Annotated in this window: 47 protein-coding genes; 18 read left to right on the forward strand and 29 right to left on the reverse strand. The window is 59.2% G+C overall.

The window, feature by feature from the left end; all coding sequences use genetic code 11:
* The coding region (locus AC2FNN_RS12470; protein WP_496758897.1) for a TetR/AcrR family transcriptional regulator at window positions 1-454 on the reverse strand (454 nt) is incomplete at its 3' end.
* 102 nt (window positions 455-556) lie between these two features.
* On the opposite strand from AC2FNN_RS12470, the gene AC2FNN_RS12475 reads away from it, so the two are divergent.
* Entirely contained in the window at window positions 557-1,150 is a 594-nt protein-coding gene (locus AC2FNN_RS12475) for an NAD(P)H-dependent oxidoreductase (RefSeq protein WP_224854633.1), read from the forward strand.
* Window positions 1,151-1,170: 20 nt separating this feature from the next.
* Here AC2FNN_RS12475 and AC2FNN_RS12480 read toward each other — a convergent pair whose 3' ends face one another.
* The 4 genes from AC2FNN_RS12480 to AC2FNN_RS12495 are packed head-to-tail and all read right to left on the reverse strand — an operon-like array spanning window position 1,171 to window position 4,076.
* On the reverse strand, window positions 1,171-1,776 hold the full coding sequence (locus tag AC2FNN_RS12480; protein WP_496758898.1) for a pyridoxamine 5'-phosphate oxidase family protein: 606 nt from the start codon (window positions 1,774-1,776) through the stop codon (window positions 1,171-1,173).
* Complete coding sequence (locus tag AC2FNN_RS12485) at window positions 1,760-2,503, reverse strand: lysophospholipid acyltransferase family protein (protein WP_496758899.1); 744 nt, start codon at window positions 2,501-2,503, stop codon at window positions 1,760-1,762. Before AC2FNN_RS12485 ends, AC2FNN_RS12480 begins: the two co-directional genes overlap by 17 nt.
* A complete protein-coding gene (locus AC2FNN_RS12490; protein WP_496758900.1) occupies window positions 2,503-3,402 on the reverse strand; it encodes a cell division protein FtsX in 900 nt (299 codons plus the stop codon). The genes AC2FNN_RS12485 and AC2FNN_RS12490 overlap by 1 nt, the downstream gene beginning before the upstream one ends.
* On the reverse strand, window positions 3,399-4,076 hold the full coding sequence (locus tag AC2FNN_RS12495; protein ID WP_496758901.1) for a cell division ATP-binding protein FtsE: 678 nt from the start codon (window positions 4,074-4,076) through the stop codon (window positions 3,399-3,401). Before AC2FNN_RS12495 ends, AC2FNN_RS12490 begins: the two co-directional genes overlap by 4 nt.
* Before the next feature lie 182 nt (window positions 4,077-4,258).
* Here AC2FNN_RS12495 and AC2FNN_RS12500 point away from each other — a divergent pair, with 182 nt between their 5' ends.
* A complete protein-coding gene (locus AC2FNN_RS12500) occupies window positions 4,259-4,999 on the forward strand; it encodes a zinc-ribbon domain-containing protein (RefSeq protein WP_496758902.1) in 741 nt (246 codons plus the stop codon).
* Between the two features lie 3 nt (window positions 5,000-5,002).
* Here the strand turns inward: AC2FNN_RS12500 and AC2FNN_RS12505 are convergent, their stop codons facing one another.
* The 5 genes from AC2FNN_RS12505 to argH form a co-directional block, all read right to left on the reverse strand.
* The gene (locus AC2FNN_RS12505; RefSeq protein WP_496758903.1) at window positions 5,003-7,546 is read right to left on the reverse strand and encodes a TIGR02302 family protein; all 2,544 of its coding nucleotides are present in this window, start codon (window positions 7,544-7,546) and stop codon (window positions 5,003-5,005) included.
* A gap of 37 nt (window positions 7,547-7,583) precedes the next feature.
* Window positions 7,584-8,849: a diaminopimelate decarboxylase gene (gene lysA / locus AC2FNN_RS12510; RefSeq protein ID WP_496758904.1), complete on the reverse strand. Its 1,266-nt coding sequence runs from the start codon at window positions 8,847-8,849 to the stop codon at window positions 7,584-7,586.
* A gap of 62 nt (window positions 8,850-8,911) precedes the next feature.
* Window positions 8,912-9,067: a hypothetical protein gene (locus tag AC2FNN_RS12515; protein ID WP_496758905.1), complete on the reverse strand. Its 156-nt coding sequence runs from the start codon at window positions 9,065-9,067 to the stop codon at window positions 8,912-8,914.
* A gap of 87 nt (window positions 9,068-9,154) precedes the next feature.
* A complete protein-coding gene (locus tag AC2FNN_RS12520; RefSeq protein WP_496758906.1) occupies window positions 9,155-9,352 on the reverse strand; it encodes a hypothetical protein in 198 nt (65 codons plus the stop codon).
* Complete coding sequence (gene argH, locus AC2FNN_RS12525; protein ID WP_496758907.1) at window positions 9,352-10,740, reverse strand: argininosuccinate lyase; 1,389 nt, start codon at window positions 10,738-10,740, stop codon at window positions 9,352-9,354. Before argH ends, AC2FNN_RS12520 begins: the two co-directional genes overlap by 1 nt.
* A 21-nt stretch (window positions 10,741-10,761) precedes the next feature.
* On the opposite strand from argH, the gene AC2FNN_RS12530 reads away from it, so the two are divergent.
* The 10 genes from AC2FNN_RS12530 to yddG all read left to right on the forward strand — a co-directional run bounded on the left by AC2FNN_RS12530 (window position 10,762) and on the right by yddG (window position 18,766).
* The gene (locus AC2FNN_RS12530) at window positions 10,762-11,328 is read left to right on the forward strand and encodes a TlpA disulfide reductase family protein (protein ID WP_496758908.1); all 567 of its coding nucleotides are present in this window, start codon (window positions 10,762-10,764) and stop codon (window positions 11,326-11,328) included.
* Between the two features lie 91 nt (window positions 11,329-11,419).
* Window positions 11,420-11,749, forward strand: a complete 330-nt coding sequence (locus AC2FNN_RS12535; RefSeq protein WP_152456810.1) for a hypothetical protein — start codon at window positions 11,420-11,422, stop codon at window positions 11,747-11,749.
* 59 nt (window positions 11,750-11,808) lie between these two features.
* Window positions 11,809-12,195 carry a hypothetical protein gene (locus AC2FNN_RS12540; RefSeq protein WP_496758909.1) on the forward strand — a complete coding sequence of 129 codons (387 nt, stop codon included), beginning with the start codon at window positions 11,809-11,811 and terminating at the stop codon, window positions 12,193-12,195.
* Entirely contained in the window at window positions 12,192-13,163 is a 972-nt protein-coding gene (locus tag AC2FNN_RS12545) for a sterol desaturase family protein (protein ID WP_496758910.1), read from the forward strand. The genes AC2FNN_RS12540 and AC2FNN_RS12545 overlap by 4 nt, the downstream gene beginning before the upstream one ends.
* Window positions 13,164-13,256: 93 nt before the next feature.
* Window positions 13,257-13,445 (forward strand): hypothetical protein, encoded by a 189-nt coding sequence (locus AC2FNN_RS12550; protein ID WP_496758911.1) that lies wholly within the window; start codon window positions 13,257-13,259, stop codon window positions 13,443-13,445.
* Window positions 13,446-13,548: 103 nt separating this feature from the next.
* On the forward strand, window positions 13,549-14,382 hold the full coding sequence (locus AC2FNN_RS12555) for an EAL domain-containing protein (RefSeq protein WP_496758912.1): 834 nt from the start codon (window positions 13,549-13,551) through the stop codon (window positions 14,380-14,382).
* Between the two features lie 190 nt (window positions 14,383-14,572).
* Window positions 14,573-15,748: an acetyl-CoA C-acetyltransferase gene (locus AC2FNN_RS12560; protein ID WP_170346332.1), complete on the forward strand. Its 1,176-nt coding sequence runs from the start codon at window positions 14,573-14,575 to the stop codon at window positions 15,746-15,748.
* Between the two features lie 185 nt (window positions 15,749-15,933).
* Window positions 15,934-16,656, forward strand: coding sequence for an acetoacetyl-CoA reductase (gene phbB / locus AC2FNN_RS12565; protein WP_496758913.1), 723 nt, complete (start codon window positions 15,934-15,936; stop codon window positions 16,654-16,656).
* Between the two features lie 299 nt (window positions 16,657-16,955).
* Entirely contained in the window at window positions 16,956-17,903 is a 948-nt protein-coding gene (locus tag AC2FNN_RS12570) for a transcriptional regulator GcvA (protein ID WP_496758914.1), read from the forward strand.
* Window positions 17,900-18,766: an aromatic amino acid exporter YddG gene (yddG, locus tag AC2FNN_RS12575; RefSeq protein WP_496758915.1), complete on the forward strand. Its 867-nt coding sequence runs from the start codon at window positions 17,900-17,902 to the stop codon at window positions 18,764-18,766. Before AC2FNN_RS12570 ends, yddG begins: the two co-directional genes overlap by 4 nt.
* Here yddG and AC2FNN_RS12580 read toward each other — a convergent pair.
* The 3 genes from AC2FNN_RS12580 to AC2FNN_RS12590 all read right to left on the reverse strand — a co-directional run bounded on the left by AC2FNN_RS12580 (window position 18,763) and on the right by AC2FNN_RS12590 (window position 20,034).
* The gene (locus AC2FNN_RS12580; RefSeq protein WP_083445267.1) at window positions 18,763-18,927 is read right to left on the reverse strand and encodes a YdcH family protein; all 165 of its coding nucleotides are present in this window, start codon (window positions 18,925-18,927) and stop codon (window positions 18,763-18,765) included. The genes yddG and AC2FNN_RS12580 overlap by 4 nt on opposite strands.
* A 115-nt stretch (window positions 18,928-19,042) precedes the next feature.
* Window positions 19,043-19,822, reverse strand: coding sequence for a tRNA1(Val) (adenine(37)-N6)-methyltransferase (locus tag AC2FNN_RS12585; protein WP_496758916.1), 780 nt, complete (start codon window positions 19,820-19,822; stop codon window positions 19,043-19,045).
* Window positions 19,819-20,034, reverse strand: coding sequence for a putative signal transducing protein (locus AC2FNN_RS12590; RefSeq protein ID WP_152456800.1), 216 nt, complete (start codon window positions 20,032-20,034; stop codon window positions 19,819-19,821). The genes AC2FNN_RS12585 and AC2FNN_RS12590 overlap by 4 nt, the downstream gene beginning before the upstream one ends.
* A gap of 56 nt (window positions 20,035-20,090) precedes the next feature.
* On the opposite strand from AC2FNN_RS12590, the gene AC2FNN_RS12595 reads away from it, so the two are divergent.
* Window positions 20,091-21,089 (forward strand): polyprenyl synthetase family protein, encoded by a 999-nt coding sequence (locus tag AC2FNN_RS12595; RefSeq protein ID WP_496758917.1) that lies wholly within the window; start codon window positions 20,091-20,093, stop codon window positions 21,087-21,089.
* Here the strand turns inward: AC2FNN_RS12595 and AC2FNN_RS12600 are convergent.
* The 4 genes from AC2FNN_RS12600 to soxR all read right to left on the reverse strand — a co-directional run bounded on the left by AC2FNN_RS12600 (window position 21,082) and on the right by soxR (window position 25,947).
* Window positions 21,082-21,903, reverse strand: a complete 822-nt coding sequence (locus AC2FNN_RS12600) for a 4-(cytidine 5'-diphospho)-2-C-methyl-D-erythritol kinase (RefSeq protein WP_496758918.1) — start codon at window positions 21,901-21,903, stop codon at window positions 21,082-21,084. The two genes, AC2FNN_RS12595 and AC2FNN_RS12600, sit on opposite strands and share 8 nt — an antisense overlap.
* Complete coding sequence (locus AC2FNN_RS12605; protein ID WP_496758933.1) at window positions 21,893-23,563, reverse strand: tetratricopeptide repeat protein; 1,671 nt, start codon at window positions 23,561-23,563, stop codon at window positions 21,893-21,895. The genes AC2FNN_RS12600 and AC2FNN_RS12605 overlap by 11 nt, the downstream gene beginning before the upstream one ends.
* Window positions 23,564-23,708: 145 nt before the next feature.
* The gene (locus tag AC2FNN_RS12610) at window positions 23,709-25,355 is read right to left on the reverse strand and encodes an electron transfer flavoprotein-ubiquinone oxidoreductase (RefSeq protein ID WP_496758919.1); all 1,647 of its coding nucleotides are present in this window, start codon (window positions 25,353-25,355) and stop codon (window positions 23,709-23,711) included.
* 136 nt (window positions 25,356-25,491) lie between these two features.
* A complete protein-coding gene (gene soxR, locus AC2FNN_RS12615; protein WP_496758920.1) occupies window positions 25,492-25,947 on the reverse strand; it encodes a redox-sensitive transcriptional activator SoxR in 456 nt (151 codons plus the stop codon).
* Between the two features lie 86 nt (window positions 25,948-26,033).
* On the opposite strand from soxR, the gene AC2FNN_RS12620 reads away from it, so the two are divergent.
* The 3 genes from AC2FNN_RS12620 (at window position 26,034) to AC2FNN_RS12630 (ending at window position 28,126) form a co-directional block, all read left to right on the forward strand.
* A complete protein-coding gene (locus AC2FNN_RS12620; RefSeq protein ID WP_496758921.1) occupies window positions 26,034-26,414 on the forward strand; it encodes a VOC family protein in 381 nt (126 codons plus the stop codon).
* Window positions 26,415-26,645: 231 nt separating this feature from the next.
* Window positions 26,646-27,116, forward strand: a complete 471-nt coding sequence (gene greA / locus AC2FNN_RS12625) for a transcription elongation factor GreA (protein WP_496758922.1) — start codon at window positions 26,646-26,648, stop codon at window positions 27,114-27,116.
* A gap of 14 nt (window positions 27,117-27,130) precedes the next feature.
* Window positions 27,131-28,126, forward strand: coding sequence for a hypothetical protein (locus AC2FNN_RS12630; RefSeq protein WP_496758923.1), 996 nt, complete (start codon window positions 27,131-27,133; stop codon window positions 28,124-28,126).
* On the opposite strand, the gene AC2FNN_RS12635 is transcribed toward AC2FNN_RS12630, so the two are convergent.
* The 5 genes from AC2FNN_RS12635 to fdhD form a co-directional block, all read right to left on the reverse strand.
* On the reverse strand, window positions 28,123-28,716 hold the full coding sequence (locus AC2FNN_RS12635; RefSeq protein ID WP_496758924.1) for a GNAT family N-acetyltransferase: 594 nt from the start codon (window positions 28,714-28,716) through the stop codon (window positions 28,123-28,125). The two genes, AC2FNN_RS12630 and AC2FNN_RS12635, sit on opposite strands and share 4 nt — an antisense overlap.
* Entirely contained in the window at window positions 28,713-30,758 is a 2,046-nt protein-coding gene (locus tag AC2FNN_RS12640; RefSeq protein WP_496758934.1) for a molybdopterin-binding protein, read from the reverse strand. The genes AC2FNN_RS12635 and AC2FNN_RS12640 overlap by 4 nt, the downstream gene beginning before the upstream one ends.
* A 20-nt stretch (window positions 30,759-30,778) precedes the next feature.
* A complete protein-coding gene (gene mobB / locus AC2FNN_RS12645) occupies window positions 30,779-31,270 on the reverse strand; it encodes a molybdopterin-guanine dinucleotide biosynthesis protein B (protein WP_496758925.1) in 492 nt (163 codons plus the stop codon).
* Complete coding sequence (gene mobA / locus AC2FNN_RS12650; RefSeq protein ID WP_496758926.1) at window positions 31,267-31,911, reverse strand: molybdenum cofactor guanylyltransferase MobA; 645 nt, start codon at window positions 31,909-31,911, stop codon at window positions 31,267-31,269. Before mobA ends, mobB begins: the two co-directional genes overlap by 4 nt.
* A gap of 529 nt (window positions 31,912-32,440) precedes the next feature.
* Window positions 32,441-33,328, reverse strand: a complete 888-nt coding sequence (gene fdhD / locus AC2FNN_RS12655; protein ID WP_496758935.1) for a formate dehydrogenase accessory sulfurtransferase FdhD — start codon at window positions 33,326-33,328, stop codon at window positions 32,441-32,443.
* A 49-nt stretch (window positions 33,329-33,377) separates the two neighbouring features.
* Between fdhD and AC2FNN_RS12660 the strand changes: the two genes are divergently transcribed.
* On the forward strand, window positions 33,378-34,094 hold the full coding sequence (locus tag AC2FNN_RS12660; RefSeq protein ID WP_496758927.1) for an AzlC family ABC transporter permease: 717 nt from the start codon (window positions 33,378-33,380) through the stop codon (window positions 34,092-34,094).
* Window positions 34,091-34,423: an AzlD domain-containing protein gene (locus AC2FNN_RS12665; protein WP_224854717.1), complete on the forward strand. Its 333-nt coding sequence runs from the start codon at window positions 34,091-34,093 to the stop codon at window positions 34,421-34,423. Before AC2FNN_RS12660 ends, AC2FNN_RS12665 begins: the two co-directional genes overlap by 4 nt.
* Here the strand turns inward: AC2FNN_RS12665 and AC2FNN_RS12670 are convergent.
* The 7 genes from AC2FNN_RS12670 to AC2FNN_RS12700 form a co-directional block, all read right to left on the reverse strand.
* Window positions 34,412-35,044: a hypothetical protein gene (locus AC2FNN_RS12670; RefSeq protein ID WP_496758928.1), complete on the reverse strand. Its 633-nt coding sequence runs from the start codon at window positions 35,042-35,044 to the stop codon at window positions 34,412-34,414. The two genes, AC2FNN_RS12665 and AC2FNN_RS12670, sit on opposite strands and share 12 nt — an antisense overlap.
* 17 nt (window positions 35,045-35,061) lie before the next feature.
* Entirely contained in the window at window positions 35,062-35,196 is a 135-nt protein-coding gene (locus tag AC2FNN_RS12675) for an aa3-type cytochrome c oxidase subunit IV (RefSeq protein ID WP_050604020.1), read from the reverse strand.
* An 89-nt stretch (window positions 35,197-35,285) separates the two neighbouring features.
* Window positions 35,286-35,825 carry a hypothetical protein gene (locus AC2FNN_RS12680; RefSeq protein ID WP_496758929.1) on the reverse strand — a complete coding sequence of 180 codons (540 nt, stop codon included), beginning with the start codon at window positions 35,823-35,825 and terminating at the stop codon, window positions 35,286-35,288.
* On the reverse strand, window positions 35,812-37,653 hold the full coding sequence (locus AC2FNN_RS12685; protein WP_496758930.1) for a glycerophosphodiester phosphodiesterase: 1,842 nt from the start codon (window positions 37,651-37,653) through the stop codon (window positions 35,812-35,814). Before AC2FNN_RS12685 ends, AC2FNN_RS12680 begins: the two co-directional genes overlap by 14 nt.
* A 57-nt stretch (window positions 37,654-37,710) precedes the next feature.
* Window positions 37,711-38,163, reverse strand: coding sequence for a DUF6173 family protein (locus AC2FNN_RS12690; protein WP_170346311.1), 453 nt, complete (start codon window positions 38,161-38,163; stop codon window positions 37,711-37,713).
* 4 nt (window positions 38,164-38,167) lie between these two features.
* Window positions 38,168-39,214 (reverse strand): MBL fold metallo-hydrolase, encoded by a 1,047-nt coding sequence (locus AC2FNN_RS12695; protein ID WP_496758931.1) that lies wholly within the window; start codon window positions 39,212-39,214, stop codon window positions 38,168-38,170.
* On the reverse strand, window positions 39,214-40,372 hold a 1,159-nt coding region (locus tag AC2FNN_RS12700; protein ID WP_496758932.1), incomplete at its 5' end, for an acyl-CoA dehydrogenase family protein. The genes AC2FNN_RS12695 and AC2FNN_RS12700, both read right to left, overlap by 1 nt.

The following is a 40,372-nucleotide window of genomic DNA, read 5'->3' on the forward strand; positions in this document are numbered from 1 at the left end:
CCAATAGCTCGGGTGGCACGTCCTTGCGCACCTCTGCATCTTCGAGCCACAGCATCACGATGCGGAAATACCGCTCAAAACAATAGGCCACCGGTCCTATTTCGGCGACAGCCGTCGCACCGGAATACCTGATCAACAGATCGAATACATATCGCTCGGACGTCATGAAACTGTGAACAGGTTCCAGCGCCGCGATGATTTCTGCAACAGTTTTGGGCGGTGTTCCGGCCTCGGCCTGATCCAGACAGGCGTTCAGCTTGTCTGCGGTCAGAATTTCCATCAGCGCATCCTTGTCGTGAAAATGCGCAAAAAACGTGCCCTTCGCGACCCCCGCGGCCTTTACGACCTCTTCCACCCGTAACGCTTCATATCCGCCTTTGCGGATGACCTCTTCAGCAGCCGAGAGAAGCTTGGCGCGGGTCTTGATCGTACGTTTCTGAATTGTCTTTTGCATATCGCTCAATCGCATAGTTTCTGACCGTGGTCAAATTTATATTGACCGTGGTCATTTTTTGATTCTATAAACTGACCACGGTCATTTTTCAGGAGATACCCGATGCAACACAAAAAGATTCTCATCCTTGACGGACACCCCGCGGAAAGCAGCCTGTCACGCACATTTGCCGAAACGTACAGAGACGCGGCCCGCAAAAACGGGCACGATGTGCGTTTGGTTCATCTGAGCGATCTGCAATTCGATTTTGATTTCGGTCAGGGCAATTATCACGACTTCAAACCGCTTGAGCCGGTTCTGGAACAAGTGCTGCAAGACTTTGAGTGGAGCGACCATCTGGTCCTGACCACCCCTATGTGGTGGGGCGGCCTTCCAGCCAAACTCAAAGGACTGATCGACCGAATGTTCATTCCGGGACGAACGTTTGACACACGGAACACCACCAAGATCGGGTTCCCGGCCCCGATGCTGACAGGGCGCACCGCGCGCGTCATCCTGACGTCAGATACGCCGGGATGGTTCATGCGCCTGATATACCGGCAGGCGCTTATCCGTCAGGTACGGGACCAGATCCTTGGGTTCGTCGGCTTCAAACCAACCCGTTTCACCTATTTTTCCGGTGCAAGTTATCCCAAGCCCGGCAGCGTAGATCGCTGGGTGGAAAAAGTATCCAGGATCGGGGCCGCTGCGGTTTGAACCACAGCTGGCACCCAGATCTACCACATCGTTTTTGCGGCGCGTGCAGACCATTCCTCGTCATATTGCGCGCCGCCTTCCGCACCACCCGATGCCTCGGACAGAAGCTGACCTATCGTGGGAAGATGGCCGCTTTCATCACCGCTGGACCAGATACGCGCCCGGATCAGAGCACGGGCACATTGGCTGTATATCTCGGCGATTTCAACGACGATAACGGTTGCCGGGCGTTTGCCGACCTTCTCGAATTGATGCCGCAGGCTCTTATCCGCTGTTACCCGCGCCAACCCGTTCACCCGAACGACGTTGTTGGACCCCGGAACAAGGAACATCAGCGAAACACGTGGGTCGCGCACGATATTGCGCAGACTGTCCAGACGTTTGTTGCCGCGCCAGTCCGGCAGAGCCAGCGTATTCGCATCCAGCTCTTTCACCACCGGGCCATCATCGCCCCGAGGGCTGCCATCCACACCTTCAGGGCCAACTGTGCTGAGAACACAGAGGCGCGATGCGAGGATCCACTTGCGATAGAGAGGCGTCAGTTGATGAACGACCTTTCGCAAGGACGGAGCACCGGGCCGACCATACAACGCTTCAAGCGTTTCAATGTCACGAATGTGCTCCATCCGGATCAAACCCCACTTCCCGCATCAACTCGTTGGAACGTGTTTCTATCACATCTTCCAGCCGGGCAAGGAATTTGTCCCGGCCAACACCCGGCTCGATTGGGTCGAGGAAATCGACGATCGCAAGGCCCGGTTTGCGCATGACACCCGTTCGGGGCCAGAAGACGCCGGCATTCGTCGCGACCGGAACGCAGGGGAAGCCGAGCCCTTCGTAAAGAACGGCTGTTCCAACCTTGTAGGGTTTCTTCGCACCGGGCGCCACACGTGTCCCTTGCGGGTAGATCACAAGCTGCCCGGGTTCCGAAAACTCTTTCGATACATCCTTGACCATCTTGGTCACGGCAGCACCGCGCTTGCCGCGATTGACCGGAATACAGCCAAGTCGCCGCGCATACATTCCGATGACGGGCGTAAACAAAAGCTCACGCTTCATAATGAACTTGCCGTGCGGAATGGCATCAAAAATGATGATGATATCAAGAAAAGACTGGTGTTTTGCGGCTATGACCACTTCATTCGTTGGAACCGTACCCCGCACTTCACACCGAATGCCAACCATCCAACGAGCTAGCCACATGGTGCTGCGCGCGTAGGTCTTGCACGCCTTCAGGGCGCCAGCCTTGGAAAACAGCGCATAGGGCAGAAAGACAATGCCAAGGATCAGCATCCAGGCGTAGATCACGATCATGAAGATCACTGACCGAACCCATTGAACAGCCATCAACATCAGGAAAGCTCCTTCAATTTGCGTCGGGCCGCAGCCCAGGTGGCAAAAAACGCGACCATTGCACCAAGGATCGGGATAAGAACCGGCAACACCCAGTCTTTGCCCTGAAAGCCGACACCGGCCAGAAAACCACCCGCTTCCGAGGCTTCGGGCAGCATCAGAACACCGGTCATTCCCAGCAATGTGCCGACCGAAGCCCCGAAGAATGCGCGATATGTAAACCGCCTTACAAATGCGCCTGCTATGAAACCGTCGCGTGCACCGACCAGGCGCAGCACTTCGATGATCTGGGCATTTGCGGCAAGCGACGCATTGGCGGCAAGGGTAATCATGGCAGCGGTCGCACCGCCGATCAGCAGGATCGAAATCCACCCCAGACGACGCAGAGACATTGCCGCATCAACCAAAGGCTCCCGCCACCGCGTATGATCATCCAGTACGGCGCCCGGCACCTCGGCCCCCAGTCGCAAACGCAACCCGGCCACATCAATTCCCGGTTCGGTTTCAATGATCTCGATAAGCTGCGGCACGGGCAGCGTATCCAGCGGCAGATCCGGCCCGAACCAAGGGGCAAGCAACGCCGCTTGCTCTTCCTGCGTCAAAGCACGGGCCGAGGCCACGCCAGGCGTCTGGCCCAGAACGGTAAGCGCCGCCTCGGTCTGGGCTGCACGCTGTTCCGCTGGCGCGTTGATGCGCAGGGTTGCGGCGCCGGCCAGTTCCGAGGCCCAGCGATCCGCAATGCGCCCCGACGCCAGAGACAGGGCCAGGGCGAACACTGCCAGAAACGCCATCGCACCCGCGACAAACAGGGTCAGGTGCGCCGTGTACCCCGTTGGGGGAACAACCCGGTCTGCCCGTTTGTCGCCCCGCAACAGATTTCTGAGGTCAGGACTGATCATAGATCCGCCCCCGCCAGTTGCAGCTTGCGCTGCGAAATACGCAAGACACGGGCCTGTACCTGGCTTTTGGCCGCGCGGATCAGGCTCAGATCATGGGTGGCGATCAGGACGGTTTTGCCCATCCGGTTCAGTTCGATCAAAAGACGCAGCAGGCGTTGCGACATTTCCCAGTCAACATTGCCTGTCGGCTCATCCGCCAAAACCATGTCAGGCGACAATATGACGGCACGGGCCAGAGCAGCCCTTTGCCGCTCGCCACCGGACAGTTCGGGCGGGAGCGCTTCGAGCCTGGCGCCAAGACCCACCCAGCTGAGCAGCTCGGTCAGGTTTTCCTGCTCGGATGTTTCCGAACGCCCGGACACCATCAGCGGCAACGCGACGTTTTCGGCAAGCGTCATGTGGTCAAGGAACTGACAATCCTGATGCACGACACCAACGCGGCGACGCAATACGGCCAGCTGGTCGCGATCAAGGGTTGAAATATCCTGGTCAAACACGCTCAACCGCCCTGAGCTCGGCAGCAGGGCACCATAGCACAGCTTGAGCAGCGTGGTCTTGCCCGCCCCGGAAGGCCCGGTCAGAAAGTGAAACGAACCCGGCTGCAATTGCACCGAGACGTCACTCAGCAATTCGCCGCCACCGTAGGTGTAGCTGACATTTTCCAGCTCGATCACACGTGCCCCCGTTATTTTGCCGCTCTTCTTGCCCGAGCATGGTGATGGTTTCAATGGCTCTACCGAGTCCAATTGGTGACACTTGACCCGTGAAACCGAAAACGCTCTTTGCTGTTGGGTCTTAACCGAATATCATTCCTGAAAAAACTATTATCGGCCCTTCGCCCGGCCGAGGAGGCAGCATGCGTCTTACATGTCCGAATTGCAGCGCGCAGTACGAGGTTCCTGACGAGGTCATCCCCGAGGAAGGCCGCGACGTACAGTGTTCCAACTGTGATCAGACGTGGTTTCAAGCGAAGCACCCTGCCGAAGCCGCAGGCGCACCGGACGAAAAAGCGGAAACCCCCGAACAGGATGACACATCGCCCGACGTGGTCGACGCTCCGCAGGACGCTGAACCGGGTCCTGTTGAAGAAGCGGTATCCGAAGACAAGCCAGAAGTTGAAGAACCCGCCGCGTCCACCGGGAATGTCGATCCTTCCGTCGCCAGCATTCTGAAAGAGGAAGCTGCCCGCGAAGCGGAATTGCGTTCGCAGGAAGGCAGCAGCCTCGAGAGCCAGCCCGATCTGGGGCTGGATACGCCACCAGAACCCAAGGTGCGCCCCAAGCGGCCTTCGACTTCGGAAACCGCTGTCGATGCCGGGCAGAAAGACGCACTGCCGGATGTCGAAGCCATCAATTCGACCATGCGATCAGATGAGTCGGACGAGGCCGCGCAGCCAGCCCGCAAATCGGGCGGTTTCCTGCGCGGTTTTGCGTTGATGCTGATCATCGGCGTGGTTCTGTATCTGATCTATGGCAATGCCCAACAGATCAGCGAAGCAGTCCCTCAGGCCGACCCGCTGCTCAGCTCATACGTGTCGCTTGTGGATCAGGCGCGCATCTGGCTGGAAGCACAGGCTGGATCCGGTGCCCAGAACTGAGGTCTAGAACCGCTCCAACAAACGTTTCAGGTATTCCAGCTCGATCTGAGGGCGGTCCGATTCCCCGGTTCTGCGCCGGATTTCATCCAGCAGTTCCCGCGCCCGGCGATACACGTCTTCGCCTTGCAGCAAATTCTCATCCGTTGAAATCGAACCAGCGGCACCCGGGTTTCGGCCCAGCGGATCGCGGTTGTTGGCTTGCATGTCGCCATCCTGCGTTCCCTGACCTGGCTGGTTCTGCTGGTTCTGCGCCATCGCCTCACCCAGCGAACGCATCCCTTCGCGCAGGGCTTCCATCGCCTCGGATTGTCGGTCGATGGCTTCGGCCAGATCATCCCCACGCAGGGCCTGTTCCGCCTCGTCCATGGCGCGCCCGGCCCGATCCAGCGCCTCGCGCGCGGCGTCGCCTTCGGGCGTACCGGCACCGGGCAACCCCTGTTGCTGGCGGCTCAGCTCATCTCTCAGCGCTTGCTGCCGGTCCGCAAGTGAGCCTTGACCCTGCTGGCCTCCGCCAGCCTGATCCGAGCCTTCCCCCTGACCGCCCTGACCTTCGTGGCTTTGCCCGCGCCCTTGCCCGCCATTACGCCCCTCATTGCCCCGGCTTTCACCGGATTGAGCACCTGGATTGAACTGTTCCTGCAAATCACGGAAGGCCTGATCGCTCAGCCCTTGTTGTTCGCGCAGAGTTTCCGCAAGACCTTCCATGGCCTGCTGACCTTCGGACTGCTGCCCTCCGCCCTGGCCCTGAGTCACACGCATGTTTTCCATCATCTGCTGGAACTCTTCCAGCGCCTGCTGGGCTTCGGCCATCCGGCCCTGTTCCATGAGTTCCTGAATGCGGTCCATCATGCGTTGCAGATCATCTTGCGTCATTTGCAGGGACTCGCCGTTCTGGCCCGGCTGACGCTCGCCATCTTCGCCATTTGGCTGAGCCAGCCGTTGCAGCTGTTGGAGGTAATCCTGAGTCGCTTCGCGCAGTTCCTGCATCAGTTCCGCGATTTCCTCGTCGCTGGCCCCGTTCTTCATTGCTTCGGTCAGACGTTCCTGCGCGCGCCGCATCCGTTCCAGCGCATCCGCAAGCGTGCCGTCCTCGATCAACACGGCAAGATCCCAGAGGGCCTGGGCGATTTCTGCCTGCTGTTCGGGTTTCAGCCCGTATTGATCAAAGGTCTCAAGCCGCCGCAGTACGACCCTCAGACGCAAATAGGCAGTTTCCGAACGAAACAGGTCCTCTGGCAGATGAGACACAGCCCGCAGCAGCTGCGCGATCCGAGGCGCATTGGACCGCGACCAAAGCAGATCGCGCCGTTGTTCGATCACCGCAGCGGCCAGCGGATCAAAGAACCGACGGGCCGGAAGGTCGGTCACATAAGGTTCGGAAGACGCTTGCTGATCCGCCGCATCCGAGGCCATCAAGGTGATCCGGACCGGCAAATGCGCCCATGGGTGTTGCGAGAAATCCTCGATCAGATCTTCTGCAAAATCCGCCCGGTCGCCGGTGATCGGCATAGGCAGTTCAACCGCGATCGCTTCGCGTGGTTCCGGCTCTGCCGCCAGACCATAGCGGCGGTCAACGGCAGCCAGATCCAGCTCGATCAGGGCAGAGCCTGAAACCACGCCATAATCATCTCCTGCGACGAATGGCAGCTTCATCTGCCCGCCCGCTTCGGCCTCAGCCGATCCGGCCACGGCTATCTGTGGTGCGGTGTCGTCAATGATCTCAACGGCCCATTCCCGCCCCGCAGGCCCGTCGATGCGCAACTGGCCGGAGCGTTCTGCCACGAACTCCTGCTCGGGGTCGGTCGCCGCCTCGGCCCCCAGGGCCGAGCTGTTTTCCGTCAGACTATGTGCGCCAACCTCACCATAAAGCCGCAAGGTAACGCGGCTGCCCTTGGGAACGGCAAGCTCTGCATCCGTTTGGTCCGCAAGATACAGCGTTGGAAGGCCCGTATAGCGCGGGGGTTCGACCCATCCTTCCCAAGTCGGCCCCTGCCCGGCGGCGGCAGTGCCCGGGGCCATGTCCGCCACAGACCCCACGCGCCACAAAGATCCGAAAACCAGTGCCACGACAAACGCCAGCAATGCGGCGTAGCGCAGTGCATAAGGATCCCGCGATGCCAGCCGAAGATCTGGTTTCACGGCCTCGGCCGTCGCGACCCGCTGCGCCATCCGGGCTTTATGGGCTTGCCACAGCGCCACGGAATCCCGATCAGCCGCACCGATGGCCTGATCATCCATCAAGGCCTGAATTGGGCGCCCCGGCAACGTCTCATCCAGCCGCATCAAAACCTCGGCGCGCGAAGGCAACTTGAGAACCCTCAGGCCAAGCACCGCAGCCGTCAAAAACAACCCCAGGGACAGCGCACCGACCGCCCAGACAATTTCCACGGAAACAACATCTTGAAGCCCCAGCATCAATGCCGCAAGCAGAACAAGTACAATCGAGAACGCCGGCCAGAACGCGCGCAACACCTGTTCTGCCACCAAGCCGACATGGGTCAGCCACACAGACAGGCGCGGAATGGGCAGGTTTGAGCGGTTGGGCAAAACGGGCCTCCGGGGTTAGGCCCGCGCGGTCATCGCGTCAAAGCCATGAAGGTATGGTATCGCGGTTTATGATTTCGTCAAAGCTTGGTCGTTCACGAATGACTGCAAATTGATCACCATTGACCAGAACTTCGGGGATCAGCGGGCGGGTATTGTACTCGCTGGCCATCACCGCGCCATAGGCGCCCGCGCTGCGAAAGGCGATCAGGTCACCCGATTTCAGCGGCGGCATGTTGCGCTGCTTGGCAAAAGTGTCACCGGATTCGCAGACCGGGCCCACGATGTCATAAGGGCGCTGTTCCACACCGGCGACAGGTTCCTGCACCGCGACGATATCGTGGTAAGCTTCGTACATTGCCGGGCGGATCAGGTCATTCATCGCCCCATCAAGGATCAAAAAGTCGCGACCTTCGCCTGATTTCACATAGATGACCTTGCTGACCATGATCCCGGCGTTGCCCGCGATCAGCCGACCCGGCTCAATCTCGATCTCACAGCCAAGATGGCCCAGTGTTTTCTTGACCAGCGCACCATATTCCACCGGCAGCGGCGGCGCGTCATTCGAGCGGGTATAGGGGATGCCCAATCCACCGCCCAGATCAAGACGACGGATGTTGTGGCCTTCTGCCCGCAACTGCTCGGTCAATTCGGCCACTTTCGTATAGGCCAGCTCGAACGGCTCGAGCTCGGTCAGTTGCGAGCCGATATGGACGTCGATGCCAATCACCTCCAGCCCCGGCAGGCTGGCGGCGTGGGCGTAAACTTCCGAGGCACGGGCAATCGGAATGCCAAACTTGTTCTCGGACTTGCCGGTCGCGATCTTGGCATGGGTCTTGGCATCCACATCCGGATTCACCCGGACCGTGATCGGAGCAACCACACCCAATTCCAGTGCTACGGCATTGATCACTTCCATCTCGGGCTCGGATTCGACGTTGAACTGACGGATGCCACCGGTCAGTGCGGTACGAATCTCATCCGCCGTTTTGCCCACGCCAGAGAACACAATCTTGTCGCCCGGAACGCCCGCCGCCTTGGCGCGCAGGTATTCCCCGCCCGAGACCACATCCATCCCCGCGCCCGCCTGCGCCAGAGTTTTCAGGATCGCCTGATTGCTGGCCGCTTTCATCGCATAGCAGACAATGTGGTCCGTGCCGTCAAGCGCATCGTCGAACAGCTGGAAATGCCGCAGCAAGGTTGCGGTGGAGTAGACATAGAACGGCGTTCCGACCGCAGCAGCGATTTCGGAGACAGGGACATCCTCGGCGAAAAGCGCGCCGTCGCGGTAGAGAAAATGATCCATGTCTGCGCGCTTAGACCAGAAGATGGCTTCGGATCAATGGATTCCGAACCCATCGACAAAGTTTAATTTCGGGTCGAAACTCCAACCCGGCCATAGCCCGAGATCGAAACTCCGGTGCCCGATTGCTTGGGCTCTGCCGCAGGATCCGGGCGTCTTGCCGATGTAGGTTCGCAAGCCGTCAAAGCCGCAAATACCAGAAACAGTCCTAGTGTTCTCATTTCAGTATCTTTTCTTTGGATGACATGCGCACCGACATGCCACCTCACGTTGGTGGATATAAAACCGATGCGCAATATGAAAGTGGCTTAGAATCCCAGGTAGATGCCCAGCGGCCCACGGCTCAGACCTACGCCACCGCCTACATACGCTCCGCCAGAGCCGACACCGACGGTTGCACTGACAGTTGGCTGAGCGGGCGCGGGCTGAACGGGCTCGCCGTCGGCTCCGCATCCGGCCAGCACAAGGCCGGACCCTGCAATCAGGATCGCACGCAGCACGGTCATCACACCATTGCCTTCCATCGTTCAACCTGAGCACGCACCTGATCCGGTGCCGTGCCACCATAGGACTGGCGTGAGTTTACAGAATTTTCGACACCAAGGACAGAGTAGACGTCATTTGTGATCTCGGCATGGACCGATTGCATGTCGTCCAGCGTCAGATCGGGCAGGTCGCAGCCCTTACCCTCGGCCATGGCCACCAGCGATCCTGTGACGTGATGCGCGTCGCGGAAGGGCAGGCCCAGCACCCGCACCAGCCAGTCGGCCAGATCGGTTGCAGTCGAGAAACCCGAACCCGCCGCAGCGGCCAGGCTGTCGCGGTTGGCGGTCATGTCCTTGACCATGCCTTCCATCGCCGCCAGCGCCAGCATCCAGTTATCGGCGGCGTCAAAGACCTGTTCCTTGTCTTCCTGCATGTCCTTGGAATAGGCCAGCGGCAGGCCCTTCATCACCATCATCAGCGCGGTGTTGGCCCCATAAATTCGCCCCACCTTGGCGCGGATCAGCTCTGCCGCATCGGGATTTTTCTTCTGCGGCATGATCGACGATCCGGTCGAGAACCGATCCGACAGTGTCACAAAACGGAACTGGGCCGACGACCAGATCACAAGTTCCTCGGCAAAACGCGACAGATGGACGGCGCAGATCGAGGCGGTCGACAGGAACTCCAATGCAAAATCCCGGTCGCTGACAGCGTCCAGCGAGTTAGCGGCGGGGCGGTCAAAGCCCAGCGCCTGCGCCGTCATATGGCGATCAATGGGGAAGGACGTTCCGGCCAGCGCCGCAGCACCCAGCGGGGATTCGTTCATCCGGGCCCGTGCGTCGCGGACGCGAGACAGGTCGCGGCCAAACATCTCGACATAGGCCATCATGTGATGGCCCCAAGTTACGGGTTGCGCCGTTTGCAGGTGGGTAAAGCCCGGCATGACCCAATCAGCCCTGGCCTCGGCCTGCGCCAAAAGCGCGCGGATCAGGGCCAGCAGACCGGATTCCGCCGCGTCCAGCTGCTCACGAACCCAGAGTTTGAAATCGGTTGCGACCTGGTCATTGCGTGACCGACCTGTGTGCAAACGGCCTGCGGGCTCTCCGATGATCTCTTTCAGCCGCGCCTCGACATTCATGTGGATGTCTTCCAGCGCGGTCGAGAACTGGAATTCTCCGTTCTGGATTTCTGACAAAACGGTGAGCAGCCCTTCCCGAATGGCCTGCGCATCACTATCACTTATGACGCCTGTGGCAGCCAACATGGCCGCATGGGCGCGCGAGCCTGCAATGTCCTGGGCTGCCATCCGTCGGTCGAACCCGATCGAGGCATTGATTGCCTCCATGATCGCGTCTGGACCGGCGGCAAAGCGGCCGCCCCACATCTGGTTCGAGGATTGATCGGTCATGTAAGAAAACCCGGAGTTGATATGCGCCTATTTCGTCTGATCCCCCTTTATATGGCCCTTGCGCTGGGTGCAAATGCCGCCTTGGCGACCGATGCCGAGACGCTGGCTCCTCTGCGGGAAGACAGCCTGAAACGTCTGATCCTGCACAAGGAACCAAAACCCGCCAAATCAATCGAGTTCCAGCTGGAAGATGACGGAGGTGTCGGTACGCTTGCCGATTATGAGGGCAAATATGTGCTGCTGAATTTCTGGGCCACCTGGTGTGCGCCTTGCCGCAAAGAGATGCCTCAGATCGCTGAGCTTCAGGAAGAGTTCGGCGGCGACAAGTTTCAGGTTCTGACACTGGCCACGGGGCGCAACTCGCCTGCCGGCATCAGGAAGTTCTTTGAAGAGAACGGCATCGCCAACCTGCCCCGTCATCAGGACCCCAGCTCGGCCGCTGCCCGTGAGTTCGGCGTAATCGCCTTGCCGATCACGGTCATCCTGAACCCCGAAGGGCAGGAAATCGCCCGGCTGATCGGCGACGCCGAATGGAACTCGGACAGTGCGAAGGCGATTATCTCGACGCTTGTGGAATCCAATAGCTGACGAATGGCGCAGCTTCCGCCTGTTTGTGATACACTCGAACCGGCCCAAATGGGCCGGTTTTCGTTTGTGACCTTATAGAAAGGAGGCGACGATGAAGCCGGTGGTTCTTTTGATCGGACGGTTGCCAAATGTGATCGGTGATGTGGCACGGCAACTGGATCATCTGCCGATTCAGTGGCTGGGCGCGCATGACACGGACGAGGTTCGAAAACAGCTGGATGCCGAGCCCCGGATTGCCTGCGCCATCTTGGGCGCGGGGCTTGACGATACGATCCGTGGTGAAATGGTGGGCATAATTGCCGCCCGGCGCCCGGATATCTGCATCCATCTGAAGGATCGTACATCCGGCCCCGAGGGGCTGGTGCCCTTCGTCGAACGTGTGGTGCAACACGAGATACTGGAACGGCTGGAAAACAGCTGACGCAACGCCACCTTTGACAGAGTTTCAACTCCTTTGCACTCTGCGCTCAGGAGGATGGAATGCCACTTGAAATTCTACTGGCGCTGGTCGTCGGCGGCATAGCTGGCGTCACCCTGCTATTGCATCTCACCGGCAGGTCGCAGCAGGTGATGCTGACGCCCGACATCGCACGATCACAATGGGCACGTCACTTTCCGGACGACGATGTGGTCGACGTCACGGTTTCCCATGATGGCCACGCCGCGGTGGTGCGCACCAGTTCAGGCAATGGGTTGCTTTGGTCCTTCGGGGCCGACACCGTGGCCCGGCATCTGCTGGACTATGATCTTCTGGATCATCCCGACGGCTTTGAGATTCTGTTTCACGAATTCTCGGTGCCCAAGACACTCATCCGACTGGACGATTTCGAACGCCATCACTGGCGTGACCTGATGGAGCCCGCATGACAGACCAGATAAGTTTTCCCGATGCGGTACAATGGGCCGTTCCTTTTTTCATCGTAGCAATTCTGGCCGAGTTTCTGTGGATCGCAGTCAAAGGCAAAGGCGGGCGTTATGAAACACGCGATGCGGTGACCTCTTTGATCATGGGGGCCGGAAACATCGCATCGGGCTTTTTGCTGGGCTTTATCGCCTATGCGTTTTTCATGTGGCTGTGGCAGATCACACCGATGAACCTGGGTACGTCAATTCCGGTTATCATCCTGTGCTTTGTCCTGGATGATCTGCGTTACTACTGGGTCCACCGCTTTGGCCATCGCATCCGCTGGGTCTGGGCCAGCCACGTAAACCATCACAGCTCGCAGCACTACAACCTGACGACCGCGCTGCGGCAGACCTGGACCTATACGTTCACCTTCATGATGGTCGTACGCGCCCCACTGATCCTGCTTGGGTTCCATCCTGCGATGGTTTTGTTCGTCGGTGGCCTCAATCTTATCTATCAGTTCTGGATTCACACCGAGGCCATCGGCAAGATGCCCCGCTGGTTCGAGGCGGTAATGAACACCCCCAGTCACCACCGCGCCCATCACGGCCGCAACGCGCGCTATCTGGATTGCAACTATGCCGGGGTGTTCATCATCTGGGACAAGCTGTTCGGCACCTTCGTCCCCGAGCAGGAGGACGACCGGGTGGATTATGGCCTGGTGCACAATATCGGCACTTTCAATCCCCTGCGGGTGGCCTTTCACGAATGGGTGGCCATCTGGCACGACGCGACCCAGCCGGGTCTGACCCTGAAACAGCGGCTGGCCTACTGCTTTGCGCCACCCGGGTACAGCCATGACGGCAGCCGGGACAATTCGGAGCAGATCAAGGCCAAGCATCTGGCGCGCCATCCGGAAGACCACGGAACGCCAGGTTTTGAGCATCTGGACAAAAAACTGCCCAGCGGACAAGCAGAACAGGCCTGAAACAGCCGGCTGAAACCTGCTTGCGCCTTGAATCTCGGTCATTGAACGCCATATCAGACGACAGGCGCCGTGTGTGAGTGAGCGAGGGTCGGTATGAACCGTTTGGCAACCATTTCAACCTTTTTTGGCCTGTTCGGCCTGTTGATTGCCATGCTCGCAGCCCTTGGCGGCGCCGTCGCAAGCCTGATCGCATTGGGTTTTGCAATGATGGCCCTTGGTGCGATGGGCGCGATACTTGGCGCGGCAGCTTCTTTGACGCGCGCGTGGCAATCCGCCCGCTGAGCCCGCGAGGCGGAAATTTTTCCGAACCCTTAACCGCAGATTCATCTCTTTGCCCCGAGACTGTGACCGGACATCTGTCCCGGACACATGGGAATCCGCGCTTATGGGAAACAAAAAACTGGCACATCTGCCTGAGGGGTCGGACAGCCCGTTGAACGCGGCAGTTTCGACGCGTGATCGTTCGGTTGTGCAGATGGCAACCGATGCAGTGAAGCATAAGCAGTGCAAACTGGCCTTTCAGCCGGTGATACAGGCGCACGCCCCGTACAGAGTCGCGTTTTACGAAGGGTTCATTCGGGTTCTGGACGAAACCGGCCGCGTCATCCCGGCACGCGAATTCATGCCTCAGGTCGAAAACACTCCTATCGGCCGCGATCTGGACTGCGTCGCGTTGGAGCTTGGGTTGCGCACATTGGCGAAGAACCCGGAAATACGCCTGTCGATCAACATGTCTGCTCGCTCGATCGGTTATTCCAACTGGTCCAGAATACTGGACAGATTCCTGAAACGAGATGCCGGATTAGGCGAACGCTTGATTCTCGAAATTTCCGAAAGCTCGGCCATGCAGGTGCCTGAGCTGGTTGTCGACTTCATGGACCGTTTGCAGGATCGCGGCATCGCTTTTGCGCTGGATGACTTTGGCGCCAGCAATTTCAGCTTTCGCCATTTTCGCGAGTTTCTGTTCGACGCAGCCAAAATCGATGGTCAGTTCGTGCGGGGCATCAGCAACGATCCCGACAACCAGACTTTGTTGCGGGCCCTGATCGCGGTGGCCCGTGAATTCGAAATTCTGGTGACGGCCGAATCGGTTGAAACGCAGGAGGATGCCGCTTTCTTGGTGGCAAGTGGCGTGGATTGCCTGCAAGGATTCTTGTATGGCGCACCCAGTGTTGCGGAACCCTGGAAGCAGGAAAGCAAATCAAAAACAGGCAGTTGAGTGCCTGTTCATCGACATTTTCCTACCTTTTCCGACACTGAGACAAGCTGCCCGTTGCTGCATGTGCAGCGTTGCGCTATTGCAAGGGTACTTGAGCGGGGGATCACGGGGCGCTCTTGTTTCGAGAGGACACCTTTCGACCTGCGCCGTCAGAAATTCCGCTGTCCCATGACGGTAAAGGACTGATCATATGACCAACGTAGTAATCGCATCCGCCGCACGAACAGGTGTTGGCAGCTTCAGTGGTTCGTTTGCGAACACACCTGCCCATGATCTGGGCGCTGCCGTCCTGGAAGCAGTTGTCGAGCGCGCCGGAGTGGAAAAAGGCGAAGTCAGCGAAACCATCATGGGGCAGGTTCTGACTGCCGCCCAGGGGCAGAACCCCGCACGTCAGGCTCACATCAACGCCGGTCTGCCGCAGGAAAGCGCGGCCTGGGGCATCAACCAGGTTTGTGGCTCGGGCCTGCGCGCCGTTGCTTTGGGCGCCCAGCATATTCAGCTGGGAGACGCGGAAATCGTCGCGGCTGGTGGTCAGGAAAACATGACGCTGTCACCCCACGCTGCCGCGCTGCGCGCCGGTCACAAGATGGGCGACATGAAGTATATCGACACGATGATCCGCGATGGCTTGTGGGATGCTTTCAACGGCTATCACATGGGTCAGACTGCCGAGAATGTTGCAGAGAAATGGCAGATCAGCCGCGAGATGCAGGATGAATTCGCCGTTGCTTCGCAGAACAAGGCCGAAGCTGCCCAAAAGGCCGGCAAGTTCGCAGACGAAATCGTGCCCTTCACCATCAAGACCCGCAAGGGCGACATCGTGATGGACAAGGACGAATACATCCGTCATGGCGCAACCATGGAGGCCATGGCCAAACTGCGTCCGGCCTTCACCAAGGACGGTTCGGTCACCGCTGCCAATGCCTCGGGATTGAACGACGGTGCGGCCGCGACGCTGCTGATGTCAGCCGAAAACGCCGAAAAGCGGGGAATCGAACCTCTGGCGCGCATCGCGTCCTATGCGACCGCCGGTCTGGACCCGTCAATCATGGGTGTCGGCCCGATCTATGCATCGCGCAAAGCACTGGAAAAAGCAGGCTGGTCGGTAGACGATCTGGACCTGGTCGAAGCCAACGAAGCCTTTGCCGCACAGGCCTGCGCCGTGAACAAGGATATGGGCTGGGATCCGTCGATCGTGAACGTAAACGGCGGCGCCATTGCCATCGGCCACCCGATCGGCGCTTCGGGGTGCCGTGTTTTGAACACCCTGCTGTTTGAAATGAAGCGTCGCGATGCAAAAAAGGGTCTGGCAACCTTGTGCATCGGCGGCGGCATGGGCGTTGCCCTTTGTGTGGAGCGCGACTAAGCGCGTTGACAATCAAATAGAATTAGGCGCCCGGTGGGCGCCTTTTTTGTTACATTGAGGTTCTAACCCTTGGATGCGACGATATTGCCGCCCGGAAACTGAGATTCAAGACGAAACAATATTGCGCACAACCATCTCTCAGAGTAACAGCATTACTAAGACGGCTAAAATTGAAGGAGTCATAAATGGCACGAACAGCACTCGTTACCGGCGGTTCCCGCGGCATTGGCGCAGCAATTTCCAAGGCGCTCAAAGCCGAAGGATACAACGTTGCGGCCACCTATGCAGGGAATGACGAAGCCGCCGCAAAATTCACCGAAGAAACCGGGATCAAGACCTACAAGTGGAACGTCGCGGATTATGACGAATCCAAAGCAGGCATCGAAAAGGTTGAGGCCGAGGTTGGCCCCATCGACATCGTTGTCGCCAACGCAGGCATCACCCGCGATGCACCGTTCCACAAAATGACACCCGATCAGTGGAAAGACGTGATCGACACCAACCTGACCGGCGTGTTCAACACTGTACACCCTGTCTGGCCCGGCATGCGCGGGCGCAAATTTGGCCGTGTCATCGTCATCAGCTCGATCAATGGTCAGAAAGGCCAGTTCGCTCAGGTGAACTATGCTGCGACCAAGGCAGGCGACCTGGGCATCGTGAAATCCCTGGCGCAGGAAGGCGCGCGGGCGGGGATCACTGCCAACGCGATCTGCCCCGGCTATATCGCAACCGAAATGGTCATGGCTGTGCCCGAGAAGGTGCGCGAGTCCATCATTGGCCAGATCCCGGCCGGCCGCTTGGGTGAGCCAGAGGAAATCGCGCGCTGCGTGGCCTTCCTGGCATCGGACGATTCGCAGTTCATCAACGGTTCGACGATCTCGGCCAACGGTGCACAATTCTTCGTCTGATCCAGACTTGTGAACAAAAAACGGGCCGGTCCCTTTGGGCCGGCCCTTTCTGATCCCGTAAGAACGCGCGCGCTGCGATCAGCGGGAACCGAATATCCATCCCCAAAACTGCCAGACCACCCTGCTACGCTCTTGATGGGCACGCAGGATCGCAATCTGAGCGGCGGGATTCGTCGTCATCTCGATCATGGCAGCCTCCTTTTTCAAATCAGTTTTATTTGACCTGATGTGAATATGACGGCTAAAAACAAATGTGACAAACGAGCTTTCTTGAGACTTCAGTTAAGTTTTCCTTCACTATGAGTGACTATCTACCCCCACTTACCGCGCTTCGGGCTTTTGATGCAGCGGCCCGGCACATGTCCTTCGCGAAAGCGGCGGAAGAGCTGCACGTGACGCCAGCAGCCCTGTCCTTTCAGATCAAATCGCTTGAAGAACACCTTGGACGTCCGCTGTTTCGCCGTCTGAACCGCGCCGTAGAACTGACCGAGGTGGGCCGTGCCCTTGCTCCGGGTGCGGCAGAAGGGTTTGCCACCTTGCAATCCGCCTGGCGTGCAGCGCGCAGACAGGAAGATGACACAAGCCTGACCGTCACTGCGGGTCCTGCTTTGACCGCCAAGTGGCTGGCACCGCGGCTTTACGAATTTGCTCGGGCGCATCCCGAGATCGATCTGAAATTCTCGGCCACGCTACGCAACATGGATCTGGAACGGGACGACGTGGATGTCGCCATCCGGTTCGGGAATTCGGCCGATGACGGGCTGTATTCCGTTCCCGTCAGAAAGGAATGGCTGACCCCGGTCATGACACCGGAACTTGCAGAACAATTCACCACGCCAGACAGCCTGCGCGACGCACCGCTGATCCATGACGATTCGATCAGCTTTCTGACCCCGCCCTGCGATTGGCCCGCTTGGTTCCGCGCCGTGGGAATGGATTTTACCCCGACCCATGGCGCGCATTTTTCCAATGCCGATCACGCGATTGATGCCGCTGTTGCCGGTGTCGGCGTGGCACTGGGGCGACGCGCCATGATTCTCAAGGACCTGACCGAAGGCCGCCTGGTTGCACCGTTCAAGGTGGCCCTGGAAACACAAGGCCGGTTCCGGTTTCTTTGCCTGCCGGGGGCTGAAAAGAAACCCCAGATCGCAGCGTTTCGCGATTGGTTCCTGACCGAGATTGAAAAAACCGCGCATATATCGGATGAGTTCAAAATCGTACCGATTGAAGAGGTTTCCCGCCCATGACCAAAATGCGCGCAACGGCCATCGGCTTCGTGGCTGTCTTGCTATGGGCCTTGCTGGCGTTGTTCACTGTCGGGTCGGCGCCCACGCCGCCTCTGCTGCTGAACACGATCTGCTTTTCGATTGGTGGTGCGCTTGGACTTGTCTGGGCAACGGCGACAGGCGGTCTGAGCGATCTAAAGCGAGTTCCCTGGACGACCTACCTGTTTGGCGCATTGGGCCTGTTTGGCTATCACGCGCTGTATTTTTCGGCCCTGCGCATGGCACCGGCTGCCGAGGCCGGGCTGATCGCTTATCTCTGGCCTCTGCTCATTGTGCTTCTGTCAGGGCTGCTGCCGGGTGAACATCTGCGTATTGGCCACCTGATCGGGGCCTGCCTTGGATTTGCAGGGGCCGCTGTAATCATTGCCGGGGGTGGCGGCGCGGGCTTTCAGGCCCAATACCTGCCCGGATACGCATTGGCCTTGCTGTGCGCACTGACATGGTCGGGCTATTCCGTTCTGTCACGCAGACTGGAGGGCACGCCGACCAGTTCCGTGGCGGTATTCTGCCTTGCTGCTGCACTGGCTTCGGGTCTGCTGCATCTGGCGGTGGAAGACACTGTACTGCCCGATACGGCACTGGGCTGGGCGTCGGTGCTGGCACTCGGCCTTGGGCCCGTCGGGCTGGCGTTTTACGTCTGGGACATAGGCGTCAAGCAAGGCGACATTCAAATCCTCGGAACCTCATCCTATGCGGCCCCGTTACTGTCGACCCTTGCTTTGGTGGTGGCCGGGATCGCGACCCCGTCCTGGGGGCTTGCGATCGCGGCCTTCCTGATCACCGGCGGGGCCTTGATAGCGGCCCGCGCCAGCCTGAAAACTTAAGCGGACAGGCGTTCGATCTCTTCTTTCAGCTTGAGCTTCTGCTTTTTCAACTGAGCAATATGGAGATCATCGATACCTGGCGAGCGTTGGGCTTGTTCCACTTCTAGACCGAGAGATTCGTGCTTTTTCTTCAGTTCCGTCAGATGTGCGCTCACGCTCATTGCGATCCTCCTTGTTTATGTGTCTGTGTGTCACGTAAGAAGTTGAGCACATCGTTTCCACCCTGTCACGCCGCAGACGCACAGAATCTGTAACAAATCCGACAAATTCGGCTGGTCATTGCCGATGGCACATGTTCCGAGGTAACGGAGCGGCCTGTCGGAGCACGGCAGAGACCGCCTCGGTATAGCTTTCACCGTCTTTTTCATGGCGCTCACCAGCGTGCAGAATCAAAGGCGCATGGAGACGAAATGCCGCGCGTCCCCCTTTGCGGGCACTCAGGATGACCAGTTCGGCCTCGCGGCCCACCCGCGCGCTGAGCGGCAGCACCTCGATTGAACCCAGTTTCCCCTCACATGCCGACAGCATATCGGGAAGACGGTCAGCTTTCTGGATCATGTGCAGGAACCCCCGAGGGGCAAGGCGTTTGGCCGCCACGGTGATCCAGTCGATCAGCGGCGTATTTTCACCAAGGGCAATGCTTCGCCCTGCGTCGCTGGCGGGGCTATGCGCCCCAGACCGGTAATAGGGCGGGTTCGCGATAACGTGATCAAAGTGACGCTGTCTCAGGTCATCAGGCAAAGCGTTCAGGTCAGCCTCGATCACGTCCAGATCACAGCCGTTGATTTCCGAATTGCGGCGGGCCAAATCCGCATAGGCCGGTTGCAATTCGATCCCAACCATTTGCAGCCCCGCCACCCGCGCGGACAGGCATAAAATGGCAGCCCCCGCGCCACATCCCAGTTCAAGCACGGATTGCCCGGCCTTTGCAGGGACGGATGCGGCAAGCAGAACAGGGTCTACCCCGGCGCGGTAACCTGACGCAGGTTGCAGCAATCGCACCCGACCACCAAGGAAATCGTTGCACGTCAATTCATTGTCGTCAAAGCGCATCATCGGCCCAGCGGGATCTCGTTGTCGCGCATCACACGCTCGGCCCGGGTCAGGTCTTCGGACCGAACCATCAGTCGACGAGGGAAAATCCCGATACCACCTTCGAGGATGCTCATATTTACGTCCATCTGAAAGCAGTCTATATCCTCGCCCTCAAGGAGAGCGGATGCAAAGGCCAGGATTGTCGGATCGGTACTGCGCAACAGTTCTTTCATGGGGATGGATGTAAGGGCAAGGCGACGCGAAAGTCGAGCCTTGTATCAGGAGTGTGATGACCGTCGACATGATCTCAAAACCGCATGAGCGTCTGGCTGAAATTCTGGCGGGCGAGATGGAGGCCGTGAACGGGCTGATCCGCACGCGGATGGCGTCGGACCATGCGCCACGCATCCCGGAAGTGACGCGGCATCTGGTCGAAGCAGGTGGAAAACGCCTGCGCCCGATGCTGACATTGGCCGCAGCACGCCTGTTTGGCTATTCCGGCGACCATCACGTGCGCCTTGCCGCGACGGTCGAGTTCATTCACACCGCCACCCTGCTGCATGACGACGTCGTGGATGAAAGCGCGCAGCGACGGGGCCGACCGACCGCCAATCTGCTTTGGGACAACAAATCCAGTGTTCTGGTTGGCGATTACCTGTTTTCACGCAGTTTCCAGCTGATGGTGGAAACGGGCTCGCTGCGCGTTTTGGATATCCTTGCCAATGCCTCTGCAACCATAGCCGAAGGCGAAGTGCTGCAAATGACAGCCGCTACCGATCTGCGTACGGATGAAAACGTTTATCTTCAGGTCGTGCGTGGCAAGACGGCGGCATTGTTTTCAGCCGCGACCGAAGTGGGCGGCGTGATAGCAGGTGCCTCGGAAGAGCAGGTCAAGGCGCTTTTCGACTATGGCGATTCACTTGGGATCGCGTTCCAGATTGCCGATGACCTGCTGGACTATCAGGGCGACAGCAAAGCGACCGGGAAGAATGTTGGCGATGACTTCCGTGAACGGAAACTGACCCTGCCCGTCATCAAAGCCGTGGCGCAATCCACGCCGGAAGAACGCGCCTTCTGGGAACGTACGATCGAAAAGGGCCGCCAACAGGACGGTGATCTGGATCAGGCGCTGGGTCTGATGAACAAATACGCCACGCTGGAAGAAACCCGGCAAGACGCTTTGGGCTGGGCCAACAAAGCCAAGGCGTCGCTGGACGTGCTGCCGGATCATGAGATTCGCAGCATGTTGCGCGAATTGGCCGATTACGTGGTTTCACGTCTCAATTGAGCTGCGTGGCGCGGCACCACCAATCAGGATGGGCTGCGCCGATCTCATAGGCCGCAAAATGCGCGTCTTTCATCGTCGGATACAGCGCAAAACAGGTTGATCCTGACCCTGACATGCGCACCACGAGCGCGCGATTGGTCATCTTCAACTCGTCCAACACCTGCTCAATCTTAGGTGCGACGTTCATGGCGGGCACTTGCAGATCGTTGCGCTGATTGCGCAGCCACTGGGCGCACTCATCGGCATTGTCAAACTCAGGCATGCTTTCAGGCATTGGCGGGTTGTCTCTGGACGCCAACGCGTTGAAAACGGCACCGGTGGGCACCTGGACATTCGGGTTGACCAAAAGGGCGGGCAGGTGCGGAAGGTTCACCGCCGTCAAACGATCACCAATGCCCTGCATTCTGATCGCCCGACCTTCCAGGCAGACGGGGACATCCGCCCCCAATGACAGTGTCAGGCCCCGCGGAAGGTCGTGGCCCTGATCTGCCAGGGCCCCAAGCGTGGCCGCAGCATCAGACGACCCTCCGCCAATGCCCGCCCCATGGGGCAAGGACTTGGTCAGTTGAATATGACCGGTCCAACCGACAGCTTCTGCCGCCCTCCAGACCAGATTTCGGCTGTCCGTGGGGACTCCGTCGGCAAACTCGCCGCGCACATCCATGGACAATTCAGGGCCGGGGCCGAATGTCAGCCGATCACCCAGATCGGCGAATACAACCAGCGAATCCAACAGGTGATAGCCGTCGTCTCGACGGCCAGTCACATGAAGGGTCAGGTTGATCTTGGCGGGCGCAAACGCCTTAATTTCCATTGGCGACTTTCAATGGTTCCGAACCTTCCTCGGCCAGAACAGCATCCAGCCCGACTTCGATCTTGCGCCGGATTCGATCCGGATCGGCTTCGCCGTCGGTGTCTTCCGGGTCGATGAAGGACAGGGCGCGGCTCCACTGGAATTCGGCCTCGCGCGCGCGCCCGACAGCCCAATAGACGTCACCCAGATGATCGTTGACCACCGGATCCACCGGCATCAGCTCAACCGCACGCTCCATGTGTTCGACGGCCTCGTCGTAACGTCCCAGACGGAACAGAACCCAGCCCAGACTGTCCACGATATAGCCACTGTCCGGCCGCGCAGCTACTGCGCGTTCGATCATGTCCAGTGCTTCATCCAGCTTTTCCTTGCGCTCAACCAGCGAATACCCCAGGTAATTCAGAACCTGAGGTTGATCCGGGTTCAGTTCCAGCGCCCGGCGGAAATCAGCTTCGGCCTGATCCCAGTGCTTCAGCCTTTCATGGCTGATGCCACGTGCGTAGTGCAGGAACCAATTCCCACCCGCCGCGCTATCCGTCAGCGCGATCGCAGTGTCATAAGAGGCCACAGCAGCGGCATAGTTTTCCTGTCGGCGCTGCAAGTCTGCCAAAGCGACATGTACACCCGGAAAATCAGGGTCCTGCGCAGCCAGGTTCTGCAACACCTCGACGGCCGCATCGGTTTTTCCCGAACGGTCCAGAACTTCGGCGCGGCCCAATTCGGCCGCATGGTGATCGTTGCTGTCCGCCGGGACTTGGCGGTATGCCTCAACCGCCAGATCATATTGCTGCAAGTTGTCCAGCAGATCCGCGCTCAGCAAAATGGCATCCACATGATCGGGGCGCAGGAAACTGGCCAGGCGTGCGTACAGCAAAATATAATCAGCCGAAGCTTCGCTGTTCAAAGCGGCACCGACGGTGAAAAAAATCTCGGCCATGCCGTCCTGAGCGGATCGGACATGGGTGAACGGCAATGTTTCACCCGCCGCCAACTGGCTCAAATACGCCTCGATGGTCGGGTCACTGCCCGCCACAAACACATCATCCAGAAACTGAACGGCGTCTTCGTTGCGATCCAGCTGCGACAGAATCTCGGTGCGGGCCAATGCGGCACGACGAGAGAACCGGGCAACCGTTCCATCATTGTCGGCAAGTATCGCCTCTGCGCCTTCGAAATCACCGATAGACGCCAATGCCATCGCCTTGTGGTAAAGCGCGAACTCCCTGAGACCATCCTGTGTGGCGACAGAATCGAACTGTTCCATCGCCTTGGTCATCTCACCCTGCCCCAGATGGGCCCAGGCGATCATCAGACCGTCAACAAGGGGGCCAACTCCCTGTGTTTCAGGATCACGGGCCAGCAGGTCGTCAAATTTCCCATCGGCGATCAGATTGGCCGAAATCACCATACGCGCAGCCTGACTGGGCAGGTTGGCTTCCTCGATCTGCTGGGCAATCGGCAGCGCGCGCACCACTTCCCCCAAAGCGATGCGTGCAACGACAACGCTTTCCTGCAACAGCGCATTTTGTGGATCAAACCTGAGGGCCTGAGCGTAATATCTTTCAGCGGCAGAATAGTCGTTTTCGTAAATCGCCTGCCGCCCGGCCAGATACGATCCGGCGCCCGTTTCCGAATAGGCCGGAACTGCGACCGACGACATGAACAGCACGGACAAAGCCGCGCGACGAACCAGGGAAAACACCGAAATCCTGCCTTGCTATCGTTGACTGAGGAGTAAGCTAGGGCTTCGGCAGGCAAGAGGCAATGGCAGAGCCTTCACAGCGCCGCCATTGCCCGTTTTTTGCTTACATGTTCGGATAGTTCGGACCGTCGCCGCCCTGCGGTGTGGTCCAGGTGATGTTCTGGCTGGGATCCTTGATGTCGCAGGTTTTGCAGTGAACGCAGTTCTGGAAGTTGATGACGAATCGCGTGCCGTTCTCATCCTCGACCACTTCATACACACCTGCCGGGCAATACCGCTGCGCCGGCTCATCGTATTTGGGCAGGTTGACTTTCACGGGGATTTCCGGATCGGCCAGACGCAGGTGGCAGGGCTGGCTTTCCTCGTGGTTTGTCGCTGCGAACGAGACATTCGTCAGACGATCGAAGGACAGCGTTCCGTCGGGCTTTGGGTAATCGATTGGCTGGTGCTTGCTGGCATCCTCGGTCGATTCCGCGTCGTTCTTGCCATGGCCCAACGTGCCGAACAGCGAAAAGCCAAACGTGTTGGTCCACATGTCCAGACCGCCCAACATCAGGCTGGCGGTCAGACCCCATTTCGACCACATCGGCTTGACATTGCGAACTTTTTTCAGGTCGGAACCAATCACGCCATTGCGAACTTCGGTCTCGTAAGCCGTCAGCTCATCGCCTGAACGCTCGGCCTTGATCGCTTCGAAAGCAGCCTCGGCCGCAGCTTTGCCCGAAAGCATCGCGTTGTGGTTGCCTTTGATGCGCGGCACGTTGACCATGCCTGCCGAACAACCCAACAGCGCCACGCCCGGAGCAACCAGTTTCGGCATCGACTGATAACCGCCTTCCGTAATCGCGCGAGCGCCGTAGGCGACGCGCTTGCCGCCTTTCAGCAGGTCGGCCACCATCGGATGGTGCTTGAAACGCTGGAACTCCATGTAGGGGTACAGGTGCGGGTTCTTGTAGTTCAGGTGAACCACGAAACCGACGTAAACCTGATTGTTTTCAAGGTGGTAGATGAAGGATCCGCCGCCTGCGTTGCTGCCCAGAGGCCAGCCCATCGTGTGCGTCACGCTGCCTTCCTTGTGCTTGGCAGGGTCGATCTCCCAGATCTCTTTCATTCCGACACCGTATTTCTGCGGCTCTTTGCCGGCAGACAGGTCGTACTTGGCGATCACTTCCTTGGACAGCGACCCGCGCACACCTTCTGACAGGAAGACATATTTGCCGTGCAGTTCCATCCCAGGTTCGGTGTTGGGGCCATAGGAACCGTCTGCCTCCAGACCAAAAACGCCAGCTACCACGCCTTTGACTTCGCCATTGTCGCCATAGACCATTTCCGAGCACGCCATGCCCGGAAAGATCTCGACACCCAGTTCTTCGGCCTGTTCCGCCATCCAGCGGCACACATTGCCCATTGAAACGATGTAGTTGCCGTGGTTGTGCATCAGCGGCGGCATCGGGAAGTTCGGGATGCGGACCTGGCCTGCTTCACCCAGCATGTAGAACTTGTCGTCCTTCACGGGCACATTCAGTGGCGCGCCTTTTTCTTTCCAATCCGGGATCAGCGCGTCCAGACCACAGGGATCAAGAACCGCGCCCGACAGGATATGCGCGCCAACCTCGGAACCCTTTTCCAGAACGACAACGTTCAGGTCGGCATCCAGCTGTTTCAGACGGATGGCCGCCGACAGGCCCGCAGGTCCTGCACCCACGATCACCACATCGTATTCCATCGCTTCGCGTTCAATCTCGGCCATCGCGGGCTCCTTAGCTAACTTTCCGAATTGGCGCTGTCACTGCAGGATCTGCGCAATTTTGTTTCACGGCTGATTACATGGTCAGTAAGACTTTGGTCAATCGAAACACGGCGTAACAAGGGCGCTATTCGACACATCACCCCTCTGGTGCATCCCCCATCAGGTACCTGGGACCGCTACCATGCGATTTTGCCCGGTCATCGGGGTTGTAGAGCGCACATTTCGGCAGGCTCAGACACCCGCATCCGATGCAGCCATCCAGATTGTCGCGCAATCGCATCAGGGTATCGATTCGCTGGTCCAGATGAGTGCGCAACCGCACGCTTATGGCTTTCCAATCCTGTGGTGTCGGTGTTCGCTTTCCCGGCAAGCCCGACAGCACGTCACGGATTTCAGGCAGGGTCAGGCCGAATTGTTGCGCAATCATGACAAAGCTCAGTCGCCGAATATCGGCCCGTTGATAGCGTCGTTGTCCGCCCGCGTTGCGCCAGGGCGAAATCAGCCCCTGTGCTTCGTAATACCGGATGGCCGAAACGGCCAGACCTGTGCGCCGGGCCAATGCGCCAATCGCCAGCCCCTCTGATACAGCCATCAAACCCTCATAAAAAATTCCTTGACCTAAAGTTAGGTTTAGAAATTACGCTGAGTCGGGACAAGCCCAAAAACACAGGAGATCCCATGATGGCAACGCTTGAACACACCAACTTCACTGTCCGCGACCCGAAGGCCTCGGCCGATTGGATGCAAAAGGTCTTTGGCTGGAAAACCCGTTGGGAAGGCCCCGCAATTTCCGGCGGATACACCGTGCATGTCGGTTCTGCCCATACGTATCTGGCGCTGTACAAACCTGATGACCCGAAACCGTCGGATGAAAGCAGCTATGATGTGATCGGCGGGCTGAACCACGTGGGGGTTCTGGTCGAAGACATCGATGCCACCGAAGATAAGGTTCGCAAAGCAGGATTCGAGCCCCACAACCACGCCGATTACGAACCAGGGCGCCGGTTCTATTTCCGCGATGACAACGGGATCGAGTTCGAAGTGGTGCAATATGATTGAGATGATTTGGCTTTGCACCCCATCGCAGCGTTGGCGCAGGTCGCGGCATCCCGATCATCGGCACAGACCCCACCCCAAATCAAAACGGCGCGAAGTCGCGAATTGATCGCCGCAACTGCTGACACCCCTTGCAATTCATGTGGTATTTGGGTCAGGTAATCGTCAACCTAGGACTCGCCCCGACGCTTCTGTGCGGCGGGGCGAGTCAGTTTATGCGTGGACGTAGAGAGTATGGAAAAGATCCCAATGACGCCTGCGGGCAATGCCGCACTCGCAGCTGAGTTGAAGAACCTCAAATCCGTTGAACGCCCGGCGATCATCGAAGCCATCGCCTCGGCGCGCGAGCTGGGCGACCTGAAGGAAAACGCCGAATATCATTCTGCCCGTGAAAAACAGGGCTTCATCGAAGGTCGCATCAAGGAACTGGAAGGTATCCTGTCGCTGGCCGATGTCATCGACCCGGCAAAACTGTCGGGTGCGGTCAAGTTTGGCGCAAAAGTCACATTGGTCGACGAAGATACCGATGAAGAAAAGACTTGGCAGATCGTTGGTGAATACGAGGCCAATATCGAAAACGGCCTGCTGAACATCAAATCCCCCATCGCCCGCGCCCTGATCGGCAAAGATGAAGGGGACAGCGTCGAAGTACGCACACCCGGCGGCGTGCGTTCTTATGAAATTCTGAGTATCAAGTACGCCTGACCGGAGCGCTTGTAATGTCGGGGCCAAAACCTGACCCGGAAACCCAAAAGCCGACGTCGCTGGGCATCTATGATCGCCCGAAGACTCCGGCTGTTACCGAGATTGAGATTGCCGCACTGGTGCTCAGCCTGATCTGGCTGGTGGTATCGGTCGTCTTTCTCGTGCTGCCCGGTCAGGGGCAGAACGGTGGCTTTGTTGTCGCCTTTCTGGCCGTATTCATGCCCGTGGCGATGATCTGGGTTGCGGCCACCGCGATGCGTGCCAGCCGCGTGATGCGAGAGGAAAGTGCGCGGTTGCAAACGGCAATCGACGCGATCCGGCAGGCCTATGTGGCACAGCAGCAGCGCGCCTCCAGCACTTATGAACCTGCGGTGACCAAAAAGCTGGATGAAATCGCGGCGGCCACACGGAAAACCGAAGACGCGTTGGCAACGTTCTCGACCAAACGCACGGCGCGCTCTGCCGCGGCCGCGCAGCCTTCCGCTCAGGGCGACCAGACCTCGTTGGAACTGGGCACACCTGCGGAAGAGATCACACCGCCGCTGAGTACCGAAGTTTTCATCCGCGCCCTGAACTTCCCCGAAACGCAGGATGACACCGAGGGGTTCAATGCGCTGCGTGTTGCATTGAAGGACCGCAAGACGGCACAGCTTGTGCAAGCGTCGCAGGATGTTCTGACGCTGCTCAGCCAGGAAGGCATCTACATGGATGACCTGCGGCCCGACAAGGCCCGGCCAGAAATCTGGCGCCAGTTCGCCCAAGGCACACGCGGGCGCGCCGTGGCGGCGCTGGGGGGCGTGCGCGACAGATCCTCACTTGCGCTGACGGCAGCCCGGATGAAACAGGATCCGATTTTCCGCGACGCCGCGCATCATTTCCTGCGTCGGTTTGACAAGATGATGGCCGAGTTCGAACCCACGGCAAGCGATGCGGAACTGAGTGAACTGGGTGAAACCCGAACGGCCCGCGCATTCATGTTGCTGGGTCGCGTGGCGGGCACGTTTGATTAATCCGGCCCGACAATCCACGACATTTTGGTCGCGCTGCTGAAATTGAACAGATACTTCAGCGGTCCGGTTTTTTCTTGACCCACAGGCTGGAACCCCTCGCGCTCGTAAAGGCTGCGGGCGCGGGGGTTCGTGTCGATGACATCAAGCTGAACCTCTGACATGTTGTGATTGCGGGCCTCGGACTTGATGGCATTCAGCAATGCCGTGCCTACTCCTTTGCCGCGCGCCTCGGCAGCGACAAGAATGCCATCCATCTGGAACACGCCCGGTTTCAGATCGCGCTCCAGCACGCTTAGAACCAAGGCACGCCAGATAGCCCCGAACCAGCCATAGACCCGCGCCAGATCAGACATATTGCCCCCCGCAAAAGAGCCGTCACGCGTCTTGAAACCTGCCAGACCCAGCATCCGACCCGCTTCATCCCGTGCAACCAGCGCAAAATCCGGGTTCAATGCGATTCCAAAGAAAGCCAATCCTTTTTCGTCCGGCCCCATGACTTTGCCCAGCTTGGCCGCAAATGCCTGCCAGAACAGTGCCGCCGCTTGCGCGCGTTCTTGATCGGCGAACCCTATGGAAATCGTGACCGTCACAGCCCGAAACTTCCATACGGAAGGAACCGGACCATATCGCCCGGTTTGACGTGGCGCGCACCGTCCTCGATTTCGACCAACCCTTCAGCCCAGCTGAGGCCACTGATCCGGCCTGACCCTTCCGAGTGGAAAACCTCGGCCCGCCCATCCCGCATTCGGGCGCGCAGATATTCCCGGCGACCGGGTTTCTTTCGTTTTTCAAAGGCGGCAGGCACTTCGAATCCTTGCGGTTCAGCCCAGCCTTCGCCGGACATCAGCCCCAAGGCCGGACGCGCGAAAATCAATGTACAGACCATGGCGGCAACCGGATTTCCGGGCAGGCCAAAAACCGGCACGCCGGACCACAAACCCAAAGCCAGCGGCCGCCCGGGTTTCAACGCAATGCGCCAGTGCTGCATCGCTCCGGCCTGACGCAAAAGGGCCGAAACATGGTCTTCGTCACCCGCTGACGCGCCACCACTGGTCAAAATCACATCCGCCTGTTCCGCGGCCTGATCCAATCGATCCCGCAAGGCGTCCCGATCATCCGAAACACGCCCCATATCCACGGGCACGAACCCCATTCGTTCGATCAATGACAGCAGCATCGGGCGATTGGCGTCGAAAATCTGACCCGGACCAGCGCGCTCTCCGATTTCGACCAATTCATCACCCGTAGAGACCACGGCCACGCGAAGCGGTTTGCGCACGTTAACGTCGGCAATCCCCACGGCAGACAGCAGCGCAAGATCGGCGGGGGTCAGCCTGCGCCCGGCAGGAAGGGCGATATCGCCTGCGGTCACATCCTCTCCGGCGCGCCGTGTGTTGGTGCCTTTCTTCAACGGGCCGTGGAAGGCTATGTGGCCGCCCTTGACCGTGACATCCTCTTCCAGAATGACCGTGTCGACACCGGCGGGCAGCGCCGCCCCCGTCAGCACGCGCAAGGCCCGGCCTTCAGGCACGTCACCGTCGAACGGGATCCCTGCCGCCGCGCGCCCGTCAATCAATGGCATGATCTGCGGGCCATCAGGGGCGGGACCGGCAAACCCGTACCCATCCACGGCCGTATTCGGTTGCGGCGGGTTCGAGCGTCGGGCGACCACATCCCCGGCCAGAACGCGCCCGCATGCCTTGGTCAGCGCCATCGTCTCAGATGCGGTGATCGGGTGCAGCCTGTCACGCAAACAGGCCAGCGCCTCATCCACCGGTGTCCAGTTGACCCCGGCGGGCAACGCAAAGCAATCGTTCCGCAATGGGGGCGGGGCTATGTTCGGCTTGTCCTGAGGCACACCCAATATCCAACCTTCCTCTGCCGCTGAGACGTTCAATTGCGCATCCAACTCCTGCTCTGTCAAACGCGACAGAGTCAAGGCGACCTGTTCAACCTGCCAGGCATCCTTGATCCGCCCATCCGGTGCAGCGCCAAGGGTTAAAGACGGCCAGATTTCCACGAAGGCGACGGGTTTATCCAGCGGCTCGAACGGCCAGACCGAGATTTGCCCGGCAAACCGGTGGCGAAGCCGGTTCAAAATCGGCAGCCCCATCATGACTTGGCCGCCAACCGCACCTGCCCCTGCCATCTGCCAGCAAGTGAAGCTTCCTTTTGCCAGAGTCTCAACGACGCGACGGTTCGGGAACGGGTTGGAATAGTCCGATTTGGTACGCGGCAGGCCGTCAATATCTCGGCGCAATCCATTCATCCAGAACGGACCACGGCCGCCAAACTGAAGGTTAATCCGACCTGCCAGATCAAAGCGGTTGTTGGCCTTCGGGGAATCCTCGACATGCTGGTCGAACCAGTCCCACAACGCCAGCGGATCGTCCGTTCCGGTCATCGCCCGTGCGAAGCCGCAAGGATATCCAAAAGGAAAATCGAACCCAAGAAGCAGACGGCGACCGGCCTTCAGTTCGGCGCGGATCAGAGCATCCAACCTCTGCTCGGCTATCCGCCTGTTGCGCAAGTATTCGGGGTCAAGCGCTTTTCCGTTACGTGCGATGCAGGCCCAGATCGCATCCTTGCGCGGGGTCGGCCCGGTGTCGTTTCCGCCAGACCAATCCACCATTGCAAAGGTCTGGAACAGACTCACAAACCGACCTCTTTCAGGATGAAGTCAGCAATCCCGGCGGTATCATCCAGATCATAGACCGGGCGGTCCAATTCCAGCGGAGTGTCGCTGGCCACCGCGCGGATGGTGCCATTTTCAGGTGCCATCAGCGCATGGCCAGCCGCGGCGCGATACGCTTCGATCTTGGGGTGGTCCTCGCGCTTGTACCCTTCGACCAATACCAGATCGACCGGCGCAAGCCGCGCCAGCAGGTCGGCCAGCGGCGGTTCAGGTGCGCCCCGCAATTCCTGCATCAAAGCAATACGTTGCCCCGAGGCAAGCAGCACCTCGCTGGCCCCCGCAACGCGGTGCCGGTGACTGTCGGTGCCCGGCTGATCCACATCGACGCTGTGATGCGCGTGCTTGACCGTAGAGACCGTAAAGCCCCGGCCTGTGATCTCGGCCACCAGCCGTTCCATCAGCCCGGTTTTGCCGGCATTCTTCCAGCCCGTGATGCCATAGACCCTCATGCCTGCTCCAGCAATTTTCGGGCACGGTCCAGATCTTCAGGCGTGTTGACGTTGAAGAACGGATCAAACGGGTCGGCGCTGAACAAAGCCTCGCGCCCGTCATGTTTGTCAGTCCACAACACCACCTTGCGCAACCCGTCCATCAGCGCCGCCCGCAGATCATCGCGCAGCGCCACGGGCCAAAGCCCGAATGTCGGGTGTCGGTTGACCCGCTTGCCGCCACCGGATTTCAGCGCCTCGTCGCCCGAACGCGGCGTGGTGGCCAAGACCAACGGGTGAACCTGCCCTTCCGCAGCCTGCGTCAGTCGCGCCACCAGATCGCGCGGAAAGAATGGCGTGTCCGCGGCGGCTGTCACGATGCTGTCCGCCCCCTGCTCTGCCGCCCAGTCGAGCCCGGCCAGCACACCGGCCAGAGGCCCGGCGAACCCTTCGATCGTGTCAGGCAGGACGGGCAGGCCCAGATCAGCGAACCGCCGTGGGTCGCCATTCGCGTTCAACGCCAACCCGCTCACCTGTGGGGACAAACGGTCAATCACATGGGACAGCAGGCTCTGCCCCCCTATCTGCAACAGGCCCTTGTCGCCGCCGCCCATACGTGTGGCCTGCCCGCCTGCAAGAATGATGCCGAGCGGTTTCGTCATGATGGGTCCTCGATTTCCGGCCATTTTCGGTATTTCTCCAGCGGGGTGAAAATCCAAACCCCGTTGCCCGCACCCAGCAAAATGAAACACAGGCTCAAAGGAAGTCCGGAAAAGTCGGCCAGGACATGGCTCAGGCGTATGAAAGCGGAAAAGAGCACCAAAACCGTCACAGGCGCGAAAAACGACCAGAAACAGCACCGATACCTGCGAAGTGATCGTCTGATTTCGTCTGGCAAAACGACTGAGTCTGGAAGTCCTTGAAGAAGAATACGTTGCAAGACGGCGCCTTGTTTTTGCACCGCCAATCCCCAAGCTGCCCATCCCATCCGGAATGGGGCAAACAGGTCGAATGTGCCGATGTATTCTCTTGCCTCCCACCCCAAGCGATCCAGAGTTTCTTCGTCCAACCGTGCCATCCCGTCTACGATTGCCAGTTTGCTGCGTGCATAGTTTCGCGCAGCAAGAATGCTCAGCGGCAAGATGCTGACTGTAACGACAAACAGGAAAAAAAATCTAAGGGTTTCCAAAATCATCCTGCACTTTTCCGGCGGTGTTTCTTGTCCTCGACCGCGACAGTCGATGGGTCCACATCCCGCAGCAAGCGATCCTCGCCCGACAGGCACACAAAGCGCTGGCCGCGCATCCGGCCGATCAGCGTCAGCCCGACCTCGCGCGCGATCTCGACACCCCAGGCGGTGAAGCCCGAGCGGGACGCCAGTACCGGGATCCCCATCATCGCCGTTTTGATCACCATCTCGGATGTCAGGCGACCAGTGGTATAGAGGATCTTGTCCGCCGCACTCTCTCCTTCTGACAGCATCCAGCCTGCGATCTTGTCGACGGCGTTGTGGCGGCCCACGTCCTCCATATAAACCAGCGGCCGGTTTTCGCGGCACAGGACCGTGCCGTGAATCGCTCCGGCTTCAAGGTACAGCGACGGAGTGCGGTTGATCTTCGAGGCCAGATCATACAGCCACGAGGTGCGCACCTGAACCTGCGGCAGTTGTATGTCTTCCAGCCCCTCCATCATGTCGCCAAACACAGTACCCACGGCGCACCCGCTGGTGCGGGTCTTTTTCTTCAGCTTGTCCTCATACGATGTTTCGCGCGCGGTTCGGACGATCACGGTTTCAAGATCGTCGTCATATTCCACGCGCGTGATTTCATCATCCGACAGCAGCATCCCCTGATTGCGCAGAAAGCCCAGCGCAAGGTATTCGGGATAGTCGCCAATCGTCATCGCCGTCACGATTTCCTGCGAATTGAGGAAGATCGTCAGCGGGCGTTCCTCGACCACGGATATCAGGCTGATTTCACCATTCTGGTCCACACCCTCGACCGCTCGGGTCAGGCGCATCGCAGCCGGATCAGGGGCGATAAGATAGTCCGACAGATCGAATTCCGTGGCCAATTGCAACCCCTTCCCAAGACAGTTACTGCTGCATGAATCACCATAGGATTTAGCCATGGCCTCTGCCACATCCAAGTCATACTTCTGGAAAGGTTTTCGGGATGGGACGCCGTTTGTCTTCGTCGCCGTGCCCTTTGGCCTTCTGTTCGGTGTTTTCGCCACCGAAGCCGGGTTGACCCTTGTCCAGACGATGGCCTTTACATCGACCGTTTTTGCAGGTGCCGCGCAATTCGCGGCGTTGCAACTGTTGCAGGACAACACCCCGACCGTGATCATCATAATCTCGGCGCTGGCCGTGAATCTGCGTATGGCGATGTATTCCGCATCACTGACACCTTACCTAGGCGCCGCGCCCATGTGGCAGCGTGCCTTTGCGGCCTATCTGACCGTGGATCAATCTTATGCCTGCTCGATCGTGCGGTTCGAGAAAGAGCCCGACCTGTCAGTGCCGCAACGGATGGCTTATTTCGTGGGCTCTGTCACTCCGATCACACCGCTCTGGATTCTGGGCACTTATCTGGGCGCAGTTCTGGGTGCGCAAATACCGGAAAGCTGGGCGCTGGATTTTGCCCTGCCTATCACCTTTCTGGCCATGATAGGGCCGATGATGCGGACCTTTGCACATGTGGTCGCGGCCCTTGTGGCCATTACGGTATCTTTGCTGACCGTCGTAATCCCGTTCAATCTGGGCCTGCTGATCGCCGGATGCGCTGGAATGATTGCCGGAGCACAGGCGGAACTGATCCTCGAACGTAGAAAGACGCAGTCATGACTCAGCCCGATTCCGTCACCATCTGGGCCATTATCATCGGGCTTGCCATCGGCAGCTATGCGCTGCGCTTTGTCTTTATCGGTTTTGTAGGTGATCGCCCGATGCCGCCCTGGCTGCTGCGTCACCTGCGATATACGGCGGTGGCCATCCTTCCTGCTTTGATCGCGCCGCTGGTGGTTTGGCCCTCTGCCACCGAAGGGCAACCCGATCTGCCACGCATGTCGGCGGCAGCCGTTGCCCTGGCGGTGGGAGTGATCAGCAAAAACGTGCTGGCGGCCATCTTTTCAGGGGCCGCCACGCTCTATGGTCTGCTTTATCTACTGAGTTGAGACAGCGTCAAGCTGGTTGAGGCGCGCATTGTTCGCCGCCAGCCCCTTTTGCAGATCCGCATCGTCGTTTTCCCGATATTCTTCGGTCACGACGCCCGGAATCTGCGCGAACTGTTCCGACAAGTTCACCGGATAGAACGTCACATCAATCGGCTCGAACCCCGGCACCTGCTTCAACAGTTGCGAAGTCGCGTTGGTGCAGAACGCACCGGCGACCGGACCGGATTGCTTTGCCAGTTGCAAGGCGATTTCAGCCTGTTGCGGGCTCACCTGAATGGTCTGAACGCGGGCATAATGCGTCTCGCGCGCGTGCGAGCTGCGATAAGCCCGCTCGACCGCCGGGGTAATGCCGTAAAGCACATCATCCTTCACCGGAACCACATCCGCCCGGAACGAACCGGCAGGGTCAAAAATCACCCGTTCGCTGCCCGAGATCATCAGCGACGTATGTGCGCCCGATCCGGTGCGTGTGTTGATCATTGTGTACAGCGTCAGGGTCGCTGGCCCCGGATCACGGTAGGACCGGGACACGATTTCAGTCCGATCCGCCTGCGGACGGCTCGAATTGGCGCAACCCGCCACTGTCGCTGCCAGCAAGCAGGCAATCAATATCCTGAGCAAGTCAGCCCCCGAAACGATTAGGAGGCGAATACCGCCAGGAACAGACACAGGAAGGCAATGGCGACCACACACCACGTGGTGGCCTTGATGAAACCATTGAAAGTCTTGGTTTGGACCGTGATGTCCATTTCGCCGTGCTTGTGTTCAGCCATGAGTCTCAGATTCCCAATTCGCGTGTTTGATCTGTTGGATAATGGAAAACACAACGCCTGTCACCACGTCATTCGCGCGCAAGGCACGCTTACTTGAGGACCGAGCATCCGGGATACCCGAACCCCCACCGCCAGGGCAAGCCGCTGCACGGCCCACCACCGAAACGAACCGCCCCGTACATTGCATCCGCGGTGATCGCGTGCACGCTGCGAATCTGTTCAGGTGTCATGTCGTACTGGTCGGCATAGTCCTCGGCATGGCGGTCGCCGTGCTGCACCACGCAGGCGTGCAAGGCGTCATCCGCTGCCAGACGTGCCTCATGGCTCTCCTCGGCGGTCTCTGCACCGCCAGCATTGTGATATGCCCGGTCGTGGATGACGCAACAATACTCCCACGGGGGGTGTTCTTGATACAGCGCGCCAACCTGTGGGAACTGCTTTGCCACCCAGCGCCAACTGGCTGACAACCCGCCTGAACAGCCATCGGTTTCAAACGACGTCAGTTCGGCGCCCTCGCTTTGCTCGATCAGGGCACGGTGACCCGGCATTTCAAATCCGCGCATCAGATCCTGTGCCCATGCCGACAGCGGCAGCACGGCCAGAAACAGCGCCATGTTAAGGACTTTCATCGCGCATCGCCTCTGTATCGACCTGCAATCCAAAGGTGGTTGCCAGCCACAGCAACAGCCGCTCGCCCGGCCCCATTTTAGCGCGCACGCGCAAAACCTCATTGGCCATGGCCGGGCGGTCGGTAATCAGACCATCGACACCCATCGAGGCCATTCTGGACATCTGCAACGGATCATTCACCGTCCAGACATAGATATCCTTGCCGGCGTCCTGCACCTTGCGGATCAGCCCGGGTGTCACCATGCCTGCATTGACGGCGACAAATTCACCTTCCAGCCCCGACAGATCCCCAATGGCCGTGGCCGCCAGCACGCCTGACCGCCAGTCAGGCCGCAACTTTTCCATCTTTTGCACGGCCGGGTATTTCAGCGACATGGTGGCAACGTCGTTCTGCATCCCAAGCTCTTCGACAAGGCCGATCACCCGATTTTCCAAATCGACGTCGTGACCATAATATTTCAGCTCGATAAGAACCTTCGACTTGCCCTTGGCCGCTTCCAGTACCTCTCGCAGGGTCGGGGTCCGCTCTGCGGCGTATTCCGGTCCGAACCAGCTTCCGATGTCGATATCAGCAACATCTTGCATCGTCGCATCCCAGACCTTCAGGTTGACGCCGGCCAATTTCATGAAATCGCTGTCATGGGCCACGACAACCACATCATCCGCCGTTTCCTGAACGTCTATCTCAACCCAGTCCGTTCCATCCTCGATCGCTTTCAGGACCGAGGCCATCGTGTTTTCAGGTCGCAAAGCCGCAGCGCCCCGATGGCCGATGACCTCGGCTTGATCCGGCGCCTGCACGCGTTCCAGCAAGCTTTGCCCAAGCCAGAAGCCCGCGCCCAACGCGGCCAAAGCCGCCGCGACAGTCACAAGAACCGGTACGCGGATCCTTCGGGGTTCGGGATGGGGAACGTCCTTGGTCTCGGCTTCAAAGAAACCGTCCAGCAAGACCGCCAATGCACCCAGCGCCGTTGCCGCCAGAACCAACCCCGCCAGGGACCAAAGCCCCGCAATGATCAGGCTGAGGATCAATGCCAGTCTGAGGCTGCCGCCTTCCTGCAAGGGCACAACCGCAAACAACAGACTGGCCACCGCCGCAATCAAGGCCGCAATCACAAGCCGCAGTCCCAGCCAAAGGGCAAGTTCGATCTTCAAACGCCCACGCTTGCCTTCCATCTTTTGTTCGCTTTTCGCGAATGCCCCGCGTGGTGAGGCCCCTTCAAACAGGACCAAGTGCAACGCCAGCGCCCACCCGGACAGACGGCGGATCAACACCCATGCCAACACAAGAACGACAAGCCCGATCAGAACCACGGCCACCTGAAAGGCCGGAGGGTGGAATGTCAGGTAATAATTGATGTCATATTCCGTCAGCGTCCACCATGCGATCCCCCCCGCGACGGCCACAAACGGCAAGGCAAGCAGCAGAACGCGCAGGATGAACCGAACGGCAAATCCGAACAGCGCCGGAAAGCGGGACAGGTTCAGTGCCAGTGCCGCGCTGCCTGCGCGCCAGGGGTCGTTTTCCCCCATACGCAAGGACCCGGCCATGACCGCGAACACAAGTACCTCGGCCAGCAAAAACAGACTGAGCACCGCAACACCTGCGATGAACCCTGCCGGAGACAGCAGGAACATCGCAATGTCCTGATCGGTCAGAGCGGTCTGATTTGACAGAGAGACCGCCAGATTGACAGCCACAGCCACACCCGGCGCGATCAGCGCCACCAACAGCAAGCGCACAGCGATATAGATTGGAACAAAGACCCGGCGCCGTTCCCAGGCACCTGCATAGGCATGTTTTACTGCTTGAAAAAATCCTGTCACCTGTGCGCCTTCCGGACTGATGCAGTCATTCAAAGGCGCGCAAGCGTGAATTGCAAGTCAGCTGTCTTCCAGATCCGCCGCCAGACGGAAACCGATGCGGTTGGCGGGCTTGTCCTCGACCGATTTGGGCAGGGCGCGCAGCATCACGTTCAACTGGCTGACATGCTGCACCAATTGCGTGCGGGCCCCGGTTCCGTCGGATCCGTAAAAGGTGATCATGTCGGGGTCGAAATACCCCATCCCTTCGATCCGCATGACGCCGGCATCGCCCCCGGTAAAGCCCATGGCGACTTCGTGATCGCCGTCCAGCGTCTTTTCAAAGTTCTGGATATACATGATCAGACGCTCGTAAGCCCATTGCGCCGGGCTTTTGTTGGCAACAGGCTTCTTCAACCCCTCGGGCAGGTCCTTGGCCCCGGATTCGGCATTGGGATCCGCGTGCACCTCGTGACACCGCGGCAAAGCGGCGGCTTCGGCGGCCTCGGCCGAGGTTTCGATCTGGTCCTGCATTCTTCTACCCTTTGCGCTGATACAGCCATGCCCCGTCAGCGCGTTGCGTCCGAGTTACTGCACCAATGTGGTAGAGATGATTCACATGCGCAACCGCCTCAACCAGCGCAAGCCCATATTCGCCTTCGCGGATCGTACGTTTGAACAGGGGCAGAAAACAGTCTGCGGCCGCTCTGGGTTGATCCAGATGCTTCAACAGGCGGTCCAACGCGCCGTGATGGTTGTCGATCAGTTGTTTCATCCTCAGCGGCAGGCCCGAAAACGGCAGCTTGTGCCCGCCCAGAACCAGATGATCCGGCCGGGCAAGCGTCTGCAACCGCTCGCAGGCTTCCAGCCACGCTGAAACCGGATCGGCCATCGGTTCCGTGGCATAGACGCCCAGATTGGGACTGATCGAGCTGAGGATCTGATCACCGCTCAACACCAGATTGTCGTCACGGCTCCAGAAGGTGGCGTGTTCCGGCGCGTGGCCATTGCCCATTTGCACGTCCCAGTCGCGCCCTCCCATTCGGATCACGTCGCCCTGCTTGATCCGGGTAAAGCCCAGCGGCATGGGATAGACCGTGTCGGCAAAGTTGAACGGACGATCCTTCATCCGCGCATTCAGAACCTCGGGTGCCATTCCGGCGCTGCGATAGAAATCAAGCGTTTCCTGCGGCCATGCCTCCTGCACATCCAGCGTCAGCATCCGCGCAAACAACCACGAGGTGCGGCTTGTGACCAACTCGGCCCCGTGTTCCGACTGAAACCACCCGGCATTGCCGACATGGTCAGGATGATGATGCGTCACCACCACACGGGTGACCGGTTTGCCTTTCAAAGGCCCGCCCATCAGGGTTTCCCAGATACGCCGCGTTTTGTTCGACGACAGCCCGGTGTCAATCACCGTCCAACCTTCGCCATCGTCCAGCGCGTAGATATTGACGTGATCCAGCGCCATCGGAAGAGGCAGGCGCATCCACAGTACTCCCTCGGCAACCTCAACGGCTTCGCCCGGTGCGGGCGGTTCAGCCCACGGATATCTGATCCCCGATACGCGATCCCCGTCCATCACGCCGCCAACTCATCCGGGCTGAGCGAAAAGAGGTCATCCGCGCCGCTTTGCACCCGCGCCAGAAGCCCGGAATGCTCGGGCAACAAGGCGTTGATGTAGTAGCGCGCCAGTTTGGCCCGTGGTCCTTCCGGATCGGCCAGTGCCGCGGACAGGTGATAATGCCCGCCAAGAACCCGGGCAAACGCCTGGAGATATGCCGTTGCGCCTGCAAATCGGTCGTTCATGTCGTCCTGTGCCACCAACCATTCGGTTGCCTCGCGCAGGGTTTCTGTTGCCTCCCACACTGGACCGGCCAGATCGGGCATCGTCGCACGCGCGTGCTCGGCCTGATCTTCGATCTCGTCCAGAAGGTTCGACGCCGCCTCGCCCCCGTCCATCATTTTGCGCGCGACAAGGTCCATGGCCTGAATGCCATCGGTTCCTTCGTAAATCGCGGTCACACGAACATCACGGGAATATTGCGCCGCACCTGTTTCTTCGACAAAGCCCATGCCGCCATGCACCTGTACGCCGGTTTCGGCCACGCGTATCCCGGTCCGGGCCCCAAAGTTCTTGCCGATTGGCGTCAACAACGCGGCCCGCGCGGCCCAATCGGCGTCGCCGGTGGCTTTCGCCATATCAATCGCGGTCGCAGTGGCAAGAAGAATCGCCCGAGCTGCAAAGATATCGGCGCGCATATCCATGATCATGCGACGCACATCCGCATGATCGATGATCGTACCAGAAGGCGTCCTGCCCTGCTTGCGTTCCAGCGCATAGGCCAAAGCGTGCTGATAGGCGCCTTCCGCAACGCCCACACCCTGTCCACCCACGCCCAGGCGGGCGTTATTCATCATGGTAAACATGGCCGCCATACCACCATGTTCCTTACCGACAAGCCACCCTTTGGCGCCGTCATATTGCATCACACAGGTGGGTGATCCATGCAGGCCCATCTTGTGTTCGACGGATACAACCTTCAGGTCGTTGGCCACCCCGGGATTGCCATCCGCATCGGGGATGTACTTCGGCACCAGAAACAAGGAAATGCCCTTGGTGCCGGGCACACCGTCCGGCAGACGGGCCAGAACCAGATGGCAGACATTTTCGGCAAAGTCGTTGTCGCCCCAGGAGATGAAGATCTTCTGCCCGGTTACCGAGTATGTGCCATCGCCA

It is taken from the genome of Ruegeria sp. BHSA118, assembly GCF_059613405.1.

Excerpts from the sequence above, each read along its gene's own strand:
- AC2FNN_RS12610 (WP_496758919.1), bottom strand. The coding sequence starts at position 25,355 with ATGGCCGAGATTGAACGCGAAGCGATGGAATACGATGTGGTGATCGTG.
- AC2FNN_RS12605 (WP_496758933.1), bottom strand. The coding sequence starts at position 23,563 with ATGTCGTCGGTCGCAGTTCCGGCCTATTCGGAAACGGGCGCCGGATCG.
- greA (WP_496758922.1), top strand. The coding sequence starts at position 26,646 with ATGGAAAAGATCCCAATGACGCCTGCGGGCAATGCCGCACTCGCAGCT.
- AC2FNN_RS12545 (WP_496758910.1), top strand. The coding sequence starts at position 12,192 with ATGACAGACCAGATAAGTTTTCCCGATGCGGTACAATGGGCCGTTCCT.
- AC2FNN_RS12540 (WP_496758909.1), top strand. The coding sequence starts at position 11,809 with ATGCCACTTGAAATTCTACTGGCGCTGGTCGTCGGCGGCATAGCTGGC.
- AC2FNN_RS12480 (WP_496758898.1), bottom strand. The coding sequence starts at position 1,776 with ATGGAGCACATTCGTGACATTGAAACGCTTGAAGCGTTGTATGGTCGG.
- AC2FNN_RS12620 (WP_496758921.1), top strand. The coding sequence starts at position 26,034 with ATGATGGCAACGCTTGAACACACCAACTTCACTGTCCGCGACCCGAAG.
- AC2FNN_RS12490 (WP_496758900.1), bottom strand. The coding sequence starts at position 3,402 with ATGATCAGTCCTGACCTCAGAAATCTGTTGCGGGGCGACAAACGGGCA.
- AC2FNN_RS12590 (WP_152456800.1), bottom strand. The coding sequence starts at position 20,034 with ATGAAAGAACTGTTGCGCAGTACCGATCCGACAATCCTGGCCTTTGCA.
- AC2FNN_RS12500 (WP_496758902.1), top strand. The coding sequence starts at position 4,259 with ATGCGTCTTACATGTCCGAATTGCAGCGCGCAGTACGAGGTTCCTGAC.
- AC2FNN_RS12585 (WP_496758916.1), bottom strand. The coding sequence starts at position 19,822 with ATGATGCGCTTTGACGACAATGAATTGACGTGCAACGATTTCCTTGGT.
- AC2FNN_RS12530 (WP_496758908.1), top strand. The coding sequence starts at position 10,762 with ATGCGCCTATTTCGTCTGATCCCCCTTTATATGGCCCTTGCGCTGGGT.
- AC2FNN_RS12630 (WP_496758923.1), top strand. The coding sequence starts at position 27,131 with ATGTCGGGGCCAAAACCTGACCCGGAAACCCAAAAGCCGACGTCGCTG.
- AC2FNN_RS12515 (WP_496758905.1), bottom strand. The coding sequence starts at position 9,067 with ATGAGAACACTAGGACTGTTTCTGGTATTTGCGGCTTTGACGGCTTGC.
- AC2FNN_RS12665 (WP_224854717.1), top strand. The coding sequence starts at position 34,091 with ATGACTCAGCCCGATTCCGTCACCATCTGGGCCATTATCATCGGGCTT.
- AC2FNN_RS12485 (WP_496758899.1), bottom strand. The coding sequence starts at position 2,503 with ATGTTGATGGCTGTTCAATGGGTTCGGTCAGTGATCTTCATGATCGTG.
- AC2FNN_RS12640 (WP_496758934.1), bottom strand. The coding sequence starts at position 30,758 with ATGGTGGATTGGTCTGGCGGAAACGACACCGGGCCGACCCCGCGCAAG.
- AC2FNN_RS12675 (WP_050604020.1), bottom strand. The coding sequence starts at position 35,196 with ATGGCTGAACACAAGCACGGCGAAATGGACATCACGGTCCAAACCAAG.
- AC2FNN_RS12550 (WP_496758911.1), top strand. The coding sequence starts at position 13,257 with ATGAACCGTTTGGCAACCATTTCAACCTTTTTTGGCCTGTTCGGCCTG.
- AC2FNN_RS12535 (WP_152456810.1), top strand. The coding sequence starts at position 11,420 with ATGAAGCCGGTGGTTCTTTTGATCGGACGGTTGCCAAATGTGATCGGT.
- phbB (WP_496758913.1), top strand. The coding sequence starts at position 15,934 with ATGGCACGAACAGCACTCGTTACCGGCGGTTCCCGCGGCATTGGCGCA.
- AC2FNN_RS12520 (WP_496758906.1), bottom strand. The coding sequence starts at position 9,352 with ATGACCGTGCTGCGTGCGATCCTGATTGCAGGGTCCGGCCTTGTGCTG.
- AC2FNN_RS12660 (WP_496758927.1), top strand. The coding sequence starts at position 33,378 with ATGGCCTCTGCCACATCCAAGTCATACTTCTGGAAAGGTTTTCGGGAT.
- mobB (WP_496758925.1), bottom strand. The coding sequence starts at position 31,270 with ATGAGGGTCTATGGCATCACGGGCTGGAAGAATGCCGGCAAAACCGGG.
- lysA (WP_496758904.1), bottom strand. The coding sequence starts at position 8,849 with ATGGATCATTTTCTCTACCGCGACGGCGCGCTTTTCGCCGAGGATGTC.
- AC2FNN_RS12475 (WP_224854633.1), top strand. The coding sequence starts at position 557 with ATGCAACACAAAAAGATTCTCATCCTTGACGGACACCCCGCGGAAAGC.
- soxR (WP_496758920.1), bottom strand. The coding sequence starts at position 25,947 with ATGGCTGTATCAGAGGGGCTGGCGATTGGCGCATTGGCCCGGCGCACA.
- AC2FNN_RS12570 (WP_496758914.1), top strand. The coding sequence starts at position 16,956 with ATGAGTGACTATCTACCCCCACTTACCGCGCTTCGGGCTTTTGATGCA.
- AC2FNN_RS12595 (WP_496758917.1), top strand. The coding sequence starts at position 20,091 with ATGACCGTCGACATGATCTCAAAACCGCATGAGCGTCTGGCTGAAATT.
- yddG (WP_496758915.1), top strand. The coding sequence starts at position 17,900 with ATGACCAAAATGCGCGCAACGGCCATCGGCTTCGTGGCTGTCTTGCTA.
- AC2FNN_RS12580 (WP_083445267.1), bottom strand. The coding sequence starts at position 18,927 with ATGAGCGTGAGCGCACATCTGACGGAACTGAAGAAAAAGCACGAATCT.
- AC2FNN_RS12690 (WP_170346311.1), bottom strand. The coding sequence starts at position 38,163 with ATGCAGGACCAGATCGAAACCTCGGCCGAGGCCGCCGAAGCCGCCGCT.
- AC2FNN_RS12680 (WP_496758929.1), bottom strand. The coding sequence starts at position 35,825 with ATGAAAGTCCTTAACATGGCGCTGTTTCTGGCCGTGCTGCCGCTGTCG.
- argH (WP_496758907.1), bottom strand. The coding sequence starts at position 10,740 with ATGACCGATCAATCCTCGAACCAGATGTGGGGCGGCCGCTTTGCCGCC.
- mobA (WP_496758926.1), bottom strand. The coding sequence starts at position 31,911 with ATGACGAAACCGCTCGGCATCATTCTTGCAGGCGGGCAGGCCACACGT.
- AC2FNN_RS12555 (WP_496758912.1), top strand. The coding sequence starts at position 13,549 with ATGGGAAACAAAAAACTGGCACATCTGCCTGAGGGGTCGGACAGCCCG.
- AC2FNN_RS12695 (WP_496758931.1), bottom strand. The coding sequence starts at position 39,214 with ATGGACGGGGATCGCGTATCGGGGATCAGATATCCGTGGGCTGAACCG.
- AC2FNN_RS12560 (WP_170346332.1), top strand. The coding sequence starts at position 14,573 with ATGACCAACGTAGTAATCGCATCCGCCGCACGAACAGGTGTTGGCAGC.
- AC2FNN_RS12600 (WP_496758918.1), bottom strand. The coding sequence starts at position 21,903 with ATGGAAATTAAGGCGTTTGCGCCCGCCAAGATCAACCTGACCCTTCAT.